General features: G+C 68.6%; 55 protein-coding genes and 1 rRNA gene (1 of these 56 cut by a window edge). 31 read left to right on the forward strand and 25 right to left on the reverse strand.

Features of this window, described 5'->3' with window-relative positions; genetic code table 11:
• Nucleotides 1-227: 227 nt before the first annotated feature.
• The 11 genes from rrf to KK087_RS00055 all read left to right on the forward strand — a co-directional run bounded on the left by rrf (nt 228) and on the right by KK087_RS00055 (nt 11,283).
• Nucleotides 228-344 (forward strand): 5S ribosomal RNA (rrf, locus tag KK087_RS00005).
• Between the two features lie 1,182 nt (nt 345-1,526).
• Entirely contained in the window at nt 1,527-2,378 is an 852-nt protein-coding gene (locus KK087_RS00010; protein ID WP_214563780.1) for a tetratricopeptide repeat protein, read from the forward strand.
• A 13-nt stretch (nt 2,379-2,391) separates the two neighbouring features.
• On the forward strand, nt 2,392-3,381 hold the full coding sequence (locus KK087_RS00015) for an HAD-IIA family hydrolase (protein WP_110892159.1): 990 nt from the start codon (nt 2,392-2,394) through the stop codon (nt 3,379-3,381).
• 10 nt (nt 3,382-3,391) lie between these two features.
• A complete protein-coding gene (locus tag KK087_RS00020) occupies nt 3,392-3,559 on the forward strand; it encodes a hypothetical protein (protein WP_214563781.1) in 168 nt (55 codons plus the stop codon).
• A 13-nt stretch (nt 3,560-3,572) separates the two neighbouring features.
• Complete coding sequence (locus KK087_RS00025) at nt 3,573-4,385, forward strand: TlyA family RNA methyltransferase (protein WP_307859883.1); 813 nt, start codon at nt 3,573-3,575, stop codon at nt 4,383-4,385.
• Nucleotides 4,382-5,305 carry an NAD kinase gene (locus KK087_RS00030; RefSeq protein WP_214529877.1) on the forward strand — a complete coding sequence of 308 codons (924 nt, stop codon included), beginning with the start codon at nt 4,382-4,384 and terminating at the stop codon, nt 5,303-5,305. Before KK087_RS00025 ends, KK087_RS00030 begins: the two co-directional genes overlap by 4 nt.
• Complete coding sequence (recN, locus tag KK087_RS00035; protein WP_214529878.1) at nt 5,302-6,996, forward strand: DNA repair protein RecN; 1,695 nt, start codon at nt 5,302-5,304, stop codon at nt 6,994-6,996. The genes KK087_RS00030 and recN overlap by 4 nt, the downstream gene beginning before the upstream one ends.
• Nucleotides 6,997-7,231: 235 nt before the next feature.
• The gene (gene pyrG, locus KK087_RS00040; protein ID WP_214529879.1) at nt 7,232-8,947 is read left to right on the forward strand and encodes a CTP synthase; all 1,716 of its coding nucleotides are present in this window, start codon (nt 7,232-7,234) and stop codon (nt 8,945-8,947) included.
• A gap of 99 nt (nt 8,948-9,046) precedes the next feature.
• Nucleotides 9,047-9,622, forward strand: a complete 576-nt coding sequence (locus tag KK087_RS00045) for an NUDIX domain-containing protein (RefSeq protein WP_214563783.1) — start codon at nt 9,047-9,049, stop codon at nt 9,620-9,622.
• Nucleotides 9,619-10,218, forward strand: coding sequence for a DUF1349 domain-containing protein (locus KK087_RS00050; protein ID WP_214563784.1), 600 nt, complete (start codon nt 9,619-9,621; stop codon nt 10,216-10,218). Before KK087_RS00045 ends, KK087_RS00050 begins: the two co-directional genes overlap by 4 nt.
• A 54-nt stretch (nt 10,219-10,272) precedes the next feature.
• Nucleotides 10,273-11,283: a site-specific tyrosine recombinase XerD gene (locus tag KK087_RS00055; RefSeq protein ID WP_214563785.1), complete on the forward strand. Its 1,011-nt coding sequence runs from the start codon at nt 10,273-10,275 to the stop codon at nt 11,281-11,283.
• Nucleotides 11,284-11,356: 73 nt separating this feature from the next.
• Here KK087_RS00055 and KK087_RS00060 read toward each other — a convergent pair whose 3' ends face one another.
• The 3 genes from KK087_RS00060 to KK087_RS00070 form a co-directional block, all read right to left on the reverse strand.
• On the reverse strand, nt 11,357-11,605 hold the full coding sequence (locus KK087_RS00060) for a hypothetical protein (protein WP_214563786.1): 249 nt from the start codon (nt 11,603-11,605) through the stop codon (nt 11,357-11,359).
• A gap of 4 nt (nt 11,606-11,609) precedes the next feature.
• Nucleotides 11,610-12,446: a hypothetical protein gene (locus KK087_RS00065; RefSeq protein WP_214563787.1), complete on the reverse strand. Its 837-nt coding sequence runs from the start codon at nt 12,444-12,446 to the stop codon at nt 11,610-11,612.
• A 114-nt stretch (nt 12,447-12,560) separates the two neighbouring features.
• A complete protein-coding gene (locus KK087_RS00070) occupies nt 12,561-13,007 on the reverse strand; it encodes a DUF2510 domain-containing protein (RefSeq protein ID WP_214563788.1) in 447 nt (148 codons plus the stop codon).
• A 124-nt stretch (nt 13,008-13,131) separates the two neighbouring features.
• On the opposite strand from KK087_RS00070, the gene KK087_RS00075 reads away from it, so the two are divergent.
• Complete coding sequence (locus KK087_RS00075) at nt 13,132-13,590, forward strand: ASCH domain-containing protein (RefSeq protein ID WP_214563789.1); 459 nt, start codon at nt 13,132-13,134, stop codon at nt 13,588-13,590.
• 24 nt (nt 13,591-13,614) lie between these two features.
• On the opposite strand, the gene KK087_RS00080 is transcribed toward KK087_RS00075, so the two are convergent.
• A complete protein-coding gene (locus KK087_RS00080) occupies nt 13,615-14,652 on the reverse strand; it encodes an LLM class flavin-dependent oxidoreductase (protein WP_214563790.1) in 1,038 nt (345 codons plus the stop codon).
• A 50-nt stretch (nt 14,653-14,702) separates the two neighbouring features.
• On the opposite strand from KK087_RS00080, the gene KK087_RS00085 reads away from it, so the two are divergent.
• Together KK087_RS00085 and KK087_RS00090 are read left to right on the forward strand one after the other, a co-directional pair.
• The gene (locus KK087_RS00085; protein ID WP_214563791.1) at nt 14,703-15,035 is read left to right on the forward strand and encodes a TraR/DksA family transcriptional regulator; all 333 of its coding nucleotides are present in this window, start codon (nt 14,703-14,705) and stop codon (nt 15,033-15,035) included.
• A 130-nt stretch (nt 15,036-15,165) separates the two neighbouring features.
• Entirely contained in the window at nt 15,166-15,615 is a 450-nt protein-coding gene (locus KK087_RS00090; RefSeq protein ID WP_214529889.1) for a TIGR02611 family protein, read from the forward strand.
• Between the two features lie 135 nt (nt 15,616-15,750).
• Here the strand turns inward: KK087_RS00090 and KK087_RS00095 are convergent, their stop codons facing one another.
• On the reverse strand, nt 15,751-17,004 hold the full coding sequence (locus KK087_RS00095; RefSeq protein ID WP_214563792.1) for an MFS transporter: 1,254 nt from the start codon (nt 17,002-17,004) through the stop codon (nt 15,751-15,753).
• A 103-nt stretch (nt 17,005-17,107) separates the two neighbouring features.
• On the opposite strand from KK087_RS00095, the gene KK087_RS00100 reads away from it, so the two are divergent.
• A complete protein-coding gene (locus KK087_RS00100; RefSeq protein WP_214529891.1) occupies nt 17,108-17,473 on the forward strand; it encodes an ArsR/SmtB family transcription factor in 366 nt (121 codons plus the stop codon).
• A gap of 20 nt (nt 17,474-17,493) precedes the next feature.
• A complete protein-coding gene (locus tag KK087_RS00105; RefSeq protein WP_307859885.1) occupies nt 17,494-19,068 on the forward strand; it encodes a DUF7059 domain-containing protein in 1,575 nt (524 codons plus the stop codon).
• A gap of 3 nt (nt 19,069-19,071) precedes the next feature.
• Here KK087_RS00105 and KK087_RS00110 read toward each other — a convergent pair whose 3' ends face one another.
• Nucleotides 19,072-19,935: an NAD-dependent epimerase/dehydratase family protein gene (locus KK087_RS00110; RefSeq protein WP_214563793.1), complete on the reverse strand. Its 864-nt coding sequence runs from the start codon at nt 19,933-19,935 to the stop codon at nt 19,072-19,074.
• A gap of 139 nt (nt 19,936-20,074) precedes the next feature.
• Entirely contained in the window at nt 20,075-20,665 is a 591-nt protein-coding gene (locus KK087_RS00115) for a TetR/AcrR family transcriptional regulator (RefSeq protein WP_214545166.1), read from the reverse strand.
• Nucleotides 20,666-20,841: 176 nt separating this feature from the next.
• Between KK087_RS00115 and KK087_RS00120 the strand changes: the two genes are divergently transcribed.
• Nucleotides 20,842-23,331, forward strand: a complete 2,490-nt coding sequence (locus KK087_RS00120; protein WP_214563794.1) for a glycoside hydrolase family 3 protein — start codon at nt 20,842-20,844, stop codon at nt 23,329-23,331.
• Nucleotides 23,332-23,804: 473 nt separating this feature from the next.
• On the opposite strand, the gene KK087_RS00125 is transcribed toward KK087_RS00120, so the two are convergent.
• A complete protein-coding gene (locus KK087_RS00125) occupies nt 23,805-24,818 on the reverse strand; it encodes an LLM class flavin-dependent oxidoreductase (protein ID WP_214563795.1) in 1,014 nt (337 codons plus the stop codon).
• Nucleotides 24,819-24,940: 122 nt separating this feature from the next.
• On the opposite strand from KK087_RS00125, the gene KK087_RS00130 reads away from it, so the two are divergent.
• Both KK087_RS00130 and KK087_RS00135 read left to right on the forward strand, forming a co-directional pair.
• Complete coding sequence (locus KK087_RS00130) at nt 24,941-27,511, forward strand: DEAD/DEAH box helicase (RefSeq protein WP_214563796.1); 2,571 nt, start codon at nt 24,941-24,943, stop codon at nt 27,509-27,511.
• 98 nt (nt 27,512-27,609) lie between these two features.
• Nucleotides 27,610-27,861 carry a DUF6458 family protein gene (locus KK087_RS00135; RefSeq protein ID WP_111232838.1) on the forward strand — a complete coding sequence of 84 codons (252 nt, stop codon included), beginning with the start codon at nt 27,610-27,612 and terminating at the stop codon, nt 27,859-27,861.
• Between the two features lie 13 nt (nt 27,862-27,874).
• On the opposite strand, the gene KK087_RS00140 is transcribed toward KK087_RS00135, so the two are convergent.
• Both KK087_RS00140 and KK087_RS00145 read right to left on the reverse strand, forming a co-directional pair.
• Nucleotides 27,875-28,396, reverse strand: a complete 522-nt coding sequence (locus KK087_RS00140; protein ID WP_214529897.1) for a ribonuclease H family protein — start codon at nt 28,394-28,396, stop codon at nt 27,875-27,877.
• Nucleotides 28,397-28,475: 79 nt separating this feature from the next.
• Nucleotides 28,476-29,306, reverse strand: a complete 831-nt coding sequence (locus KK087_RS00145; protein WP_214563797.1) for a LysM peptidoglycan-binding domain-containing protein — start codon at nt 29,304-29,306, stop codon at nt 28,476-28,478.
• A gap of 107 nt (nt 29,307-29,413) precedes the next feature.
• Here KK087_RS00145 and KK087_RS00150 point away from each other — a divergent pair, with 107 nt between their 5' ends.
• Nucleotides 29,414-29,752, forward strand: coding sequence for a hypothetical protein (locus KK087_RS00150; protein WP_214529899.1), 339 nt, complete (start codon nt 29,414-29,416; stop codon nt 29,750-29,752).
• Between the two features lie 7 nt (nt 29,753-29,759).
• Here KK087_RS00150 and KK087_RS00155 read toward each other — a convergent pair whose 3' ends face one another.
• Together KK087_RS00155 and KK087_RS00160 are read right to left on the reverse strand one after the other, a co-directional pair.
• Entirely contained in the window at nt 29,760-30,578 is an 819-nt protein-coding gene (locus KK087_RS00155; protein ID WP_214563798.1) for an aldo/keto reductase, read from the reverse strand.
• A gap of 188 nt (nt 30,579-30,766) precedes the next feature.
• Nucleotides 30,767-31,972, reverse strand: a complete 1,206-nt coding sequence (locus KK087_RS00160) for an MFS transporter (protein ID WP_214529901.1) — start codon at nt 31,970-31,972, stop codon at nt 30,767-30,769.
• Between the two features lie 321 nt (nt 31,973-32,293).
• Here KK087_RS00160 and nrdH point away from each other — a divergent pair, with 321 nt between their 5' ends.
• The 5 genes from nrdH to KK087_RS00185 all read left to right on the forward strand — a co-directional run bounded on the left by nrdH (nt 32,294) and on the right by KK087_RS00185 (nt 37,724).
• Complete coding sequence (gene nrdH / locus KK087_RS00165) at nt 32,294-32,527, forward strand: glutaredoxin-like protein NrdH (RefSeq protein ID WP_017886897.1); 234 nt, start codon at nt 32,294-32,296, stop codon at nt 32,525-32,527.
• Nucleotides 32,528-32,637: 110 nt separating this feature from the next.
• Nucleotides 32,638-33,054: a class Ib ribonucleoside-diphosphate reductase assembly flavoprotein NrdI gene (gene nrdI / locus KK087_RS00170; protein WP_071263051.1), complete on the forward strand. Its 417-nt coding sequence runs from the start codon at nt 32,638-32,640 to the stop codon at nt 33,052-33,054.
• 17 nt (nt 33,055-33,071) lie between these two features.
• A complete protein-coding gene (gene nrdE, locus KK087_RS00175) occupies nt 33,072-35,177 on the forward strand; it encodes a class 1b ribonucleoside-diphosphate reductase subunit alpha (protein ID WP_110864196.1) in 2,106 nt (701 codons plus the stop codon).
• Between the two features lie 106 nt (nt 35,178-35,283).
• On the forward strand, nt 35,284-36,285 hold the full coding sequence (gene nrdF, locus KK087_RS00180) for a class 1b ribonucleoside-diphosphate reductase subunit beta (RefSeq protein ID WP_250893074.1): 1,002 nt from the start codon (nt 35,284-35,286) through the stop codon (nt 36,283-36,285).
• A gap of 428 nt (nt 36,286-36,713) precedes the next feature.
• Entirely contained in the window at nt 36,714-37,724 is a 1,011-nt protein-coding gene (locus KK087_RS00185) for a hypothetical protein (protein ID WP_214563799.1), read from the forward strand.
• A gap of 136 nt (nt 37,725-37,860) precedes the next feature.
• Here KK087_RS00185 and KK087_RS00190 read toward each other — a convergent pair whose 3' ends face one another.
• The 6 genes from KK087_RS00190 to KK087_RS00215 all read right to left on the reverse strand — a co-directional run bounded on the left by KK087_RS00190 (nt 37,861) and on the right by KK087_RS00215 (nt 43,157).
• Complete coding sequence (locus KK087_RS00190; protein WP_214563800.1) at nt 37,861-38,907, reverse strand: hypothetical protein; 1,047 nt, start codon at nt 38,905-38,907, stop codon at nt 37,861-37,863.
• Nucleotides 38,908-39,252: 345 nt separating this feature from the next.
• A complete protein-coding gene (locus tag KK087_RS00195; RefSeq protein ID WP_214563801.1) occupies nt 39,253-39,774 on the reverse strand; it encodes a hypothetical protein in 522 nt (173 codons plus the stop codon).
• Nucleotides 39,764-40,177 (reverse strand): type II toxin-antitoxin system RelB family anti-toxin, encoded by a 414-nt coding sequence (locus tag KK087_RS00200; RefSeq protein WP_056069870.1) that lies wholly within the window; start codon nt 40,175-40,177, stop codon nt 39,764-39,766. Before KK087_RS00200 ends, KK087_RS00195 begins: the two co-directional genes overlap by 11 nt.
• Before the next feature lie 41 nt (nt 40,178-40,218).
• Nucleotides 40,219-40,761: a hypothetical protein gene (locus KK087_RS00205; protein WP_214563802.1), complete on the reverse strand. Its 543-nt coding sequence runs from the start codon at nt 40,759-40,761 to the stop codon at nt 40,219-40,221.
• Nucleotides 40,762-41,017: 256 nt separating this feature from the next.
• Entirely contained in the window at nt 41,018-41,899 is an 882-nt protein-coding gene (locus KK087_RS00210) for a DUF4238 domain-containing protein (RefSeq protein ID WP_214563803.1), read from the reverse strand.
• 199 nt (nt 41,900-42,098) lie between these two features.
• The gene (locus KK087_RS00215) at nt 42,099-43,157 is read right to left on the reverse strand and encodes a hypothetical protein (RefSeq protein ID WP_139166428.1); all 1,059 of its coding nucleotides are present in this window, start codon (nt 43,155-43,157) and stop codon (nt 42,099-42,101) included.
• Nucleotides 43,158-44,178: 1,021 nt separating this feature from the next.
• Here KK087_RS00215 and KK087_RS00220 point away from each other — a divergent pair.
• The 3 genes from KK087_RS00220 to KK087_RS00230 all read left to right on the forward strand — a co-directional run bounded on the left by KK087_RS00220 (nt 44,179) and on the right by KK087_RS00230 (nt 47,134).
• Nucleotides 44,179-45,060, forward strand: a complete 882-nt coding sequence (locus KK087_RS00220) for a hypothetical protein (RefSeq protein WP_214563804.1) — start codon at nt 44,179-44,181, stop codon at nt 45,058-45,060.
• Between the two features lie 807 nt (nt 45,061-45,867).
• Entirely contained in the window at nt 45,868-46,485 is a 618-nt protein-coding gene (locus KK087_RS00225) for a Panacea domain-containing protein (protein WP_214563805.1), read from the forward strand.
• A 40-nt stretch (nt 46,486-46,525) separates the two neighbouring features.
• Entirely contained in the window at nt 46,526-47,134 is a 609-nt protein-coding gene (locus KK087_RS00230) for a hypothetical protein (protein ID WP_214563806.1), read from the forward strand.
• Nucleotides 47,135-47,994: 860 nt separating this feature from the next.
• Here the strand turns inward: KK087_RS00230 and KK087_RS00235 are convergent.
• A complete protein-coding gene (locus tag KK087_RS00235) occupies nt 47,995-48,741 on the reverse strand; it encodes an SDR family NAD(P)-dependent oxidoreductase (RefSeq protein ID WP_214563807.1) in 747 nt (248 codons plus the stop codon).
• 91 nt (nt 48,742-48,832) lie between these two features.
• On the opposite strand from KK087_RS00235, the gene KK087_RS00240 reads away from it, so the two are divergent.
• Nucleotides 48,833-49,462 (forward strand): TetR/AcrR family transcriptional regulator, encoded by a 630-nt coding sequence (locus KK087_RS00240; RefSeq protein ID WP_214563808.1) that lies wholly within the window; start codon nt 48,833-48,835, stop codon nt 49,460-49,462.
• Nucleotides 49,463-49,586: 124 nt separating this feature from the next.
• Here KK087_RS00240 and KK087_RS00245 read toward each other — a convergent pair whose 3' ends face one another.
• Nucleotides 49,587-50,012, reverse strand: coding sequence for a PRC-barrel domain-containing protein (locus tag KK087_RS00245; RefSeq protein WP_214563809.1), 426 nt, complete (start codon nt 50,010-50,012; stop codon nt 49,587-49,589).
• A 122-nt stretch (nt 50,013-50,134) separates the two neighbouring features.
• Here KK087_RS00245 and KK087_RS00250 point away from each other — a divergent pair, with 122 nt between their 5' ends.
• Nucleotides 50,135-50,635 (forward strand): hypothetical protein, encoded by a 501-nt coding sequence (locus KK087_RS00250; RefSeq protein WP_214563810.1) that lies wholly within the window; start codon nt 50,135-50,137, stop codon nt 50,633-50,635.
• A 129-nt stretch (nt 50,636-50,764) separates the two neighbouring features.
• On the opposite strand, the gene KK087_RS00255 is transcribed toward KK087_RS00250, so the two are convergent.
• Both KK087_RS00255 and KK087_RS00260 read right to left on the reverse strand, forming a co-directional pair.
• Nucleotides 50,765-51,814 carry a methionine synthase gene (locus tag KK087_RS00255; protein ID WP_214563811.1) on the reverse strand — a complete coding sequence of 350 codons (1,050 nt, stop codon included), beginning with the start codon at nt 51,812-51,814 and terminating at the stop codon, nt 50,765-50,767.
• A gap of 37 nt (nt 51,815-51,851) precedes the next feature.
• Nucleotides 51,852-52,808, reverse strand: a complete 957-nt coding sequence (locus tag KK087_RS00260; protein WP_214563812.1) for a putative oxygenase MesX — start codon at nt 52,806-52,808, stop codon at nt 51,852-51,854.
• A gap of 120 nt (nt 52,809-52,928) precedes the next feature.
• Between KK087_RS00260 and KK087_RS00265 the strand changes: the two genes are divergently transcribed.
• A complete protein-coding gene (locus KK087_RS00265) occupies nt 52,929-53,870 on the forward strand; it encodes a LysR family transcriptional regulator (RefSeq protein WP_214545180.1) in 942 nt (313 codons plus the stop codon).
• Nucleotides 53,871-53,926: 56 nt separating this feature from the next.
• Here the strand turns inward: KK087_RS00265 and KK087_RS00270 are convergent, their stop codons facing one another.
• The 3 genes from KK087_RS00270 to KK087_RS00280 all read right to left on the reverse strand — a co-directional run.
• Nucleotides 53,927-55,258, reverse strand: coding sequence for a family 20 glycosylhydrolase (locus KK087_RS00270; RefSeq protein ID WP_214563813.1), 1,332 nt, complete (start codon nt 55,256-55,258; stop codon nt 53,927-53,929).
• Between the two features lie 298 nt (nt 55,259-55,556).
• Nucleotides 55,557-55,778, reverse strand: a complete 222-nt coding sequence (locus tag KK087_RS00275) for a hypothetical protein (RefSeq protein ID WP_214563814.1) — start codon at nt 55,776-55,778, stop codon at nt 55,557-55,559.
• An 83-nt stretch (nt 55,779-55,861) separates the two neighbouring features.
• Nucleotides 55,862-56,155 carry the 3' portion of a hypothetical protein gene (locus KK087_RS00280; protein WP_214563815.1) on the reverse strand. 231 nt of this gene lie beyond the right edge of the window, so only the last 294 of its 525 coding nucleotides appear in the window; its start codon lies beyond the right edge, outside the window — the gene reads right to left on this strand; it ends in the stop codon at nt 55,862-55,864.

Below are 56,155 nucleotides of genomic sequence, written 5' to 3' on the forward strand. Positions count from 1 at the left end.
GATAGGCCGGATGTGGAAGCGGGGACTAACGACCCGTGGAGCTGACCGGTACTAATAAGCCGAAGACTTGATAACACACTGATTTCCGTGCACTTGTTGCACGGGCTCGCGTCCACTTTGTGGTTCCCGACAGACGATCGGGAATCGAAACTGAATACACCGCTCTGTCTTCTTCACGGGAGACGGTAGTCGGGACAGCTTTGAGACCAGATCATGGTCGAAGGTGTTCCGGTGGTCATAGCGAGAGGGAAACGCCCGGTCACATTCCGAACCCGGAAGCTAAGCCTCTCAGCGCCGATGGTACTGCAAGGGGGACCTTGTGGGAGAGTAGGACGCCGCCGGACTTAACGTAAGAAAGATGTGGCCATCGGCCCTCCATCGAGAATTCGCAGGGGAAACCCTCGTTCTCGGTCGGGGCCGGTGGCCATTTCTGTTTCTGCCCTCGGTCGCTCGACGTCAGCTCCGGTTCGTGGTGGACTGGAAGCCGGACGTCGGATGACCGTGCGGCGCCCAACACAACGACACAGCGGACGAACGCCCGAGGCTCTGCACCGGGCACGCAACGAGGAGCAACGGTGGCGAACGACGACGATCAGCGGCGGAACGACGGCGACCGCGGAGATCGACCTCGACGGGACGGCGACCGCTTCCCCCGTCGCGACGGCGCTCCGCGTCGGGACGGCCAGAGCGATGGTCGTTGGTCGTCCGGTCCTCGCGAGTTCGAGCGCCGTGAAGGCGACCGTCGCGATCGTCCGCATGGTGGAGACCGTCCGTTCCGTGACGGCGCCCCCCGTCGAGACAGTGCACCTCGCCGAGACGGCGATCGTCCCTTCCGTTCCGGTGACCGGAACGACCGCCCCTCGTGGCAGGGTGACCGCGGCGACTCGGGCCGGCCGCCTCGTGGCGACGGTCCCCGTGGTGCGGATCGTCCCCGTCGTGATGGCGACCGTCCGTACCGTGGCGGGTCCGACCGTCCGGCTCGTGATGGCGACCGTCCGTACCGTGGCGGGTCCGACCGTCCGGCTCGTGATGGCGACCGTCCGTACCGCGGCGGGTCGTCGGATCGGCCTGCGCGTGATGGCGACCGTCCGTACCGCGGCGGGTCGTCGGATCGGCCTGCGCGTGATGGTGACCGTTCCTTCCGTGGCGGGTCGTCGGATCGGCCCGCGCGTGATGGTGACCGTCCGTACCGTGGCGGATCGTCCGAGCGTCCGCGTCGTGACGGTGACCGTCCGTACCGTGGCGGGTCATCGGACCGGCCTGCGCGTGATGGCGACCGTCCGGCGCGTGGTGGCTCGGACCGTCCGTTCCGTGGCGCTTCGTCGGACCGCCCGGGTCGCGACGGCGGCGAAGAGCGTCGTCGGTTCGGCGACGGGACCCGTCACGCCGGCGCCCGCTTCGGCGAGGCCGCACGCGACGACTGGGAGGACCGCGACCCCTACGGCACGAAGTCGATCCGACCGCGCCACGACGACCCGGAGATCCCCGAGGAGATCCAGGCGCGCGACCTCGACCCCGCGGCACGCATGGAGCTGAAGACCCTCAGCAAGGACAACGCCGACTGGGTTGCGCGTCACCTCGTGGCCGCTGCGCTCTTCGTCGACGACGACCCCGAGACGGCCAACCAGCACGCCCTGAGCGCCGCTCGCCGTGCCGGTCGTGTGGGTGTGGTCCGCGAGACGGCCGCTATCACCGCGTACCGCCTCGGCGACTTCGCGACCGCCCTGCGCGAGCTCCGCACCTACCGCCGGATCTCCGGTCGCAACGACCAGCTGCCGATGATGGTGGACTGCGAGCGCGGCCTGGGGCGTCCGGAGCGTGCGCTGGAACTCGGTCGTTCGGTCGAGCGCTCGGCCCTCGAGACCCCGGTGCAGGTCGAACTCGCGATCGCCATGTCCGGCGCGCGTCTGGACCTCGGGAATCCCACAGCAGCACTCGGTGAGCTGGAGATTCCACAGCTCGACCCGTCCACCGCCTACACGTGGTCCCCGGCGCTCTACAGTGCTTACGCGGCCACGCTCGAGGAGCTCGGTCGACAGGACGAGGCCGACGAGTGGTGGGCACGCGTGGACCGCGCGGCAGCGGCCCTCGCCGAGATCGCGGACGACAATGCTTGGGAGACAGTTGATGTGGTCGAGGAAACGCTCGAAGTCGAAGAACACGGAGACGCCGGAGACGACGACGCCGACGACCTCGGAGCCGACGCCGTCGCGACAGAAGAACTCGGCGGCGACGACGACCCCACAGACGCCCTCGATGACGACATCGATGACGAACCCGCCCTCGACGACCTCGACGACGACACCTCAGCAGCCGATGAGCCCGGCGAGGTCGACGACGACAACCCCCGCGACGTCGACGGCTCCGCAGCCGACTGAGCACTCGGCGGCCTTGACCGACGGCGTCGACGTGGTCCTCACCGACCTCGACGGCGTCGTGTACCGGGGCCGCAACGCGATCCCGCACGCGGTCGAGGCCCTGACCCGGGCCTCGCTCACGGCGCGGGTCGGCTACATCACGAACAATGCGTCGCGCCGCCCGATCGACGTCGCCGAGCACCTCGAGCGTTACGGGCTCGAGGTGTCCGAGGGTGATGTCGTCACCTCGTCGCAGGCCGGCGTCCAGCTGCTCGCGACCCTGGTCCCCGCCGGGTCGACCGTCCTGGTCACCGGCGGGCTCGGGCTGTCGAGCATCGTCGAGGCAGCCGGGTTCACGGTCACGTCGAGCGCGGAGGACTCCCCGGCCGCCGTGATCCAGGGCTTCTCGCCGGACCTCGGCTGGAAGGAACTGGCCGAGGCGTCGTTCGCCCTGGCCGATCCGGACGTGCCGTGGGTGGCCACGAACATGGACTGGTCGATCCCCGTCGAGCGGGGCATCGCGCCCGGCAACGGCACGCTCGTGTCCGCCGTGCACCAGGCCGTCGGTCGCATGCCGGTGGTCGCCGGCAAGCCCGAGCGGCCGATCTTCGACACCGCGGTCGAGCGGTTCGGCGGTGGTCGCACCCTGTTCATCGGTGACCGGTTGGACACGGACATCAAGGGCGCGAACGACGTCGGGATCCCGAGCGTGCTCGTGCTGACAGGGATCGACAAGGCGAAGCAGGTCCTCGCGGCCGACCAGCGCTCGCGTCCCACGTACGTGCTGGAAGACCTCCGGGGCCTGTCCCAGCCGTACCCGGAGACCGTCCGGCGCGAGGACGAGGACGGCACCCGGTACGTGACGGTCGGCACCTCGACGGTGGCGATGCGCGGGCACGTCGTCCGGGTGCTCGACGCCGGGACGGACATCGATCGGCTGCGTGCCGGCTCGGCGCTCATCTGGGAGTCCGGGTTGGCCATCTACGGCCTCGACGTGGACCCGCAGCTGTACGGCGGCGAGTAGCGTGTCGGACGTGCCGAACCCCGAGCAGTCGTCCGCCGAACCCGAGCAGCAGGACGCCTTCGCCGCGCGCACAGCCGAGGCAGAGACCCTCCCGCTCGCCGACCGTGCCGACGCCTTCTCCGCCCTGCACGACGAGCTGCGGACGCGGCTCGAGAGCGGCGGCTCCGCGAGTGCCTGAGCCGGACGGAGCCGTGCCCGACGCGACCCCGGTCCGCCTCGACGCCCTCGTCGCTGCTCGGGGCCTCGCGCGGTCGCGCACCGTCGCGAGCAAGCTGATCCAGGACGGCCGTGTGGTCGTCGACGGCCGTGCGGTCGTGAAGCCGTCAACACCGATCGCCGCCGACGCGGACATCGAGGTCGACGCCGCGGATGAATGGGTCTCGCGTGCCGCCCGGAAGCTCGTCGGTGCGCTCGATGCGTTCGACGTCGACCCCAACGGCCGGGTCGTGCTCGATGTGGGCGCGAGCACCGGTGGCTTCACCCAGGTGCTGCTCGCGCGGGGAGCCCGACGGGTCGTCGCGCTCGACGTGGGCCACGGGCAGCTGCACCCGACCGTCGCACTCGACGAACGCGTCGCGGTGGTCGAGGGGCTGAACGCGCGCAACCTCACGCGCTCCGACTACCTGGCGCTCGACACCGCCGCCGCCGAGACGAGCCTGGTGGTGGGGGACCTGTCCTTCATCTCGCTCCGACTCGTGCTGCCGGCGCTGGCCGAAGCCGTCCCCGCGGACGAGTTCGTGCTCCTGGTGAAGCCCCAGTTCGAAGTGGGTCGCGGTGGGGTGCGCGAAGGCATCGTGCACGACGCCGGGCTCCGGAACGACGCGCTCATGAACGTGCTCTGGGCGGCGTGGGACCTCGGCCTCGGGACGAGCGGGCTCGTCGCGTCGCCCATCGTCGGGACGCACGGCAACCACGAGTACCTCGCCCGCTTCCAGCGCGGTGTCGGGGGCAATCCGACAGAATGGAGAGTCCGGGCGACCGAACTCACGGAAGGGTCTTCATGAGTGACGAACGGCACATCCTGCTCGTGTCCCACACGGGCCGCCGTGACTCGATCGACGCTGCGGTCGAGGTCTGCGACCTCCTGCACGCGGCCGGTCTCACGCCCGTCATGCCCTTCGACGAGTACGCCGACATCCGGCGGGCCGAGGCATCCGTCGGCAAGGTGGACATCCTCGGTGTCGACGTCCAGCCGAACCAGCTCGAGATCGTCATCGTGCTCGGCGGCGACGGCACGATCCTCCGCGCGGCGGAGCTCGTGCGGAACACCGGTGCGCCGCTGATCGGTGTGAACCTCGGCCACGTCGGGTTCCTGGCCGAGAGCGAACGTGACGGCCTGTCCGAGACGGTCGAGCGTGCGCTGTCCGGCGAGTACAAGGTCGAGGAACGCGTCACCCTGCAGGTCGACGTGGTCGTGGGCAACCAGATCGTCTACTCGAGCTGGGCGCTGAACGAGGCCACGATCGAGAAGGCCTCGCGGGAGCGGATGCTCGAGGTCGTGACCGAGGTCGACGGCCGCCCGCTGTCGTCCTTCGGCTGCGACGGCGTGGTCGTGTCGACCCCGACCGGCTCCACGGCGTACTCGTTCTCCGGCGGTGGCCCCATCGTGTGGCCTGACGTCGACGCGTTGCTCATGGTGCCGCTGAGCGCCCACGCCCTGTTCGCCCGTCCGATCGTCGTCGGGCCGGACTGCACGCTCGCCATCGAGGTCCTGCGGCGCACGAGCGGCGTCGGTGTGCTCTGGTGCGACGGCCGACGGACCCACGACCTGCCCCCGGGCGCCCGTGTCGAGGTCCGGCGTTCGCCCGACCCGGTGCGGGTCGCCCGACTCAAGGACGCTCCGTTCACCGACCGCCTGGTCGCGAAGTTCCAGCTGCCCGTCGCCGGGTGGCGCGGCCCCCAGAGTGACGAGGACGACCGATGATCGAGGAGATCGCGATCCGCGACCTCGGTGTCATCGGTGAGACCACGCTCGAACTCGGGCCGGGCTTCACCGTCGTCACCGGGGAGACCGGCGCGGGCAAGACCATGATCGTCACCGCGCTCGGGCTGCTGCTCGGTGCGCGGGCCGACGCCGGCTCGGTGCGCCGCGGTGCGTCGAGCGCCGTCGTCGAAGGTCGCTGGCACGTCCCCGAGCAGGACTCCGTCGCCGAACGCGTCGAGGACGCCGGGGGCACCGTCGAGGACGGCGAACTCATCCTCACCCGCACGGTCTCCGCCGAGGGACGCAGCCGTGCCACGGTCGGTGGCCGGAGTGCGCCCGTCGCCGTGCTCGGCGAGCTCGCCGACCAGCTCGTCACCGTGCACGGGCAGTCCGACCAGATCCGTCTGACCTCGGCCACCGCGCAGCGAGCCGCCCTCGACGGGTTCGGGGGAGCCTCGCTCGAGAAGGCCCTCGCCCGGTACGTCGCCGCGTACGACGCCTGGCAGCAGCACGCCGGCGAACTCGAGGTCCTGGTCCGCGACCGGGACGACCGGGTGGCCGAGGCCGACCGGATCCGCGCGGCCTCCGACGAGATCGAGGCCGCCGACCCGCAGCCCGGCGAGGACGTGGAGCTCGCCGAGCGCGCCGAACGGCTGGGGAACCTCGAGGAGCTCCGGTTGTCCGCGGCCCTGGCGCACGAGGCCCTGTCCAGCGAGTCCCTCGACGGCGTCTCCGACGTCGTCGGCCTGGTCGAGTCCGCGCGTCGTGCCGTGGAGCGCGTCGTGTCGTCGGACAGCGCCCTGCAGCCGGTGCTCGAGCAGCTCACGGAGCTCGGGATCCAGGCGGCCGAGGCCTCGGCGAGCATCTCGAGCTACCTCGGTTCCCTGGAACCCGAAGCCGGGCACGACCTCGAGCTCATCAACGAACGCCGTGCCCTGCTGGCCGGCCTCACGCGCAAGTACGGCGAGACGATCGACGACGTCATCGCCTACGGACAGCGCGCGAGCGACCGGCTGCTCGAGCTCGACGGCGACGACGACCGGATCGCGGCGTTGCAGCAGTCGGTCGAGCAGGACGAGCAGGCGCTCGAGACCGCCGCCGCCGCGCTCACCACGGCGCGCACCAAGGCCGCGGCCGACCTGGCGAAGCGCGTGACCGCTGAGCTGAAGACCCTCGCGATGGGTGGCGCGACCCTGGTGGTCGAGGTCACCGACGCCGGCGAGTACCGCCGCCACGGCCGTGACCAGGTGACGATCCTGCTCCAGCCGCACTCCGGCACCGACCCCCGGCCGATCGGCAAGGGGGCGTCCGGCGGTGAGCTCTCGCGCGTCATGCTCGCGATCGAGGTCGTCATGGCCGGCAGCACCACGGTGCCGACGTTCGTCTTCGACGAGGTCGACGCCGGCGTGGGCGGTGCCGCGGCGATCGAGATCGGCCGGCGCCTGGCGAAGCTCGCCGAGCGGACGCAGGTCATCGTCGTCACGCACCTGGCCCAGGTCGCGGCCTTCGCGAACAACCACCTCAACGTCGTGAAGGACGCCAGCGGGGCCGTCACGTCGTCGAGCGTGCGCCGGCTCGAGGGTGAGGACCGGTTGCAGGAGATGGCACGGCTGCTCTCCGGACTCGGCGACAGCGCCAGCGGCATCGAGCACGCGCGCGAGCTGCTCGACGTGGCCGGCCAGCGGGCCTGACGGCCAGGCGGGCGGGCGCTGCCCGCCTCCCTGGTGCCGGTAACCCCGCCACGGAACGGCGAACCGGCCACGGTCCGAAGACCCGGCCACGGTCCGAAGACCCGGCCACGGAACGGCGAACCGGCCACGGAACGGCGAACCGGCCACGGCCCGAGGACCCGGCCACCCACCTGCGCAACGCCCAGGGCGAACCGAAGTCGCGCCTCCCGGCAGTTCTGACGTACGATGGAATCCCGTGGCGGACACTCTCAGCGGCGGTACCAATTCTTCGATTTCGACCCCGAAGGTGACGAAGCAGATCTTCGTGACCGGCGGGGTCGTCTCGTCTCTCGGCAAGGGCCTGACGGCGGCCAGCCTCGGCAACCTGCTCACGGCTCGCGGCCTCAAGGTCGTCATGCAGAAGCTCGACCCGTACCTCAACGTGGACCCGGGTACCATGAACCCGTTCCAGCACGGCGAGGTCTTCGTGACCGACGACGGTGCGGAGACGGACCTCGACATCGGGCACTACGAGCGCTTCCTCGACATCAACCTGTCGCAGGCCGCCAACGTCACGACCGGCCAGGTGTACTCGACGGTCATCGCCAAGGAGCGGCGCGGCGAGTACCTCGGTGACACGGTGCAGGTCATCCCGCACATCACCGACGAGATCAAGCGTCGGATGCGCGAGCAGGCGCACAACGACCCGCAGCCCGACGTGATCATCACCGAGGTCGGTGGCACCGTCGGCGACATCGAGTCGCAGCCGTTCATCGAGTCCGCCCGTCAGGTCCGGCACGAGCTCGGCCGCAACAACGTGTTCTTCGTGCACGTCTCCCTGGTGCCGTTCATGAACGCCTCGGGTGAGCAGAAGACCAAGCCGACGCAGCACTCCGTGGCGGCGCTCCGCTCGATCGGCATCCAGCCGGACGCGCTCGTCCTGCGCAGCGACCGTCCGGTGTCGGAGTCGAACAAGCGCAAGATCGCGCTGATGTGCGACGTCGACGAGGACGCCGTGGTGAACGCGGTGGACGTCCCCTCGATCTACGACCTGCCGACGCTGCTGAACAACCAGGGCCTCGACCAGGTCATCGTCGATGCGCTCAAGCTCGAGGCCGGCCCCGTCGACTGGACGGCGTGGACCCCGGTCCTGCGTGCCGTTCACGAGCCGAAGAAGGCCGTCACGATCGCCCTCGTCGGCAAGTACATCGACCTGCCCGACGCCTACCTGTCCGTGACCGAGGCGCTCCGTGCGGGTGGCTTCGCGCACGACGCCAAGGTGACGCTGAAGTGGGTCGTGTCCGACGACTGCACCACGCCCGAGGGCGCGGCGAAGCAGCTCGGCGACGTCGACGGCATCTGCATCCCGGGTGGGTTCGGCGTGCGCGGCATCGAGGGCAAGCTCGGCGCGCTGAAGTTCGCACGTGAGCAGGGCATCCCGACGCTCGGCCTGTGCCTCGGCCTGCAGTGCATGGTCATCGAGTACGCCCGGCACGAGGTCGGTCTGACCGACGCGTCGAGCACCGAGTTCGACCCGGAGACCTCCACCCCGGTCATCGCGACGATGGCGGAGCAGGTCGACATCATCGCCGGTGGCGACCTGGGCGGCACGATGCGTCTGGGCCTGTACCCGGCGTCGTTCACGCAAGGGTCGCTGGCGGCGGAGCTGTACGGAGCGCCGGAGGCCTCCGAGCGGCACCGTCACCGCTACGAGGTGAACAACAAGTACCGCGAGCAGATCGCGGACGCCGGCCTCGTCTTCTCGGGCACGTCCCCCGACGGCACCCTGGTGGAGTACGTCGAGCTCCCGCGCGACGTGCACCCGTTCTACATCGCCACGCAGGCGCACCCGGAGCTCCGCTCGCGTCCGACCGATGCGCACCCGCTGTTCGCGGGGCTCGTCGCGGCCGCGATCGAGCGTCACGAGGCGTCCAGCCTGTTCGACCCGCAGACCGAGGAGCAGGTCGCGTAAGCGCCGGTCTCCACGATCGGACGGGAGGCGCGGTGCCAGCTGGCACCGCGCCTCCCGTCCGTCTGTCGCCGCGTCAGGGGCGCGTGCTTGGATGGAGACGTGACAGACGCACCGATCGCTGACGAGTCCGCCTCCTTCGAGGTCACCGAATCCACCGTCGTGTACGAGGGCGCCGTCTGGGACGTGCGCCGCGACACCGTCGCGTACAACGGCGAATCGATGGTCCGCGAGTACATCGACCACACGGGCGCCGTCGCCGTGTACGCCGAGGACGACGAGGGCCGCGTCCTGGTCATCCAGCAGTACCGACACCCGGTGCGGCTGCGGGACTGGGAGCTGCCCGCCGGTCTGCTCGACATGGAGGGCGAGGACCACCTGACGGCCGCGAAGCGCGAGCTAGGCGAGGAGGCCGACCTCGAGGCCGACACCTGGGAGCCCCTCGTCCGTTACAACACCTCGTCGGGCGGCAGCGACGAGTTCATCCAGATCTACCGGGCGCGCGGTGTTCGCTCGACCGAGTCCGCGTTCGAGCGTGAGGCGGAAGAGGCCGACATCGTGACGCGCTGGGTCCCGCGGGCAGAGCTGCTCGAGGGGATCCTGGGCGGTCGGCTCAACAACTCGGCCCTCGTCGTCGCGACGCTCGCCGTCGAGGCCATCGAACAGCGCGGCAAGTGAGCGGGTCCGCGGTCGAGGGCTTGCGCGACCTGGTCGCCACCGGCACCTGGACGCACGAGCCGGAGGCCGCCAAATCCGACGGCGACGTGTTCCGCGTCACCGCGGTCGAGGGCAGCGATGCCTGGCGGACCACCTCGTACGGGTTCGTGCACGACTCCGAGCACGCGCTGCTGCAGCCGACCGACGGGCCGTTCTCGGTCGAGGCGTCGTTCGTGCTCGACTACACCGAGCAGTTCGACCAGGCTGGGGTGTTCCTGCGCGTCGACGAGCAGACGTGGATCAAGGCCGGCGTGGAGTTCTCGGACGGAGCGCCGCAGCTCGGGGCCGTGGTCACGCGCGGGTTCTCGGACTGGTCGGTGTCGCCCGTGCCGGAGTGGGCGGGCCGGGTCGTGACCGTGCGCGCGAGCCGCGATGGTGACGCCGTGACGATCCGGGCGTGGGCCGAGGGCGACGAGCCCCGTCTCGTCCGGGTCGCGTACCTCGACCCGGAGGCCGTCGTTTCCGCGGGACTGCTGTGCGCCGGGCCGACGCGGGCCGGGTTGACCGTGACGTTCACCGGGTTCCGCTTGGGCGCGCCGGACGAGGCGTTGCACTGACGTGCTGGCCGACGGTCCGTCGTGTCGCCGCTCGCCGGTTAGCCTGCTGAGGTGATGCCCCTCGACCGTGCCGTGGAGACGTACCTCCGGCACGTCGCGATCGAGCGGGGACTCTCGCAACACACGTTGTCGGCGTACCGGCGGGACCTCGCCGTGTTCGCCGATTGGCTCGCGACCGCTCCGGTGGTCGATTCCGACGGCGCGGACCGGGCTGGTGGTGCGTCGGCGATCGCTGACGTCGCCCGGCTGGCACGGGCGGACGTCTCGGAGTTCGTGACCTACCTGGCGACGAAGCCGGACGGTCCGCTGGCGCCGAGGTCGATCGCGCGGATGCTCAGCTCGGTCCGGTCGTTCACCGCCTTCGCCGCGGGGGAGGGCTGGCTGCCGCTCGACCCGGGCACCGCCGTCCGGCCGCCGAAGGCCCCGATGCGGCTGCCGAAGGCGATCCCCGTCGAGGACATGGAACGGCTGCTCGGGGCGGTGTCCGTCGATGCCGACGACCCCGTCCAGCTGCGGGACAAGGCGTTGCTCGAGCTGCTCTACGCAACGGGTGCGCGGATCTCCGAGGCGGTGGGACTGTCGGTCGACGACGTGACGACGCTGTCGGACGCCGCTGCTGACGCTTCTGGCCCGGGCCCCGGTGCGGACGGGCTGTCCGTCGTGAAGGTCACCGGCAAGGGCAACAAGCAGCGGATCGTCCCGCTCGGCAGCTTCGCCCGGGCCGCGATCGATGCCTACCTGGTGCGGGCACGGCCGGTGTTCGCGGCGCGAGGGGCGTCGACACCGGCGCTGTTCCTCGGTGCCCGCGGCGCGCGGTTGTCGCGGCAGAGCGCCTGGCTCGTCATCCAGGCCACCGCTGCTGCCGCCGACCTGGAGGCGCACGTGTCACCGCACACGTTCCGGCACTCGTTCGCGACGCACCTGCTCGAGGGCGGTGCTGATGTGCGCGTGGTGCAGGAGTTGCTCGGGCACGCGAGTGTCGCCACGACGCAGATCTACACGATGGTCACGGCGGACATGCTGCGGGACGTGTACCAGACGGCACACCCGCGGGCGCGGCGGTAGGTCTCGTCGCGGCGGAAGGGTCTCGCCAACGAAGGCGAGGCCCTTCCTCCACGCATCAGCTCGAGTGCCCCCGTCAACGACGCGCCCGATGGCCGAACGAGGCCCAGGCGAGGAACATCCCGGTCAGGAGACCGAACATCCCGACACCGAGGAAGCGCAGCTCGCCGTCGGACGTACCGTTCGGCATCACGCTGACCAGCCATCCGAACCAGAGAACGATCGGCAGGAGACGCAGGAACCTCGAGGCCCACCGATCGGTGAATTCTCCGGCCGTGGCCAGGGCGAACCCGACGAGGAGTCCGACGAAGAGTGGTGTGATCATCGTTCTAGCACTTCGGGAACGTCGGCCACCACTGGGCGATGACGCCGGGAAGCCCCGCCAGGTGGAGTTTCACGCACTTTCCCCCGGCGAGCTGTGCCGTGCTGAACGCGGCGAGCACACCGCAGGTCACCGTGAGCGCTCGGAGGACCGGTACGGGTGACTTCGAGAAGAGCGCCGCACAGCTCGCCACCGTCCCGACGACCGTGGCGCTCTCGGCTCGGTTGAACGTGACGGTCCAGTACCCAGGGAACGTGCTGTAGCGCGGATCGGCGACGACCGGATAGGCCGTCCGCGAATCGACTTGGACGTCCTGGACGAGAGTTGTCCCGTCGACCCGGTAGTTCGTCGGCAGGGCTCGTCCGCTCGCATCGACCGCCCATGGTGCGTCGATGCCGGCGATCAGATCACCGTTGGCGTCGCTCACAGTCACCCGTCCGTCGTCGAGGAGCACCAGTTCGACATCGTCGTCGAACGCCCAGCTCGCACGGGACGATGCCGGAGCGCTCATCACCGCCGCGTAGCGAGTCGAGTTCTCATCGAGACGGTCCGCTGTGTACTGGACACCGGCCTCGTGGTCCGAGTTCGGGCCGGGGGTGATGCTGGTAGCCGCCGATGTGCCCGGGGCCGCTGAGGGGGCACCCGATGCGAGCACCTCAGGGCTGTCTGGAAGGAAATCGTCGGCGAGGCCGAGCGCGCGCTCCGCGGCCTCGACGGCCCGGATCGTCTGATCCTCTCCGAGGGGAGCCGCCGCGGCTGGTGTTGCGGACAGGAGCGCGCACCCCAGCACGACCGACGACATGGCCGCGAGAGTAGTTGCCCCGCGTGTCCCGAGCTTGTTCATGGTTCTCCCTTCGGTACGGTGGCAATGCCGTACTGGAATACTGCATGACAGATTCGACAGGTCTCAACCTCTGGCTATCTTTGCCATCGGTGATCTGATCAGTGTTGCCCCGCGTCAGAAGAGATGGAGCTGCACTGACGCGGCTACAGCGCCGGTCGCGACGGCCACGACGATGGCGCTCGCCGAAGCGCTCCTCGCGAGCACTCGCCACCCGCCGGTCGCGCCGGGGTGGACGACACCGACGAGCCCACACACGAGAGCGAGCACGCTGCAGGCGCCCAGCGGGTTGATGAGGATCGACGTCAGGGCGAGCAGCACCGCGAGCACCGTGAGCACGGACAACCGTCGGTCGCGACCGCCGCCGGACGCCCACGCATGGGTCCGGATCGCCGCCGTCTGCACCGAGAACGACGGCCCCACCGGAGCGACGACGATCGGCGTGACCGGTTCCGCGGCACCCGCGGGGACTCGCGTGACCGCTCCCCAGGTGCGACCGTCCCACCAGCGCAGGCGACGGGCGTCCTGCGGGTCCGGGAACCAGCCTGCGGCCGGCAGCGTCACGGTGACTCCTCGAGGTGCGGGGTGGATCGACGCTCCCGAGCCTAGGAGCGCGGTCGTCACCGCCCCAGTCCCCAGCCGGGTGTCAGCACAAGGGGGGACCCGGCCGGTGCACTACGGTCGGGGCGTGCCCTCGACGCTCGACGACTTCTGGACCGCGCGACGCCGCGAGCGCCCGAGTCTTCCGACTGCCGTGCCGGAGGCGTGGGCCTTCGGCGCGACTCCGGAGCAGGCGGACGCGCTGTTGCGGCTCGTGCTCGACGGGGTCAAGGTCGGCACGGCGTCGTCGCTCTGGGACTACGAGGCGACCGGTGACCCTCTGCCCGCGGCCGACGAGCTGAGCATCGTGACCGACGGCTCGGGTGCGCCCCGCGCCGTCATCGAGACGACTGCGGTCAGGGTGGTGCCGTTCGACCAGGTCGGCGCGGACCACGCCTGTGCCGAGGGTGAAGGCGACCGCACGCTCGAGCACTGGCGGAGGGTGCACGAGGCATTCTGGCGTGCACACTCGGAGAGCCCACGCGGGTTCGCACCGGACATGCCCGTGGTGTGCGAGCGCTTCCAGCTGCTCTGGCCGAACGGCTGAGCCCGTGCCCGAGCCGGGTGCCGGTCAGGCGGGGACCGGTGCCGCGTCGACCTCGGTGAAGACGTCCTTCACGGCGGCGAGCAGCCGTGCGTTGAAGTCCACGCCGAGCTGGTTCGGCACGGTGACGAGCACGGTGTCGGCAGCACGGACGGCCTGGTCGGCAGCGAGCTCCGCGACGAGCTGCTCGGGCTCACCGATGTAGGAACGGCCGAACCGGGCCAGCCCGCCGTCGAGGTGCCCGACCTGGTCCTGCCCCTCGACCTGCGCGCGGATGCCGAAGTAGTGGCGCGACTCGTCGTCGATGATCGGGATGATGCTGCGCGAGACCGAAACGCGCGGTTCGCGGTCCCAGCCCGACTCGGACCACACCCGGCGGAAGCGCTCGATCTGCTCGGCCTGCAGCTGGTCGAAGGGCACACCGGTGTCTTCGGTCAGCAGGGTCGAGGACATCAGGTTCATGCCCTGCTCGGCCGTCCACTCGGCGGTGGCGCGCGTGCCGGCACCCCACCAGATGCGATCGCCGAGCGAGTCGGACAGCGGGGAGATCGGCAGGGACCCGACCGAACCCGTCGTCTGCGGGTTGGCGTTCGCCATCGGCTCGCCGGCGATCGCGCGGCGGAACACGTCGGTGTGCGCCCGGGCCATGTCCCCGCCGTTCTCGTCCGAGGCGTCGGGCACGTAGCCGAACTGCTGGTAGCCGGCGAGGGCGGTCTCGGGTGATCCCCGCGAGACGCCGAGCTGCAGCCGTCCGCCGGAGATCAGGTCGGTGGCCGCGGCCTCTTCCGCCATGTAGAGCGGGTTCTCGTAGCGCATGTCGATGACACCGGTGCCGATCTCGATCCGGCTGGTCTTCGCGGCGATGGCGGAGAGCAGCGGGAACGGCGCGGCCTGCTGCGGCGCGAAGTGGTGCACGCGGAAGTAGGCGCCGTCGACACCGGCTTCCTCGGCTGCGACCGCGAGGTCGATCGCCTGCACCAGGGCCTCCCGCCCGCTGCGCACCTTCGACCCCGGCACGTCACGCCAGTGTCCGAACGACAGGAACCCGATCTTCGTCATGTCCATGCGAACGCATCCGGAGGCGGTGCCATTCCGCCGCGACTACCGTGTCCGGGATGGAGGATCCCCGCCCCGCACTCGAGGCCGAACGCGCCCGCAACGAACGGTTGCTGACCGAGGTCGAGCGGAGCATGCGCGACGTCAGTGACGCGCGGCAGGACGCCAACTCCGACGACGAGCACGACCCGGAGGGCGCGACCCTGGCGTGGGAACGCGGGTCGCTCGGTGCGGTCCGTGACGGCGCCCGGCTGCGGGTCCGTCAGGTGGACGCAGCGCTCGCACGACTCGACGACGGCACCTACGGGCGCTGCACGGTCGGTGGCGAGCCGATCCCGGACGCCCGGCTGGCCGCCGTCCCGTGGGCGGCGACGTGCGTCGCGCACGCGTGACGGGCACGTGGGCGGTACCGCGTCACGGCCTGGAGGCACGGCGAACGGCCGCCACGCGCCTCCCGGCATGCGCACCCCGCGTTCACCCCGTGCGCCGCTGATTCCCAGCCGCGCGCCCTACGTTTTCGGCATGGACGGCGACCCGAACGACCGACCCGGCGAAGCCCGGGCCGACGGCGCGGATCGCCAGCGCTTCCAGTGGTTCCACCGCTTGCGCGCCTGGATCCACGCGCGGCCGCACGTGCACCTGCTCTACAAGGTGCTGGTCGGCATCGTCGGCGGGCTGGTCGTCATCATCGGGCTGATCCTGGTGCCGCTGCCGGGGCCGGGATGGCTCGTCGTGTTCATCGGCCTCACGGTGCTGGCGAGCGAGTTCCACTTCTTCCACAAGATCATCACCTGGCTCAAGGCGCAGTTGCACCGCTTCTGGGACTGGGCCAAGCGGCACGGGCCGAAGCGGCTGCGGGACGCAGCCGACCGGGGCAAGGCCGACGTCGACGCTGCGCACACCGGTGCGGCGCGGACGGTCGGGGTGCGTGCGCGGGCCCGCGGCGCGAACTCGGCGCACCCGGGCCACTAACACTGGGGGAGCTAGTCGGCACCGTGCCGTGCTGGTCATCGCGTCCGAGGTTGATCGCTCCGTGCGGCGCTGCAGGCCCGCACCGAGCGATCAAGCTCGCACCGAATGGGCATCACCGCACCGTGCCGGGCACGCCTACTCGGCCGCGACCCGGACCGAACCGGTCGCGGTGCGCTCGATGACCTCGGCGGCGTGCTCCTCGACCTCGGCAGCGTCCTTCGACGACAGCTGCAGCACGAGGGCGACGACCGCGGCGAGCACGATGAAGCCCCCGTACCCGGCGATGACCGGGACGAGGCCGACCGACGGCTCGAGCAGCCCGCCGATGACCGAGGGCACCCCGAACGCCAGGTAGCTGACGACGTAGATCGTGGAGAGCAGTCCGGCGCGGTGGGTGGGCGCAGCGGTGGCGAGCAGCATCCGCAGCGGTGCCTGGAACCCGGCACCGAAGCCGACACCGGCGATCGCGCTGCCGACGACCATGCCCGGCAGGGAGTGTGCGAACACGAACGACACCGTGACGATCGGGCCGAGCACGAGCGCGACGAGCCCGAGCAGGACCGCGCGTCGGGTGTCCATCCGCTGGATCGCCAGACCGGTCAGGGCGCCGACGCCGGTGACAACGGCGATGAGGGCGCCGGCGGCGAAGTGGTTCGTGATGCCGAAGACCGTGCCGAGCGCCGAGGGGACGAGCGACAGGAACATGCCGCCGAGGGCCCAGCTGGCGACGAGCGAGCCGGCGACGCCGCGGAACAAGCGGCGTGAGGACCGCGGCACGCTGATCGTCGGGCGAAGGGACCGGAGGGCCCCGGGGCGGCGCTGCACCTGCTCGGGCACGACGAACAGCGCGAGCACCAGCAGCACGAGGAGCGCGCCGAACAGCAGGTAGACGAGCTGCTCCGGCGCGGGGCCCCACTGCACCAGGGCGCCGCTCGACATCGCGCCGGTGGCCAGGGCGATCGGCGGGATGACGCCGTTCAGCACACCGGCCATGGTCGGGTGTCGCTCGAGCGAGTTGTCGATGAGCGCCGCACCGAGGGCCCCGATGAGCAGCCCGACCGAGACGCCCTGCACGATCCGGTCGACGATGAGTGCCACGACCCCGTCCGCCATGGCGAAGAGGCCGAGCGACAGCGCGACGCCCAGGCCGCCGACGACGAGCACGGGCTTCCGGCCGACGTGGTCGGACAGGCGACCCGCGACGAGCAGGCTCGCCAGCAGCCCGGCGACGTAGATGGCGAAGACCCCGGTGAGCATGAGCGGGGTGAGGTGCCACTCGGCTGCGTAGACCGGGTAGATGGGCGACGGCACGGCCGACGACGCGACCGAGACCAGGAGCATCGCCGCCAGGATCCAGAACCCGGCGACCGAACGAGCTGACTGGTGCATGCGCACCCCTTTCCATCTCCGTGCAGTACGACTGCATTCGTACCGCACCCGAACAGTACGACGCAAGTCGTACAGCAAGCCGAACGGTGGTAGCGTCCCCTCCATGCCCGCGCACGTCGATGCTCCTGAACGGCTGCCGCAGCCGTCCGTGGCCGAGATGGACCTCCCGGTCGTGATGGACGCCCTGAGCGACCCGATCCGGCTCGCGATCCTGCACCGCTACCTGGTCGACGCGGCCGGGGGTGAGCGCACCTGCGGCTGGGTCGGCATCGACCGGCCGAAGTCCACGCTGACCCACCACTTCCGGGTCCTGCGCGAGGCCGGTCTGCTCGAGCAGCACCTGGAGGGCCTGACCCGCGTCAGCCGCGTCCGTGTCGAGGACGTGCAGCAGCGGTTCCCCGGGCTCCTCGACCTGGTGCTCGACTGGCAGGTCCCCGCGGCCCTGCTGCGCGAGGGGATCGCATCGTGAGCGCCGGCGGGAGCGCCGGCGTGGACACTGTGCACACGCTTCCGTCGATCGTCGCGGACCCCGCCGTCACCACGGCGCTCGCCGCGGACCTGACGGCGGCCGGCTTCACGGTCGACCGGCTCGACTCCCTGTGGGGCGCCGAGGCCGCGGCTTCGCTGCACCGGGGCTCGCGGGTCGCCGCGCTCCGTGCGCTCGCCGCCCGCGAGACCACGCCGCTCGGCACGCTGGCGACGCTGTTCGTGCTCGGCCTGCCGGTGGCGCGGGCCGAGGCCGCTGTGGCGTTCCCGACCGCCGGGCTCGACGCCGTCATCGCCGCGGGCCTGCTGCGCAGCGGAGGCGAAGGCGACGGCAACGGCGCTGACGCGCTCATCCACCCCACCGTCGACCTGCGCCCCTACGCCTTCGTCGACGACCTCGGCGCCGGCAGCTGGTGGATCGTCTCCGACCTCGGTGAGCTCGCCCTCGGGCACGCGATCAGCGAGGAACACGTGCTCGGCATCGGCGGCGCCACCACGACGTTGAGCGGCCTGCAGGTGCCCGTGCCGGTCGAGCGTGTGCTCGACCTCGGCACCGGGTGCGGCATCCAGGCCATGCACGCGCGGCGCTTCGCCGACCACGTGGCCGCCACCGACATCTCGCGCCGTGCCCTCGACATCGCCCGGTTCAACGCCCAGTTGAACGGCATCGACGGCATCGACTTCCGGTTCGGCTCACTGTTCGAGCCGGTCACGGGGGAGCGCTTCGACCGGATCGTCTCGAACCCGCCCTTCGTCATCACGCCCCGTCGCGATGGCGTCCCGTCGTACGAGTACCGCGACGGCGGCATGGTCGGCGACGCCCTGGTCGAGACGGTGCTCCGAGGCCTGTCCGACCACCTGGAGCCCGGTGGGACCGCTCAGCTCCTCGGCAACTGGGAGTACCACTGGGGCGTCGACGGCCTGGACCGCGTGCGTGCCTGGTTCGCCGACACCGACCTCGACGTGTGGGTGATCGAGCGCGAGCGGCAGGACCCGACGTCCTACGCCGAGACCTGGATCCGCGACGGTGGGACCAAACCCGGCACGGCCGAGTTCGACACCCTGATGGGCGCCTGGCTCGACGACTTCGCGGACCGTCGGGTGACCGGCGTCGGCTTCGGGTACGTCGTCGTGCGCCGACCCCTGCCTGGAGGCCCGTCCGCCCTCCGCCGGTTCGAGCGCGTCCCCGAGACGCTCGGCTCCAACCCCGCTGGCCTCGGTGCGACGGTCGCCCGCGTCCTCGACGCGGCCGCCTGGCTCGCCGCGCACGACGACGCCGCGCTCGCCGCCGCCCACCTGTCGGTGGCCGGCGACGTCACCGAGGAGCGGTACTACTGGCCGGGCAACGACGACCCCACCGTGATGACCCTGGTGCAGGGCGGCGGGCTCGGGCGCCGAGTGGATGCGGACACCGCACTCGCGGCGTTCGTGGGTGCATGCGACGGCGACCTGTCCGTCGCGGCGATCATCGGTGCGCTCGCGCAGATCACCGGCGTCGACGAGCAGGCGCTCGCCGCCGACCTGCTGCCGGCGGCGCGCGACCTGGTGCTCGACGGGATGCTCGTCCCCGCCGCCTGACGATCAGGCGCGGTGGTCGCGCCAGCTGTGCTCGGGCGCGTAGCCGAGGAGCTCGCGGGCCTTCTCCGACGACAGCAGCGAGCTGACGCCGTCGATGTCCGCCCGGCGCTCGATGTCCGGCACGTAGCGTTCGACGAGCTCGATGGTCGGGGTGTCCATCACCGTGTCGGGGCTCGCGATGACGAACGCCTCGAACCCGGTGAGGTCGGCCTCGAGCGCCCGGCGTACGGCCTGGGCCCCGTCGCGGGAGTCGATGTACGACCACAGGTTGAACGTCTTCGCCTCGGGGGTGGCGTCCCACGGGAACGCCGGGTAGTCGGTCTCGTCCATCACATTCGAGAAGCGCAGACCGATCATCTTCAGCTCCGGGTCCCAGCGCGTGAAGTGGCGGGCCATCTCCTCCTCGACCGCCTTGCCGAGCGAGTACGAGGACTGCGGGCGGACGGCGAACTCCTCGTCGACCGGCAGGTAGGGCGGGTGGTGCTCGCCCATCGGGATGCCGAGCAGGGTCTCGCTCGACGCCCACACGACGTTCTTGATCTTCGCGGCACGGGCGGCGTGGAAGACGTTGATCGACGAGGTCACGTTGTTCGTGATGAGTGCCACGTCGGGCACCTGCCCCGGGGCCGGCACCGCCGCCAGGTGCACGACGGCGTCGACGTGGTCGTACCGGTCGTCGATGCCGAGCAGGGCGTTCAGGACCTGGCCGTGGTCGGTCAGGTCGATCCGCACGAACGGCACACGCTCGGGCTTGTCGGGGGAGGGGACACGGTCGAGCAGGACCACGTCGTACCCGTGCGCATCGAGGTCACGCACCACCGCTCGTCCGAGCTTGCCGCTACCACCGGTCACCACTACACGCGTCATCGCGTCACTCCACATCGTCGTCGGAACACGCCCTGGCGGGCACCGACCATCCTGCCCCGCCACCCTTGAGGCGGCCAGGCCCTGTCCGTACCCCACTGCCGGAACCTGGTGCCGGGCTGGGCCGGGCCGGGCCGTGCCGTCAGGCGGTGGGGGCGACCTGGGCGATCGCGAGGCGGGCGACGAGCTCGACGTGCTCGGCCATGTCGCGGGTGGGGTCGAAGAGCCACTGGATCTGCATGCCGTCGGACACCGCGAGCAGCACGCTGGTGAGTTCGTCGGGGTCGATGTCGGTACGCAGTCGGCCGTCCTGCTGCATCGTGCGGAAGTCGGCGGACAGGTCGCGGCGGCTGCGCTCGTACCGCTCGCGGAAGTACTCGTGCGCCGGGTGCTCCGAGTCGGTCGCGGCCGCGGCGGACAGGTTGACGAACATCTGCACCAGGCCGGGGACCTCGGCGTTGTGCCGCACGATCGCCGCGAGCAGGGCCGCCGGGTCCGCGGCCTGCCAGTCGTGCGCGAGGTCGAGTTCGTCGCGGCGGCGGAGGATCTCGACCCAGAGCTCGTCCTTCGAGTCGAAGTAGTGCAGCAGGCCGGCCTGGGTCAGCTCCACGGCGTCGGCGATGTCCTTGATGCTCGTCCGCCGGAAGCCCTGCGACGCCACGAGGTCCAGCGCGACCGTGAGGATCTCCTCGCGCTTCGCGATGCCCTTTGCGTACGAACCCCGTCGTGCCATGGCCAGACTGTACCGCCCGCAGGAGACCCGAGAAAACCAAGCAACGGTTGGTTTTGGGTGGTACGGTGCAGGAGCTGCCAGCGCGGGCGGCGAACCCGGTGGATGGTGGGTGTGGGCGACGAGCCCCCGGCTGTCCAGGCGGCGCCCCGCGGCCCTGAACGAGAGGACCGACCACCGTGACCACCGTGAACGACGCGAGCACCGCCTCCAGTCCGGCGACACCGGCGACGCCGCTGACCGAGCGCATCGACGCGCTCCTCGGCCAGCTGACCACCGACGAGAAGGTGCAGCTGCTCACCGGGCGTGACTTCTGGACCACCTGGCCGATCGAGAAGATCGGGCTGCGCCGGATCCTGATGTCGGACGGTCCGTCCGGAGTGCGCGGCGAGGTGTGGGACGAGCGTGACCCGTCACTGAACCTGCCGTCTGCGACGGCGCTGAGTGCGTCGTGGGACCGGGCGATCGCGAAGCGGTACGGCGCGGCCGCGGCTGTCGAGGCCCGCCGCAAGGGCGTCGACGTCGTGCTCGGCCCGACCATCAACCTGCACCGGTCCCCGCTCGGTGGCCGGCACTTCGAGGCGTTCAGCGAGGACCCGGTGCTCACCGGTGACCTGGCGGCGTCGTACGTCGACGGCGTGCAGGAGAACGGTGTCGCCGCGACCCCGAAGCACTACATCGCGAACGACTACGAGACCGACCGCTTCACGGCGTCGACCGAGGTGTCCGACCGTGCCCTGCGTGAGCTGTACCTGCTCGCGTTCGAGAAGGCCGTCACTGAAGCGCACGCCTGGGCGGTCATGTCGTCGTACAACGCGATCAACGGCGTGACGGCGTCGGAGAACGACCTGCTCGAGACCCCGCTCAACTCGGAGTGGGGCTTCGACGGGATCGTCGTGTCCGACTGGACCGGCGTGCGGTCGGTGGACTCCGCGAAGGCGTCGCAGGACGTCGCGATGCCCGGGCCGAACCCGTGGTGGAGCGAGGGCCCGCTGCTCGCCGCCGTGCAGTCCGGCGAGGTGCCGATGGCGGCGATCGACCGAAAGGTCCGCCGGATCCTGACCCTGGCCGCACGCGTCGGCGCGCTCGAGGGCTTCGAGCCCGTCGCCGCGTCGCCCGTGCACGTCGAGGACGGCATCGCGTTCGTGCGCGAAGCCGAGGCCGAGGGCACCGTGCTGGTCCGCAACACCGGTGTCCTGCCGCTCGACGCCCCCGCCGTGTCGCGCATCGCGGTGATCGGCCACAACGCCGACCAGGCCCGCACGCAGGGCGGTGGCTCGGCCACGGTCGTGCCGTCGCAGGTCGTGTCGCCGCTGGACGGCATCCGCTCGGCGTTCCCCGGCGCGAGTGTGGACTACGCGATCGGCGCAGTCGTGCAGGAGGGGATCGCGGAGTTCCCGCTGTCCTCGATCACGAACCCGGGTACCGGGGAGGCCGGAGCCCGGGTTGCCTTCGTCAAGGACGGCGAGGAGCTGTTCGTCGAGGACCGCCGTGCGACGGCCCTGTTCTGGTTCGGCGGCGACGCCCCGACGCGCGAAGCGGCCCGGCTCGACATCACCACGACCTACACGGCCGAGTCGACCGGCACGGTCCGGTTCGGCATCGGTGCGGCCGGGCGGTCGCGGATGTGGATCGACGGCGAGCTGCTGCTCGACGAGGACGTGCCGTTCGAGGGCGACCAGCTCGGTGCAGCGTTCCTCAACCCGCCGGCGCGCTCGGTGCCGGTGTCGGTGACCGTGGGGCAGCAGGTCGCGATCCGCATCGAGTACGACATCGTGCAGGACGAGACGCTCGGCGGGGTGCTGGCCTACCAGTTCGGCACCGAGCCTTCGGACGACGACCCCGCCGTGCTGATCGAGGCCGCGGTGGACACTGCCCGTGGCGCGGACGTCGCGGTGGTCGTGGTCGGAACGAACTCCAAGGTCGAGTCCGAGGGCTACGACCGCTCGTCGCTCGCGCTGCCCGGCCGCCAGGACGACCTGGTGCGGGCGGTCGCGGCGGTGAACCCGAACACCGTCGTCGTCGTGAACGCCGGGTCGCCGGTCGAGATGCCGTGGCGGGACGACGTCGCCGCGGTGCTGCTCACGTGGTTCGGCGGACAGGAGTACGGCAATGCCCTGGCCGACGTGCTGACGGGAGCGCAGGAGCCCGGCGGCCGCCTGCCCACCACGTGGCCCGTCGCGATGGCCGACGTCCCGGTGCTCGACGTCACCCCGGTGGACGGCAAGGTCGCCTACGACGAGGGTGTCCACGTCGGCTACCGGGCCTGGCTGCGGGCCGGCACGGAGCCGGCGTACCCGTTCGGGCACGGCCTCGGCTACACCACGTGGTCGATCGAGGGCGTCTCCGCGACGCCGACCGTGCGCGAGGGCGACGCCGTCATCGTCACGGCGACGGTCGCGAACACGGGGGACCGTGCCGGCAAGCACGTCGTGCAGGTGTACGCCTCGCGTGGCGAGTCGACCGTCGACCGTCCGGTGCGCTGGCTCGTCGGGTTCGCGCCGGTCCGGCTCGGCGCGGGGGAGTCGACGGAGGTCTCGATCGAGGTCCCCGCACGCGCCTTCGCCCACTGGGACGGCTCGTGGCGGTACGAGCCGGGGACCTTCACGCTGCACGTCGGAGCCTCGGTCGACGACGTCGTCGGGACCGCGTCCCTCGAACTGGAGTGACGAAGTCGTCCGGTTTCCGCGCAGCTCGCAACTCCATTCAGTAACATCTATGTGCGCGAGTCGGCTGGTTACCGTCCGCGCACGCACCGACTACGGGGTCGCTGGGTGAGCGACTCGGTCTCCTGATCCGGCCGTTGTTGCCCTGGCCTCCCCGGTGCGTCCCAGAATGCGTCCCCGCGTCCGCGCGGGGACGCATTCGTCGTTCCGGCCCGGAACCGCATCGGTGAACCGGTTGACGCACTTCGTCCCGGATCGCAAAAACGAGTGACAGTTGGTCAACTTCTTCCGTCCCGAGTGCGCGGATCGGTGTGACAAACCGGTCGGTAGGTGGAACGATGGGTGCACCATCTCGTGCGGATCAGGGACGAGATGGTCATCCGGCAGGGCTCTCGGGCCTCACCAACTCGATCAGAGCCCCGCCGGATGCCCTCGACTCTCGGTGGCGGCTCGGCCGTGCAGCCCGCTCGCAGCGATCAGGCCCGCAGCGCCGGGGCGATCTCCTCGGCCACGATGCGCAGGATCCGCTCGTGTGCCGCACGGTCGCCGTTCGCCGGCAGGGTGATGACGAGCTCGTCCGTGGCGGTGACCGCCGGGTCGGCGAGCAGCGCGTCGACGATGGCGGCCGGTTCGCCGGACAGCACCTTGCTGAACCGGAACGGCGGCGTGCCCGAGAGTGGCCGGCCCTCGTCGTCCATGCCGGACGCGTAGCCGGTCAGGAACTCCTCGTGCACGGCTCGGTCGTGGTCGTCGAGCAGCGGCACCACGATCCGTCCGACGGCGACCTTGGACTCACGCTGCGGGTGCAGCTCGGCGAACCGCTCGCGGTAGGCGGTGATCTGATCGGCCTGCGCCTCGGCGAACGGCGCGCCGGTGTCCTCGGTGTTCAGGGTCGAGCAGTGCAGCAGCAGCCCCTTCTCGGCGGTGCGGACCGCCGTGCCCATGCTCCCGCCGCCCCACCACACCCGGTCACGGAGGCCCGGGCTGAGCGGCTGCAGGGTCAGGTCGGCCCCGGCGGGGATGCTCTCGTAGCCCTTGCCGGCACTGCCGAGGGGCTCGCCCTGCAGGACCTCGAGCAGCCGTGCGGCGCGGGCCTCGGCCTCGTCGCGGAAGCTGCGGTCGACCGTGCCGAACACCGGGTCGAGGATCGGGCCGTACCCGGCGATGCCCGTGCTGATGCCGAGTTGCACCCGGCCGCCGCTGAGCAGGTCGACGGTGCTGGCGTCCTCGGCCAGGCGCACCGGGTCCTCGTAGCGCATGCCGAGCACGGCGGTGCCGAACGCGATGGTGCTGGTGCGCTGCGCGGCGGCCGCGAAGAACGTCATCGGGCTCGTCAGGTACGGCTCGAAGTGCCGACCGCGCACCCAACCCGTCCCGTAGCCGAGCGACTCGGCGGTCTCGAACAGGCGTAGCCCGTCCTCGAGGGCGCCGGCGGCGCCCTCGGTGCCGCCGTGGTTCGGGACGAAGGAGAGGAAGCCGAGTTCGCGCATGCCGCGAGTTTATGCGCACGTATCGAAATGCGCCCGAGTCGGCGGCGGGGCGGACGGGAGGCACGTGGCGGCCTGGCACCGAGCCTCCAGTCCGTCATGGCCGCACCTGGGAGGATGGGCGCATGACCGACGTCACCACCGTGCCCCCGCTCGTCGCCGCGATCCCGGCGGCGGTGGACGGCGTCGTCGATCCCGACGAGGTCTACGAGGCCTTCGCGGCCTGGGCCGCCGAGGGCGGCCGGCCGCTGTACCCGGCGCAGGACGAAGCGGTCATCGAGCTCGTGTCCGGCGCGAACGTCGTGCTGAGCACGCCGACCGGCACCGGGAAGTCGCTCGTCGCGGCCGGAGCGCACTTCGCGGCGCTCGCCGAGGGCAAGCGGAGCTACTACACGGCACCGATCAAGGCGCTGGTGTCCGAGAAGTTCTTCCAGCTCGTCGAACTGTTCGGTGCGCAGAACGTCGGCATGGTCACCGGCGACTCGAGCGTCAACGCCGATGCGCCGATCGTCTGCTGCACTGCGGAGATCCTGGCGAACCTGGCCCTGCGGCAGGGACCGGACGCCGACGTCGACGTCGTCGTCATGGACGAGTTCCACTTCTACGGCGACCCCGACCGCGGCTGGGCATGGCAGGTGCCGCTGCTCGTGCTCGAGCGTGCGCAGTTCCTGCTGATGTCGGCGACCCTCGGCGACGTCACCACCATCGCCGACGACCTGTCCCGCCGGACCGGTCGGCCCACCGCCCGCGTGACCGGTGTCTCCCGACCCGTGCCGCTCGAGTACCAGTACGTGATGACGCCGGTGCAGGAGACGGTGGAGCGGCTCCTCGAAGAGGGCAAGGCGCCCATCTACATCGTGCACTTCGCCCAGGCCGCCGCGCTCGAGCGGGCGCAGTCGCTGATGTCGGCGAAGGTCGCCTCGCGCGAACGCCGGGACCAGATCGCGGACGCCATCGCCGGCTTCCGGTTCAGCGCCGGGTTCGGACAGACCCTGTCGCGCCTGATCCGCGCGGGCATCGGCGTGCACCACGCCGGCATGCTGCCGAAGTACCGACGGCTCGTCGAGCAGCTCGCCCAGCGCGGACTGCTGCCCGTCATCTGCGGCACCGACACCCTCGGCGTCGGGATCAACGTGCCGATCCGGTCCGTGCTGTTCACCGGGCTCACCAAGTTCGACGGCACGAAGATGCGCCAGCTGTCGGCCCGCGAGTTCCACCAGATCGCCGGCCGTGCCGGACGCGCCGGCTACGACACCGAGGGTGACGTCGTCGCCGAGGCGCCCGAGCACGACATCGAGAACGCGCGCGCCGTCGCGAAGGCGGGCGACGACCCGAAGAAGAAGAACAAGATCAAGCGGAAGAAGGCGCCGGAGGGCTTCGTGTCCTGGGGGCAGGCGTCGTTCGAACGGCTGATCGCAGCCGAACCCGAGCCGATGGTCTCCCGCATGCGGATCACGCACGCGATGGTGCTGTCCGTCGTCGCCCGTGGTGGGGACGCCTTCGCGGACGTCCGATCCCTGGTGTTCGACAACCACGAACCGCGCTCCCGGCAGCTCGCGATGGCCCGACGGGCGCTCGTCATCGCACGCACCCTCATCAACGCGCGCGTGATCGAGAAGGTCGACGGCACCTACCGTCTGACCGTCGACATCGCGCCGAACTTCGCGCTGAACCAGCCGCTGTCGCCGTTCGCGCTCGCCGCGTTCGAGTTGCTGGACCCTTCTTCTCCCACCTATGCGCTGGACATGGTGTCGGTCGTCGAGTCCACGCTCGACGACCCGCGGGCGATCCTGTCGCAGCAGCAGTTCAAGGAGCGCGGCGAAGAGGTCGCACGCATGAAGCGGGAGGGGATCGAGTACGAGGAGCGGATGGAGCTGCTCGAGGAGGTCACCTGGCCTCGCCCGCTGTCCGAGCTGTTGGAGGCGGCGTACGAGGCCTACGCCGCCGAACAGCCGTGGGTGCTCGACTTCCAGCTGTCACCGAAGTCCGTCGTCCGCGACATGTACGAGCGGGCGATGACCTTCGGCGACTTCGTGCGCTTCTACCAGCTCACCCGCTCCGAGGGGCTCGTGCTGCGCTACCTGTCCGACGCGTACCGCACCATGCGGCAGACCATCGCGGAGGAACAGCGGACCCAGGAACTCGACGACCTCATCGAGTGGCTGGGCGAGGTCGTCCGGCAGACCGACTCCTCACTCGTCGACGAGTGGGAGGCGTTGCTCAACGGCGACGTGCTGCTCGCGTCCGAGGAGCACGAGGAGATCGCGCCGCCGCAGCCCGCACGGCTCACCGGCAACCCGCGGGCGTTCCGCGTGCTCGTGCGCAACGCCCTGTTCCAGCGGGTGCTGCTCGCCGCGGCCGACGACATCGACGGGCTCGGAGAGCTCGACGCGACCGTCGGCTTCGACCGGTCGGCGTGGGACAACGTGCTCGAGGAGTACTACGAGGAGCACGACAGCATCGGTACCGACGCCGACGCCCGCTCGATGCAGTACCTGGTGCTCGACGAGAGCGGGGCCACCGCATCACCCAGGGTCTGGAAGGCACGGCAGATCTTCGCCGACCCCGAGGGGGACAAGGACTTCGGGTTCTCGGCGACGATCGACCTCGACGCCTCGGACGAGGTGGGCGAGGCCGTCGTGCGGCTCACCGAGATCGGGCGGTTCGACGGGTGGGCCGAGGTGGACGTCGACTGATCGGCGCGGGGCGTCGGCCGGGGCCCGGGCCGCTCCGGCGCGGGGGTCGTCGGACGTGTACCGTCTCCGACACCACCCCCACCCGAGAGGACTGCGTCATGCGCATCGGATCCAGCATCGCCCTGATCGTCATCGGCGCGATCGTCGCCTTCGCGCTGAACATCCAGCTCGCCGGCATCGACCTCCGCCTGATCGGCTACATCCTGATGGCAGCCGGTGTCGTGCTGCTCATCATCAGCCTCGCCGTGGCCTTCGGCGGCCGCCGCACCACGACCACCACGCGCTCGGGCGTCGACCCGGCGTCGGGGGAGCAGATCACGCAGCAGGACCGGCGCGACGGGACGTACTGACCCGTCAGGACCGTCAGAAGAGGGTCGCGGGCGGGGTCGCCTCGGGCAGTGCCGAGGGCTCCGTGACCTCGACGCCCGGCCACCCTGGGCCGTGCGGCACGTCGGTGCCGTTCTGGTACGCGGTGGCAGCGCCCCGGGCACGCACGTCGGCGGCCTCGTTCATCTCGTGACCGACATGCCCGCGGACCCACTCGAACGTGACCTTGCGGCCCTGCAGTTCCGCGTCGAGCTCCTTGATGATCTCGACGTTCAGGACGGGCTTGCCGTCGGCCTTCCGCCAGCCCTTGCGCTTCCAGCCGGCGAGCCACTCGGTGCACGCCTTGATGGCGTACTGGCTGTCGCACAGGATGTGCAGCGGCTCGTCGGTGTCCTTCGTGGCGCGGAGCAGCTGCAGCACGGCGGTGAGTTCGCCGATGTTGTTCGTCGCTCGGGGCCAGCCGCCGGCTGCCCACCGGTCGTCGTCGACGTACCAGGCCCAGCCGGCGGGGCCGGGGTTGCCGAGGGCTGAGCCGTCTGCGGCGGCGACGATCGTCACGATGGGACCTCCTGGTGGTGCCGAGTGCTGGTCAACCGTAACGGACCCGACCGGCCGCTCGCCTCAGCGGCGCCTCGTCTCAACGCCGAGCGGGGTCGATGTTGAGCGTGCTGCCCTCGAGCAACCAGTCGTCGTCGCGTTGCTCCATGTACGGGTTCATCCACTGCACCTGCGCCGGCGTGATGCCGAACCGCTCCGCGACCGTCGAGAGCTCGTCGCCGTGCGCGACCAGGTAGTTCGCCGGTCGGCCGTCGACGTCCGTGACGATGCCGTAGGCGCCCGGTCGGTCCTTGCCGACCGTGACGTGCATGTCGGGATAGGGGTTCGGGATCTTCCACGTGAGGTCGGCGGCGGCGAGCACCGACCCAGCCCACGGGCGCTCGGACGTGTCCTCGTCGGCCACCGTCGCCGGCACGAGGACGACACTGCGCAGGTAGTCGGGGCGTGGACCCGCCTGACCCATCGTGAACGAGGTCGGAGGAGCAACCGCGGCGTCCCACTCGACTGTTTCGCGCACCGAGCCGTCCTCGCCGTCGAGCGGCTTCGCGGGCCGGTGCCGGAACTCCAGACGCATGGGCTGCGGATTGGTCGTCCGGTACTCGGACAGCTGCGCGTCGAAGGTCCCGCGGTCGTTCGCCACGACGCGGACGTGGATGCTCGTGTCACCGCTCGGCGAGACGACGTCGGTCTCGGCCGCCACGGTGCCGGTGGGCAGCGCCTGCTCGGGCTCGGTCTCGACCGGATCGGTCGCGAGCGTCGGTTCCGGCACGGGTTCATCCGTGCGCTCGGACGCCTGTCGGGTCGGCGTCGGGATCGCGTCGTCCCCGCCGAACGCCGTGCACCCGGCGAGCAGCAGCCCCACCAGCGCCGAGCCGATCGCCGCGGTCGTCGCGGTCCGTGTTCGTCCCATCGTTCCCCCTCGCGGTGATCGTAGCGGGGGCGAGGGGCCGGATCGAGCACCGTGACCGGACTGGGACTCGGGCGGCAGGACTACCGTCCGGCGCAGGAGGAAACACCATGAGCGACAGCATCCCCAACGCCCCCGGCCCCGAGCCGTCCGACGACCGCGCACGCAACGACGCACTCCGCGATGCCGCCCACAGCGATGACGTCGACGGGGTCAGCGACCGCGAGCAGCGGGCAGCCGACACGTCGTACAGCCCGTCGAGCGAGCGCGAGATGGACGCGTCCCAGACGAAGCAGCGCGACGACGCCGACCTGCGTGAGGACGGCATCGACCCGTCCAAGGTCATCTCGGCGCCGGGGACGGGCGGCGCGGACGACGCCGGCGACGTCGAACCCGAACCGGGCGACCTGCACCTGCCGTGGCAGTCCGAGGAGGACCGCCGGGGCTAGCAACCCGCTACGACACCGAGTCCGGGTGGGAACCGGTCCGCTGCCCGGACTCGAGCGTCGCGATCGCCGCGAGCTCGTCGTCGGTCAGCACGAAGCCGGCGACGTCGAGGTTCGACCGGATCCGCGACGGCGTGACCGACTTCGGCAGCACCACGACGCCCTGTTGCACGTTCCAGCGCACGAGCACCTGCGCCACGCTCACCCCGTGTGCGTCCGCAATGCCCGTCAGCACCGGCTCGTCGATCAGCCGCCCACGGCCGAGCGGCGACCACGCCCCGGTAACGATGTCGTGCTGCTCGTGGAATGCGAGGAGTTCACGCTGCGGCAGCCACGGGTGGCGTTCGACCTGGTTGAGCGCCGGCACCTCGCCGGTCTGGTCGATGAGTCGCTGCAGGTGCGGCACCTGGAAGTTCGAGACGCCGATGCTCCGCGCCCGGCCCGACTCGCGGAGTTCGACCAGCGCGCGCCAGGTCTCGACGTAGCGGTCGTTCGCGGCGGCCGGCCAGTGGATCAGGTACAGGTCGACTGCGTCGAGTCCCAGCCGCTCGAGGCTGCCGTCGAACGCCCGCAGGGTCGCGTCGCGCCCCTGGTGGTCGTTCCACACCTTCGTCGTCACGAAGACGTCGTCACGGTCCAGGCCGGAGGCCCGGATCGCCTTGCCGACGCCGGTCTCGTTGCCGTACATCTCGGCCGTGTCGACGTGCCGGTAGCCGGCGTCGAGCGCGAGACCGACCGCCGTCTCGGCTTCGGCATCGTCGACCTTGTAGACGCCGAAGCCGATCGCGGGGATCGAGCGGCCGTCGCGGAGGGGGACTGAGGTGACCATGCACCCATCCTGCCGGTGCGTGGCGGGCGCGCGCCGGGCCTCCAGGCCATCTGTGGAGAACGCGACCCGTGCGCCGGGCGCACGTTCCTTCCCACACCGGCTGCGATGGAAAGTGGAAACGGGCGTACCTGGTCAGAACTTCCGACCAGGTACGCCCGATTCGACCAGGTACGCCCGAAACCGCACGCTCAGGTCGGCAGGGTCACCGGCTCGGTGTCGGGGATCGGGCTGGCGTCACGGCCGCGCAGGTCGGGCAGCCAGCTCCGCATCGCCAAGGGGAGCAGTACGCCCATCCCGGCCATCACGGCGCCCACGGTGAAGCCGCCGATCGGGCCGCTGCTGTCGATCAGGAAGCCGGCGATGGCCGAACCGCCCGCGGCACCGATCAGCTGGCCGGTGCCCATCCAGCCGTAGGCCTCGGCCGTGTCGGAGAACTTGACGGTGGCCGACACCGACCCGAACATGACCGCGAGGGCCGGCGCGATGCCCACACCCGCGATGACCAGGGCGAGGCAGAGCCACCAGAAGCCGGTGCCGCCGAGGGCCAGGGTCAGGCCGACGAAGACGACCGCCATGCGCGTCCACAGGGTGTTGCGCGAGATCGGGAGGTGCCCGAACGCCAGGCCGCCGACGAGCGAACCGACCGCGAACACCGCGAGGACGATGCCGGCGTTCGGGCTGCCCTCGCCGAAGACGCTCGTGACGCTCGCCTCGACCGCGGCGCACGCCCCGATGAGGAGCAGACCGGTCAGGGTGGCGACGACGACCGCCGGACGCTTCAGCACGACACCGAACGCGCGCTTCGAGCGGGGGATGCGGACGCGGCCGAGCTCCGGGGAGGCGATGAACCACGCGCCGCCGACGACCAGGAAGACCATCGCCACGACGATCGCCTCGACCGTGCCGATCTGGGTGGCGACGAAGGTGGTGATGACCGGGCCGGCGACCCAGATGAGCTCCTGCGCGCTGGCGTCGAGCGAGAACAGGGGTGTGAGCTGCGCCGAGGTCACCATCTTCGGGTAGATGGTGCGCACCGCGGGCTGCACGGGCGGGACCGCCAGGCCACCGAGGAACCCGACCACCACGTAGCCCCAGAGCGGCATGACCACGAACGCGATCACCACCATGCTGATCAGCGCGACGATGCTCGTCAGGATGAGGACGGGGCGCATGCCCCAGCTGCCCATCCACCGGCTCGTCAGGGGGCCGGCCAGTGCCTGCCCGACACTCGTCGTCGCGAGCACCAGACCGGCGGCGCCGTACGAGTCGAACACGTGCTCGACGTGCAGGAGGTAGGCCAGCGACAGCATGCCGAACGGGAACCGCGCGGTGAGCTGTGCGGCGATGACACGACCCACGCCGGGGGTCTTCAGGAGGGGGCCGTACGTACTCACGAGACGAGTGTACGGACCGGACGGAACGGGGTGTCCCCCGTCCTGGGGAGGGGTCGGTTGCGACACGCCGAGCGAGCGATTTCCACAGTTGTGGAGGAGCGGGTCCACAGCGCGTGGAGAGTGTCGGTGGCACGTGTGAGAGTGGCGGAAAACCGGGCCTCGAGGAATGTCCACACTGTGGACGGGGTTGTGGAGAACTACAGGGGTGTAACACTTCCTCTAGTGGTCCAACCGTCCGCTGGGCACAACATGTAGTAGCGTCGTCCTCAGCACCGCACACGAACTTCGGGCCTCGAATCGGGCCCAGAAACCGGGGAGAACATGGCCGTCACCGTCTACACCAAGCCGTCCTGCGTCCAGTGCACCGCGACGTACCGCGCCCTCGACAACAAGGGCATCGAGTACGAAGTGCACGACGTCTCCACCGATGAGGCAGCACTCGAGCACGTCAAGAGCCTGGGCTACATGCAGGCCCCCGTCGTCGTCACGGACGACGACCACTGGTCGGGCTTCCGCCCCGACAAGATCGCGACCCTCAGCGCCGAACTGGCGTAGTCGTCTCCCGTCCTGCGGACGGTCACCCCGGTCCCGTTCAGGAGGCCGGACGATCGCCCGCAGGACACCCCCGGTCCGCCTGTTCCGCACCTTCTCCACAGGAGCGCACCATGAGCCGATTGGTCTACTTCTCGAGCGTGTCCGGGTACACCGCACGCTTCGTCGAGAAGCTCGGCCGCGACGCGGACCGGATCCCCCTCTACCCGAGCGAACCGTTCCTGCACGTCGACGAGCCCTACGTCCTGGTCCTGCCCACCTACGGTGGCGGCAACGGCGAGGGTGCAGTCCCCAAGCAGGTCATCAAGTTCCTCAACGACGCCCACAACCGCTCGCTCATCCGCGGCGTGGTGGTGGGTGGCAACACGAACTTCGGCGAGGCGTACGGCCTCGCAGGGGACGTCGTCGCACGGAAGTGCAACGTCCCCCTTCTGTACAGGTTTGAACTCTTCGGGACCCCTGACGACGTGTCGGCGGTCAACTCAGGATTGGATGCATTTTGGACGCAGCAGTTGCAGACGTCGATCTGACGTCGCCGCAGACGGGGATGGACTACCACTCCCTCAACGCGATGCTCAACCTCTACGACGCGGACGGGAACATCCAGTTCGACAAGGATCGTGAGGCCGCCAAGCAGTTCTTCCTGCAGCACGTCAACCAGAACACCGTCTTCTTCCACAACCTGAAGGAGCGGCTCGACTACCTGGTCGAGAACGAGTACTACGAAAAAGCCACGATCGACATGTACTCGCTGGACTTCATCCAGCGACTCAACGACCTGGCGTACTCGAAGAAGTTCCGGTTCCAGACGTTCCTCGGCGCGTTCAAGTACTACACGAGCTACACGCTCAAGACGTTCGACGGCAAGCGCTACCTCGAGCGTTTCGAGGACCGCGTCGTCATGACCGCTCTCGGCCTGGCCCAGGGCAACGAGCAGCTCGCCATCGACCTGGTCGAAGAGATCGTCGCCGGCCGCTTCCAGCCCGCGACCCCCACGTTCCTCAACACGGCGAAGGCACAGCGCGGCGAGCTCGTCTCCTGCTTCCTGCTCCGCATCGAGGACAACATGGAGTCGATCTCGCGCGGCATCAACTCCTCGCTGCAGCTCTCGAAGCGCGGCGGCGGCGTGGCCCTGCTCCTCTCCAACATCCGCGAGGCCGGCGCCCCGATCAAGCAGATCGAGAACCAGTCCTCGGGCATCATCCCCGTGATGAAGCTGCTGGAAGACTCCTTCTCCTACGCGAACCAGCTCGGTGCGCGTCAGGGTGCCGGTGCGGTCTACCTCAGCGCCCACCACCCGGACATCATGAAGTTCCTCGACACCAAGCGCGAGAACGCCGACGAGAAGATCCGCATCAAGACGCTGTCCCTCGGCGTCGTCGTGCCGGACATCACGTTCGAGCTCGCGAAGAACAACGAGGACATGTACCTGTTCTCGCCGTACGACGTCGAGAAGGTCTACGGCGTCCCCTTCGGCGACGTCCCGATCTCCGAGAACTACCGCGCGATGGTCGACGACTCGCGCATCAAGAAGACGAAGATCAAGGCGCGTGACTTCTTCACGACCATCGCCGAGATCCAGTTCGAGTCGGGCTACCCGTACATCGTGTTCGAGGACACGGTGAACAAGGCCAACCCGATCAAGGGTCGGATCAACATGTCCAACCTGTGCTCGGAGATCCTGCAGGTCAACACCCCGACGACCTTCAACGAGGACCTGTCCTACAAGGAGATCGGCAAGGACATCTCCTGCAACCTCGGCTCGCTGAACATCGCGCTGACGATGGACTCGCCCGACTTCGGCAAGACCATCGAGACCGCCATCCGCGGCCTGACCTCGGTCTCGCAGATGTCGCACATCACCTCGGTGCGTTCCGTCGAGGACGGCAACGACAAGTCGCACGCCATCGGCCTCGGCCAGATGAACCTGCACGGCTACCTCGCTCGTGAGCGCGTCTACTACGGCTCCGAAGAGGGCATCGACTTCACGAACATCTACTTCTACACGGTGCTGTTCCACGCCCTGCGTGCGTCGAACAAGATCGCGATCGAGACCGGCGAGACCTTCGACGGCTTCCGCGACTCGAAGTACGCGTCGGGTGAGTTCTTCGACAAGTACACCGACCAGACGTGGACCCCCGCGACCGCTCGCGTTGCCTCGCTCTTCGACAACGCGAACATCACGATCCCGACGCAGGACGACTGGAAGGCGCTGAAGGCGTCCGTCCAGGAGCACGGCATCTACAACCAGAACCTGCAGGCCGTCCCGCCGACCGGTTCGATCTCGTACATCAACCACTCGACGTCGTCGATCCACCCGATTGCGTCGAAGATCGAGATCCGCAAGGAAGGCAAGCTCGGCCGCGTCTACTACCCGGCGCCGTTCATGACGAACGACAACCTGGACTACTACCAGGACGCGTACGAGATCGGTGCCGAGAAGATCATCGACACGTACGCCGCGGCGACGCAGCACGTGGACCAGGGCCTGTCCCTGACGCTGTTCTTCAAGGACACCGCCACCACGCGTGACATCAACAAGGCGCAGATCTACGCATGGCGCAAGGGCATCAAGACGATCTACTACATCCGTCTCCGCCAGCTCGCGCTGGAGGGCACCGAGGTCGAGGGCTGCGTCAGCTGCATGCTGTGACCTCCGGTCGCTGACGCGACCATCCCCGGGCTGGAGGCGCGGTGCCACCCCGCACCGCGCCTCCCGTCCGCTTCTTCGTTCCCATCCACGATCTCCGGAAGACGCAATGACTCTCACCGACCCGGTCCACGCCACGGGCAAGGCCATCCCGCTGATCCGTTCGGTCAGCGCCATCAACTGGAACCGCATCCAGGACGACAAGGACGTCGAGGTCTGGAACCGGCTGGTCAACAACTTCTGGCTCCCCGAGAAGGTGCCGCTGTCGAACGACGTGCAGTCGTGGAACACGCTGACGCCGGAGGAACAGCAGCTCACCATGCGGGTCTTCACCGGCCTGACGCTGCTCGACACCATCCAGGGCACCGTCGGCGCGATCAGCCTCATCCCCGACGCGATCACCCCGCACGAAGAAGCCGTCTACACGAACATCGCGTTCATGGAGTCGGTGCACGCGAAGAGCTACTCGTCGATCTTCTCGACGCTGGCCTCGACGCCCGAGATCGACGACGCCTTCCGCTGGTCCACCGAGAACGTGAACCTGCAGAAGAAGGCCCAGATCGTCCTCGACTACTACACCGGTGACGACCCCCTGAAGCGCAAGGTCGCCTCGACGCTGCTCGAGTCCTTCCTGTTCTACTCCGGCTTCTACCTGCCGATGTACTGGTCCTCGCGTGCCAAGCTCACCAACACCGCTGACCTGATCCGCCTGATCATCCGTGACGAAGCCGTCCACGGGTACTACATCGGGTACAAGTTCCAGAAGGGCCTCGAGGGCGCTTCGGAAGAGCGCAAGCAGGAGATCAAGGACTACACGTTCAACCTGCTGTTCGAGCTCTACGAGAACGAGGTGCAGTACACGCAGGACCTCTACGACGGTGTCGGCCTGACCGAGGACGTCAAGAAGTTCCTGCACTACAACGCCAACAAGGCGCTGATGAACCTGGGCTACGAGCCGATGTTCCCCAAGGAGACGACGGACGTGAACCCGGCGATCCTGTCGGCGCTGTCGCCGAACGCGGACGAGAACCACGACTTCTTCTCGGGGTCGGGGTCGTCGTACGTCATCGGCAAGGCGGAGAAGACCGAGGATGAGGACTGGGACTTCTGATCCTGGTGTGACTTTGGGGCGCCCCGCTGGCTTCGGTGATGCGCGCAGGACTGGCGTGGCCGGATCTTGCGACGGTGGCGCGGTTGCAAATGTCTCTGCGGGTAACTCTGGTTCCGGGGTCGGCGACTGGGCGTGGGGCCGCCAGTAGCAAGTAGTCAGTACTTCATGAGCCGCTTTCCTCCTGGTTCGGGGGCGGCTGAGCCGGACGGATCCAACGCGCCGGCACCACCAGGTGTCGATGTCTCCAGGGTCTGCCGACGTCAAGGCTGCCACTCGTTCCCCAGTGTGGAATGTGTTGACAGATCGACTTGATTGCTTCGAATCATTCGCCACGCTTGCGGCGAACTTGGGTCGAAGGCTGTTTGGGGAACCGGCACACTGATATCCCGGTGCGAGCGAGTGCGCCACAAATGGGGAAGGACAAACGAATGACGGATGTGTCGCAGGAAGCAGAGCCGAACGACAGCGAGAACGAGTCAGAAGCCGATAGCGGTTCAGTGGCGGGAGCTGAAGCTATTGATGCTGTGCAGGAGAGCACCGCTGCGCTGACGACAGCGGTAACTGCAACGACGGTCCCGAACCTGCAGCAGGTCTCGATCACACAGACGATGCGGTCTATCCAGTCAGCCATCCTTGCCATGCAGCCCTACGCAGCGCAGGCAGCGGTGTGGCGTGAGCAGATGGTTGAGCAGCTCGCACCGGCGTTGCAGATCATCCGAGACGCCGCCCCCGCAGCGCAGGCCATCGCGCAGATGAACCGTTCGGCTGCGCAGGCGATCGCTCCGGCGTTGGAGAGCGTGCGACAGTTCGACCTGAACTACGGCGAGGAGCTGCAGCGCACGATCCGGCTCATGCAGCCGGCCATCTCCGCGTACGCGGTGCAGCAGCAGACTCTTCGGCAGCTCCGGTTTGACAGCATCGTGAAGCCCTCGCTGGATGTCGCGGTTGCCGGGTACCAGGGCCGGAGCGCAACACGCCTCGATGGTCTCGGCACCATGTACGCACCGGTCGCGAAGTCACCGAGCCTGCTGCAGGCGACCGAGAACCTCGCGGACGCATTGGCGACAACAGGCCCGCTGGGCGTGGACTACGCCCGTGTCCGGGCAGCTGCTGATGACTTCAAGGCGGCATACGACGCCGCACCCGAGCCGGTCCGCAGCGAACTCGAGGCGAGCCTCCCGGCCGCGCAGGATCAGCTCGGTGTCTCAGATGAGCTGGTAGATCGGACCCTCAGCTTCGCTGGCTTGCGCAGCTACCTCGAGCTGTGGGCCGGCGCCGCGCGGACACCGTTGGCGGTCGGCGCCGGAGTCGCAGCCGGCGCCGGCTGGGTACTGACCACCCTTGGCTCACCGGGCGAGGGCATTCTCGTCGGCGTCGACACGTTCCGCTCCGTCCGGACATACCTCAGCCACTTCGATCGCGACGACGAACCCGAGTAGGTGGGCACACCAGCGTCACGCCAGAAGTGGCGCTGAGAGCTGCCGCAGCGAAGGCGCAAGCCGCCTGAGCCCACCGACCCCCTGGTAGGCGGAGCACCCCGGCTTTGCGACACTGCTGCGCCGACGCTTCGAAGCCTCAGCGTTTCTCAGAAGAATCGAGAGCACCGCCGGCCGCGAGCCGTGCGCTGTCCCGCGGGTTCATCAACAGCACGGTGCCGGGCTTTGGCACAAACTTCGCCGACCCGGGTCTGAAGCCATCGAAAGTAGATGGATCCGCTGCGTCCCACTGCTCACTGATGGGCACACGGATATCCAGAGCGATTCGGCGCTTCGCCCACTCTGTCTCGATAACTGCGCCCACGCCGTTCACGACGAGGCCTGTTGACCGGACGCACTCTCGCATCGTCACCATTGCATCTTCTTCAAGGAGCATCGCTGCAGGCGAATCCGCTGATCGCACGGACTGCAGGTTGCTCATCTGCGGGTGGCGTTGCAGATTCCGATAGACGGTCAAGCCTGTCTTCTTGTCGCCCTCGAAGAAGACGTAACTTGCTGACTGTTCGCGATGTACGGCGGTGTTCCGAGCATCAAGCATCCAACGCAGCCAGCCGGGAGGCCCGGCGGACATGTATGAGCCGCGGATCCCGCGCAGAATCTGATGCTGCAGCTCGGCCACACGCTCCGGCGCCGACCGCATCGCCCTCTTCAGGCTCTGACTCCGACCTTCGGTCGGGAAGTCTGCATCGTCAGAGGTAGGCAAGAGCGCCGGCATCTGAGCCCGCCGAACGTTCATCTTCAACCCACTGACGGCGACGCAGACGGCAGCGGTGCAGTCAAGTGCAGCACCTAGCGCGGTGAAGAGCGCTTGCTGATGAGCGTTGAGCCGCGCGCCGAGCTCGTCGATGTGAGGTCCTCGCGGGATAGAGCCGGTGCGCGGGAGCGAGAGGATGAGAGCGTTGTCGAGCTTGTATCGTGCCTCGCGGTACGAAGCGAGCTGCACGAGCGCGCTATACAAGTTCGACCGCACACTCCGAGCAGCGCCGAGAACGTAGTCGCGGAGATCCGCACCATCTGAATCGTGTGGGGCGTGACGCCAGATGATTGCGTGCAAATCGCTGGCGAGCATGGACTCCATCTGTTCGGAGGCGTCGATGCCGGGTTGGATGAGCGCTGTTTCGAGCACAGGTGACCTCTCGTCGTGTTGAAGCTCCGCCACGCATCCGCCTAAACACCCACCTAGGGCCGCCTTCGACGGGCTGTCCTGACTGTGGTGGGCCGGCGAGCCGGCCAGTGCTTGTCGAACCCAGAGGGTTCGTTGTATGCCCGGGAAGCCTTCGGTGATTGCACGGACGAGGTTCCGGGCTGCAAGCTGTCGTGACCGCTGCACGCGAGCGCCTTCGAGCGTTCCCGTGAGCTAAAGCGACTACCTCGGCGAAACGGGGTTGTTCGGAACTTCTTGGAGCGTCGCCGGTTTGAGCCCGCACTCCGCAGCCCCGATCACCTCTGACCCGCAACAGTCGCTGTGGTTCTACTCTTCGGGTGCCCTGTCCTCGAACTCGTTTGCTGCGGCGTCTGCGCTCATGGGTGAACCCAGTTTGAACTGTCCAGCACGCACGATCGCCAGCACCGGTGCGGGAACCCCCATACGGGCGGCGGCAGTCTGTATCGAGGCCCGCAGATACGGGTAGACCGTGAAGAAGGCAACCCTTTCGGCGAATTCGGTTCGCAGCTCTTGGCTGACTTCGAGTCGCTCCGGTGTTTCGTACTGTGCTTGAAGATCGGCAATGAACTCGTTGCCTTGGCGGTCGTCGAAGGTCATCCGGAACCGAAAGCCGATTCCGAGTCCGTCGGCGCGGTCCGCAACGTTCATCACGTTCCGCACTCGAGGGACCTCGTCACCTTCGGTCTTCGTCTCGTCGATGCGGCGGCTTCGTTCCTCCCAGAGAAAGACGTCCTCCAGCTCAACCAGTTCGACCAGCTCATGGATGTCCCCGACGACTCGGCTGGACGCCAACTGGTCGTCACCGTCGACGCGGTCGTCACGCTGCAATGGCGAAGTCCGTTCGCTTGGAGTTGGCCAATGCTGTGTACGAGCCGGTCTGCGCGGTGAATCTCGCACCACTGGTGAGCTCGATCTCAACGGCGTCGCGCCCTGGCTCGTAGGTGGCGTCAACGTCGCGGACGGAGTGCTCGATCAGCAGGCCGAGGGCATGTGCGTAGCGGCGGACGGTCTGCATCTTTGGCTCGGTCATCCCGCTCTCGAACTCGGAAACCGTTGCTTGGCTGATGTGCAGCATCCGTCCGAGTTCGGCCTGCGAGAGGCCGAGCTCAATCCGCTTGGCACGGATCTGGGCGATCAGTTGAAGGTCGGCGTCTGCGAGCTGCCGGGCAAGACGCTCGGACGGCGTCTCCTCTGCCTCGAACCCCAGCCCGTCGTCGAACTCGATGGTCATAGGCCGCAGCCTATATGGCACTGCTGTGAACCCGCCAGTAGTTACGGGAGCGAGGCTCCGCCCCACTTGCCACCGCGTCCCTCGAAGTAACGCTTGCGGGCGTGCTGCAGCTCCTCGTCTTGGCGGCTACGGACCTGCTTCGGGTCTGAGACGTCCTTGAGATGCATATGCAGCCCTACCACGGTGGAGCCCCCTACCCGAGTTAGGTCGACGGGCTCGACGTGGTAGACGCGTACCAGCACCTCGTCGATACCCTCGCCGCGGTACACCTGTGTTCGAACCTCGAAGAGGTCGATGCCGGTCACGGTCTCCATCGGGCCCTTCACGTGGTGAATCGGCAGAAGTTTGCCTTGCACCAGTCGCTTCATGCGGGCCGCGACCTCACCCATGACGCGGTCCCGGTCCTCGCCCTCGAGTCCAGCCTCAGTGAGCAGTTGTCGGAGCGCCTGCGCCACGTTTTGGCCGGCAACGGTTCGGTGTTCTTGCGTGCCATCGGAGGCGTACCAATGATGGCGGATTGGAGCGCAGTCCTCCTTGGTGCACACGGACGCAGAACCATCGCTTCGCACCTCGCCGTCGGTCACAGCCTGAGTCTATGGTCAGCGGGCGACAGCGCCCGGAGGCCACCGGTCGGATTTCATCCCACCACCAACAAGTGACCCGCCCGTCCCACCTCGCCGCGGACCGTCATGAGGGCACCAGGTCAACGACCCATCCGCGGTGTTCGATGACGATACCGACGGCTTGATCAACGCAGGCCTCCGCCAGCGCAAGTAGTTCGACGACGGTGGGCTCTCGGGCGGGTAGCACCCTGCTGCCGACGTTTCAGTAACGGATCGACTATCGGGCGCTCAACCCAGTGCGCTCGAACGCTCGACGCCGCTGCACAAGCTCCGCAACGTACGCGGCTCTGTTCGGCGACGAGTGAGCGAATTCGCGGTGCTGCACGATAGTTCTCTCTGCAGATGTCACTGACGTCAGATTGAATCGGTCCGCGGTGAGTGAGGTCGGGCGGCCCTCATAGGCAAGCAGTAAGCCGAGGGTTGGAGATAGTGGCACGCTAAGACGTCTAGCGACGCCTACGCCTGCGCGGGCGTGCTGGCCCTGTGACCACTCCCATGTGCCTGGCTCAGCAAAGCGGTGCCCGAAGCCGGAGACGAGTCGGTCCCCAAGTACGAGCGACCGCTCAGGAAAGCGCTGGAGTGACCACTCGTAACCACAGAACGCCTCCTTGTACTGCTGCCACCGCTCGGCGTTGTTCAGGTCGATGCTGAACCAGTCATCATCGAGGAGGGCAGGAAGGGATGCGGCCCACACCATGTAGTCCTGCTCCTCTTCCGGCGTCAGCGACCCGAGCTCAGCTTCAGTCTGCGTCCGAGCATTGTTCATGACGCTGGGCTGCCTCAGCATGTGAAGGGTGAGAAATTGCGTCATCACGTCGCGGTCCAACGAAGTCACGACGGCACTCTGGTCGGCCTCCCACCGGCGAATCACCCGAGAGGCGTCGGACTCAACTCGGCTGTGCGCCTGTTCGAAGAAGTCGGGCTCTACCGGTAGCCCGGTGATGCGGTGTGCGTTGTTGCGATGGAAAACATCCCTTGGGTTCGCGCGCCGCGGTGGCAGCTCCTCGACGACGTCGACGACGTGAACCTGTCCCTGCGCGTCGGCGAACTGACGCAGCACCATCTGCGAAATCCAATGGTGGCGCTTGCTGCCTGGCATAAGCCGACCCTACATCTCGCCCCGACGACACATGCTCATTTCCGGTATTCAACTGAATGACTGATGACCGATGGCTAGTCGAACGGCCTCCGCTCAGGAAGGAGCGCAATGTTGCACTTATCCAAGCCGCTCAAGAGTATGCTCTGGTCGGCGGGCCACCGCGGCGGGCCACCGCGGCGGGCCACCGCGGCGGGCTGGCCTAAGACAGGTTGAAGGACGGCCTAGGGGCGAGTCGAGATGCTTCCGCATCTGGTGAACCCAAGCGCAACCAGGAAGGAGCATCCACGGACAGCAAGTGCTCTTCGACGCCGACGAGTCCCTCTTGCGCAACCTCATCGAGAGCGGCCTCAACCTCGGACACCTTGACAGAGCCATACTGCTCGAGTTTCTGCTGGATTCGCTGCGCGGCCGGATCGGGCTTAGCCCAGTAGGCGGCCATGCGGTCGTGGTGGCCAAGCGTGGTTATGGCCTCGGCGACGGCGGCAAAACCGTTCTTGTAGAGGCCCCAGAAACCGGTCGGATCTGCCAAAGTGACGACTATAAGTTTGTCTCCTGCAACTGTCTCCTGCCTCGAGACCCCTGAGGGCAGGTCGCGGTGCTCGGGGACTATCGCTAGTCGGAGGCCCGGCCCTCCCGTCAAGGCTTCCTTATTGCTCTTGATCGTCACGGCGAGGTGACGATGACGACCCTCATCGCTGACAAAAAGGTCTGTCTGCCACACCTTCTTGAGCCGTGCACCTAGATCTGCTTCGGCTGCCTCGCCCCGTGCCGCCTCACGAATCCACCGCGCGAACTTAGGCGGGTGCCCACGTCCGTCGGCAAGGAGGACTGCTTCGTCAGCCGCGGTCTCGACGACCGCGTCCAGGAATCCGTTGTACTTCGCCCGTTCTTGGCCGAAGAGCAACGAGGTCGGCTTGTCGAGAGTCTTGAAGGCGCGAGACGAAGCCTGCATGGCTTCCGCCAGGGGGTCAATGACTCGCTTTTCACCGCCAGCGATCGCCTCGTGAACAGCCCACTCGAAACCGTCCCCAGCCATGCCCTTGTCACGATGCAGTCGAGACACGGCCGCAAGCTGATCCATCGTGAGGTCCTCTTTCGTGGACTGCACTACGTTGAGCGACCTCTGTGGAACTTGATCGACCATTGCCCGAAGCACCGATCGAACGATGGCGTGGAGTGCGCGGCCGGGCTCATCCACAGGCGCGAGCTGTGTCACGAACGAGACTCTGTTCTGAGCCTTTTCTTCCTTCGTTGCCATGCAATTCCCCCTCATGTGCTTCAGTCTGCGATGAGACTAGGGGAAATGGCGGGTCAGTGTCGACGACGAGCCGCCCGTCTCGCGTAGCAGTCCTGCAACGAGTTCAGCCCAATCCGACCGGTGCTTCCCTAGAGCAAGCCTGAAGTACGGACATTGGCCGACGCGGCGGCAGTCTCACATGGCTGGTCCGCAGCTCGTCTCGGTGATGGGATGCCGTACGCGGACACGTCTCGGGCGTCGGTGTTCGCTCCTACGCTTCGTCCTGTGGGCCGTCGTCGTTCTGATCGTTGGGTGCCGTCTCAGCTGTTCTCGCTCGAGGTGGAGGCGCGTGGGGCGGAGGTGCGTGAGCTTGACAAGCCGCTGCCGGTCTACTCGTGGTTCCGGTTTCCGGACCGGTTGATTCATCGGGATGACGCGGTTGCGCGGAGCATGACGCGGGACCCCGTCCGGGTGGAGGCGGGGCGCGGCGAATCCAAGGTTACGGCGTGGGTTTGGCGCAGCGGAGTGCACCAGAGGTCAGCGCCGCTGCCGCCCTCTCCGGGAACACACGGTGGGAGCTAGCTGTCCGGGAACGAACAGTGAGAGCTAGCTGTCCGGGATTGGGACGCGGAGATGCCTATTCGGTGCCAGGTCGCGTTCGCGTGGAGTGAGCGAACCACGGGAGTGGCGCGCAGCAGAACAGCTTAGGAAAAAGCGGAATAAGGGCGACGGGGGACAACCCACTCCGGAGTAGCGGAGACTCCCGTGTCAGGCCAAACGAGATCGAACGAATCAGCTGCCTGCAACGCGACCAGTCCAGTCCTCTTCTGCCGGGCTTGCGCCTCACGTCCACTTGAGCCGCATCGCGTCCTGCATCTTCTCCCAACGGCCAACGCTCTCCCAGTGTTCGACGCGTAGCTCGACAGCGCCAGCCTGGCTCGAGGATCCTTTTCCTGTCCTCGATGGGTGAAGCGCGGGACACCCCCTTCCGACGCGCCCCACCTTCGCCGTACCCCGACCCCCGATGTGAGGAACAGCGCCGATGCCTGACGAACTTGACGGGACCAAGACGATCGCCTCGGCGGTCCTCCGAACCCTTTCTGCCGGTGAGCCCGCCCCCTTCGACGCACGCGACGACGCAATCGCAACGACCTCACAGCGGTGGCAGCAGATGGGCTCCAAGGCGAAGATCGCGGAAGCGCACGGGGTCATCAACGCACTGCCCGACGGCCGGGTGTTGGAAGTCATCGGACACGTCGCGGCGGTCGGGGAGCAACTGGGGCTCGCGCTCACCTGCAGCCACGACGCCCACCGCTGGCTTGCGGAGGACGCGTCCGCCGTCGGCCGGCCATTGGGAGCTCGAGCGCTGGCGGAGATGACCGGCTACTACATACTCAGCGCCAGCCATGCTCTCGCGAACATCACCCTCCGAGCGTTGCTTATTGGGCAACCGACGAGAGCGCTCGTGGACGCAGCCTTCCCTGGCGCGAAGGGGTTCCCGCCGTTCTCCGACGACCGGGACAGCTGGAAAAGTCTCAGCCCTGCCGTCGTCACGAAGCTCTCGGCCGTGGCACAGCAAGTTGCCGTCCCTTCAGCGGTGAATCTTGTAACCGTACTGAGCACCCTTGCCGGCGACGGCCGATGGAAAGCGCTCGACGCGCGCCGGAGCGTGGACTTCCACCGGTGGCGGCCGCAAAGCATCACGGGCGGCGTCACGGCGAAAAACCCATGGACGGAGCATCCGGACGGGACCCGCAGCATGTCCATCCGAGCGAGCAGCGACTACATTCCGCCGGAGCCCGGCGTCCTCGTCGTCGAGGCCGACGCCGCCCTCGACGCGTTGCACGATGCGATGACAACGTGGCTCGACCAGTTCCCGGCAGCGACACGTGACCTCGGTGTTCCGCTGTTCAAAACCACCTGACCGGCAGCCCGATCATGGCGCCGGTCAACGCTCACCTTTGCGCGCAGTCGCTCAACGTGTTCGGGTGGCAGCTTCGTGATGGCCAAAAACAGGTCATCAGCGCTGTCGTGGCCGGTCGGGTCGCGCTCGCGGAGATACCCGACCGGATCGGGGAGGTTGCCGTTCACCAGGTGGCAGGGTCGGCCGCAGGCGGTCTCGTCGTTGTGGTTGCGCCGTCGGTGGCGTTGCAGGACGATCATGTTGCCGAGCAGCGGCAGCATTCGAACGTGCCGACAGCGGCGAGCATCAACGCTTCCCCGCCGCCCCCCCGGTCCGGTTCATGTTCCTCGACACGGAGCAGCTGGCGAAGGACAACGTTGTCCCAAAGCTTCTCGCGGCCGGCGCTTCGTCAGTCGCGGTAGACGAAGCGCACTGCGTGTCGTCAAGGGAGACGACTTCGGTCTGGTCTACCGTCCCCTCGCGGGGGCGGTGCAACGGCTGAGGCCCCTACGGTCCTGGCGCTCACCGCCACCGGGTCAGCGCCAGTGCGGAAAGACATCATCGATCGTTTGGGGACGGGTGATGCGTTCATCCTCACGTCTGGCTCCAACCAGCTGGAACTGCGCCTGGAAGTGGACCGGCATGAACTCGCGGACACGGAACGCGCCGCCGTCGTCGAGCGGGGTGCCCTCGTCTACGGCGGAATCGATGACGATCCGGCATACGAGCGCGGGAACCGCCGGAAGCGTGGCGCTGCGGGGAATCGGAGGCGTCTACCATACGTTGTAGGCGCTGATGGGAAACGACGACGCTGGAGGGGAGCAGACGATGAGCACGACAGTGAACGCCGCGTCGATCGCGTCGCGGCTGCTCCTCGCCGCTGAACACGACGGTCAGTCGTTGACGAACTTGCAGTTGCAGAAGCTGGTGTTCCTCGTGCAGAGCAAGGAACTCGCCGAACGGCAGGTACCGGCGTTCAAGGAGCCCGTGCAAGCGTGGAAGAACGGTCCGGCGATCAAACCGTTGTACGGCATGTACAAGCAGTACGTCGACCAGCCCATCGCTCAAGTCGATGCGTCGCCGATCAGCGTCGAGCCGCTGCCCGATGAGACGATCGATGCAATTGAGGACGTGTGGACACTCTTCGGTGGCATGACTGGTGTTGCGCTGTGGAAGCTCACGCACGAGACCGGACGGGTGTGGGGCCGACACTTCCGCGCAGGCCAGCGCAACATCGAACTTCCCTCGGCTGAAATCGCCGAAGACTGGCCCGCATACCGACGTGTCGGCGAGGGCCGTAGAGCGAGCCAGCATCGCGCTGCCAAACGTGCCGCAGCGGAGAACCCCTCCTTGGGGAGCGCGCAGTTCGCGCACGCTTCGGACCCCGATTACGAAGCCGCAAAGACACGGTTCCGTGCGTCGAGGCCGCAAAGGCGTGTCGGCTGAGGCAGGGGCGGGAACGTCAGGGAGAAACTCACGCCTCGTCGTGATTCTGGACGTGAACGTCTATCTCGACGCCGCGCGAGTGCTCGGAGCCCCGTTCACCTGGGAACAGCTCGAGCGTGCCGGTGTCCGCGCCCGCGCCGCGGGAGTGCCGCATGTTCGCGACCCCGGCATGGACAGCATCCTCACAATCCTTGCCTGCGCAGGGGGCACCTACGGCGACGGTCGAGCCCTCACCGTCTGGACCAGTGACCACATCAACCTCATGGTCGCGTCGAAAGCCGCCGACCCTATACACGGTGTCAGGCACCCGGGTCTCGGCTGGTCCGACAGTCACGCGCAGGCCCTCGTCGACGACCTGGTGTGGGAAGTCGTCGACCGTTCCGGTGGCGACACCGTCGGCGACATCATTAGCGCCTACGGCGATCCGCCACTGGACCACGAAGACGGCACCGTGTACGCAACCGCACGTGATGCCGACGACCCGGACGACGGGTACATCGACCGGGTGTGCATCACCCGCGACAGCGGGTTTCTCGGAGCCTCACTACCGGGTCTGATTCGCGTCGTGTCACCAAGCGACTGGATCGTCGAACACATGGCGGAGAGTCGAAAGCGAATGATGCGTCAACTCGCGCCGCGATCGAAGTAACGAAACCGTCGCCTCCCGATGGCTCGTCAGCTCGGGAGCCATCGTCACAGTCGTCGTCGGCACGCTGAACAGCATCAATCTGCTGGTGCAGCTCGCCCGGTGTGGCCGCAACGGCCGGAGACCGTGCTGCGGCCGCGGACGATCGCGACGAGGGCCGGCCGTGCACGCTCGCCGATGACCTCGATGATCGCACATTCGGCGGCGTGCAGTGATGGGGCGCTCATTTCGCTATGTCGACGGAGGGGCTCCGGCGCAGTGTCCGCATACTCGCGATGCGACGCCGGAAAGATCTGGCGGCATAGGGGAGACGTGCCCTCCTGCAACGTCTCACGTCACGCCGAATGCGCTGAACGAGCTGTCCGACAACGAGCGCTTGAAGCCTTCACGACTGCATGTGGCATATGGCCAGGCGTCCGGCTGCTTCGGACTCAACGCGGATCGGCGCGGTGCCCCGAAGCGCCTCATATCCGTGTGGCCAACCATGGCCAAGTAGGCGTGCTGCGCATCATTCGGCTGGCGGGGCGCTTCTTTGTCCACGCCCAGACGGGCGTTCGAGCTCGTGCGCGACGACGACGGCGCTTCGATCCCGCACGAAGCACGTCGCTCCTGGAGACGACGACCCGGCTACCCGGTCGGCGCCGCTCGTAGCCGTGACGTCTCTGCCCCGGCCACGAGTCGCTTCACTGCTGCTGTGAGTGACGTCGTTTCTGTGAATCATCGACGGGCTCTGCGTTACCGCTCCCGAACCAGCCCCGGGATCCGCTCGCGGGTGGGGATGGTCACGCGCCATCCTGCGCCTGTCGCCGCGGAGCGAGCCGTGCGCGGCAGAATAGGAGGGGGCACCGGACGGGTTGGCAGGGTCAGGCGATGCTGCTGCCCCCGTCGACGAGGAGCTCGCTGCCCGTCATGCCCGAGCTTTGGTCCGTCACGAGGAAGACCACGGTCGCGGCGACCTCGTCCGGGCGCAGGAGCCGGCCGAACGGCATCCCGCTCGCCATTTGCTCGAGCATCGTGTCCGGGTTGCCCGGGGCGAGGCCCGCGAGACCCGGCGTCTCGGTGGGGCCGGGGACGACGGTGTTGATCCGGACACCGCGCGGTGCGAGCTCGGCTGCCCACGTGCGCGTGAGGGCCGCGATCGCGGCCTTCGACGCCCCGTACAGACCGAACGACGGCTCGGTGCCGGACGCCGCCGTGGACCCGGTGACGACGACGGCGGATCCCTCGTGCAGGAACGGCAGCGCGCCCTGCACGGTGAGGGTCGTCCCACGGACGTTGGTGCCGAACGTCGCCTCGAAGTCCTCCGCGGTGACTGCGTCGAGCGACTTGAACTCCCCGCCGCCGGCGTTCGCGTGGACTGCGTCCAGCCCGCGACCGCGCTCGGCGACCGCGGCGAAGACCGTCGCGATGTCGGTCGGCTTGGCGGCGTCGGCTCGGATCGGTGTGATTGCGTCACCGAACTCGTCGCGCAGGGCGTCGAGCGCCTCCTGCCGCCGACCGGTGACGAAGACGTGTGCCCCCTCGTCGACGAAGCGGCGAACGACCGCGAGTCCGATGCCCGACGTCCCGCCCGTGACGAGTGCGGTCTTGTCCTGCAATGCTCCGACCATGATGACCTCCTGGAGTTGTTGTTGACTGCTTGGTCCAGAACGGTACGCCGTGCTTGACTGATCAGTCAACAACGAGTTCTGAGGAGTTGGCATGCCCCGACCGCGCAAGTTCGACGAGGCCGACGTGGTCGAGCGCGCCCGACGCACCTTTGCGGAGTCCGGGTTCGACGGCACGTCGCTCGACGACCTGCTCGCGGCGACGGGGCTCGGGCGGCAGAGCCTGTACAACACGTTCGGCGGTAAGAAGGAACTCTTCATGCGTGCGTTCCTCAGCGACACCGCCGAGGCCGTCGAGGTCGTGCAGGCGGTCCTGCGGAGTGCGGAGCACCCGATCGCGCGGATCCGGACGCAGTTGGTGTCCGTGGCCGTCGAGCACGGTGCAGCGCAGGGGGCGCCCTCGTTGCTGCTCCGCGCGGCGGTGGAGCTGTCGGCCCGTGACCCGGAGGTCGCCGCGACCGTCTCCGAGGCCTTCGACACCATCCGCGCGGGATACACGGCCTGCATCATTGACGCGCAGACGGCAGGTGAGGTCGAGGCCGATGCCGACGCCGAGGCGCTCGGCACCTACTTCTGTGCGGTCATCGAGGGGATGGGCGCGATCGGGCGCGTCGGGACCTCGCGAGCGGCGCTCCTGCAGGTGGGGATCGCGAGTCTCGCGGCTCTGCCGATCACACCGCTCGGCGAGGAGCACCTCGGGACGGCGGACGGTCCCTGGGACTGAGCGTCGTCACGCACCCGGGTGACGCCGCGGCGACGTGACCGGCGGGGCGGGCCGCCGCCGCGCCTCCAGTCCGGGTCTGGAGGCACGCATCCAGCGGGCGCGACGGCGCGGGCTCCAGGAGCGCTCACGCAGGTGGCGTCGTTCCCGCGCCCTCGGTGTCGTCTGCGCCAGCCGGGCCGGTGTCGGCCTGGTCGAGGTTCTCGTGCGGGTCGCCCATGTCTCCGGTCGCCTTGCCTGCGGGCGACAGCCCGAAGTGCTTGCGGACGGCGTTCGCCTCGGTGACGGACAAGGTGTTCCCGGCCTCGGAAGAGGGCGCACCCTTGATCGCGCTCTTCGTGTACCCGACGTGCAGGTCCGTTCCGTCGAAGGTGGCGTCCTCGACCGGGACGAGCGCGGTGTGACTCCCGAGGAGTCCGGTCGCGACGCTGACGAACGCGGCGCTGCCGTCCTCGTCGGAGGGGAACACCTGCGCGACCTTGCCGACCGTTGCGCCGTCGCGGTCTCGGACGGTCGCGTTCTCGACCTCGTGGATCGTGCTCTTGGTGATCATGGGCGTAGTCAACGCCCTCGGCCTGACCCGACTGTGTCAGAGATCGCGAGGCAAGCCCAAGCGCTGCACGACATGATCGTGGGGAGGTTGTTGACGCGCAGTGATCTGGAAGGAGCTCCCGCATGAAGCGCACTCGGCAGAAGGCTGCTGGAATCGTCCTCCGGTCGGCGGGGGCAGTGCTGCTCGCTGCAGCCGTCCTCACCGGCTGCAGCTCCGGGCTCGGGAAGAGCCCGGAGCAGGCGAAGGAGTCCGTCGTCACCTTCGTCGACGAATCGACTGACGTCGTCGGTGACAGTTGGGACGTCCGGGACGGTCCGGGGCTCGGGAAGTGCGGCCTCGGTCCTGGCGTTGGGGGCGTCCAGTACGTCTACGCCAAGGTCCGCGCTGCCAGCGCTGATCCGAAGGCCGACGTCAAGGCGGTGGAACAGCACTGGAAGGAGCTCCGGGTCACGACCGAGCGGTACCAGACCGGCGGCGAGGACCCCATCCTCGGCGTCCGGGGCAGGGGAGGCCCGGTGAGCTCCTCCGACTTCCGCGCGGATCCCCGCGGGTACACGATCGACGGCAGCTCGCAGTGCGTCGCGGGGGACTTCGAGAAGATGAGCCTCGACAGTCAGGAGTGACGACCGCGACCTGATCGCCGGAACCGAGCCGCGCCTCCAGTCCGGACCGAGACCCAGGCACCTGCGGGACGCGACACGGAGGACGGCCCGCCCCGCTGCCGAGGCGAGCCGTCCTGCGGAGCCGGGACGCTAGCGCGCAGCCGGCACCGCGACGCGAGCGAACTCGGCCCGCACGATGTCCGCGCCGGCAGACAGCGCACTGAGCTTCGCGAGCGCGGCGGTCCGCGCCAGCGGCGCCATCCCGCAGTTCGAGCTGGGGATGAGCTTGTCGGCATCGACGAACTCGAGCGCCCGACGCAGCACCTCCGCGACCTCCTCCGGCGTCTCCACGGTCTCGGTCGCGACGTCGATCGCTCCGAGCATGACCTTCTTGCCGCGGATCAGCTCGACGAGCTCGAGGGGGACGTGGGAGTGGATGCACTCGAGCGAGACGATGTCGATCGACGACTGCTGCAGCAGCGGGAAGGACTGCTCGTACTGCCGCCACTCCGCTCCGAGCGTCTCCTTCCACTTGTTGTTCGCCTCGATGCCGTAGCCGTAACAGATGTGCACGGCGGTTTCGGCGTGCAGGCCCTCGGCTGCACGCTCGAGCGCGGCCACGCCCCAGTCCTGCACCTCGTCGTGGAAGACGGTGAAGGCGGGTTCGTCGAACTGGATGATGTCGACGCCGGCGTCCTGGAGCTCGCGTGCCTCTTGGTTGAGGATCGTGGCGAACTCCCACGCCAGCTTCTCGCGGCTCTTGTAGTGCTGGTCGGAGAGGGTGTCGATCATCGTCATCGGGCCGGGGAGTGCCCACTTGATCGGCCGGTCGGTCTGGGAGCGCAGGAAGCGGGCGTCGTCCACGAACACGGGCGCCCGGCGGCTGACGGCACCGACGACGGTCGGGACGGCCGCGTCGTAGCGGTCGCGGATGCGGACGGTCTCCTTGCGCTCCAGGTCGACGCCGTCCAGGTGCTCGATGAACGTCGTGACGAAGTGCTGGCGGGTCTGCTCGCCGTCGCTGACGATGTCGATGCCGCGGCGCTCCTGCTCGTGGACGGCGGAGCGCAGGGCGTCCTGCTTGCCCTCGGTCAGGGCGGCACCCTCGAGCAGCCAGGGGGACCAGAGTCGCTCGGGCTCGGCGAGCCAGGACGGCTTCGGCAGGCTGCCGACGATCGAGGTGGGGAGGAGAGAACGCATGGGAGTGACGGTCCAGTCAGTCGAAGGGCAGAGGAAGTCAGCGCGCGAGGGCGGGGTCGGCCCACCGGGCGAGGAGTGCGTGGTGCGGCCGCACCAGGTGCTCCTCGGTCCACCGGCCCTGCCTGATCCCGAGGCGGCTGCGCTCCTCGCGGTCGTAGGTCACCGGGGTGGGCGTGAAGTCGGTGTGGTCGAGGGTGGGGCGGTAGGTGCTGCCGGCCGGGGTGTTCGCGGCGTAGACCTCCGGGCGGTAGATCTTCTGGAACGTCTCCATGGTGGCGATCGTGCCGATGAGCTGGAGGTCCGTGTAGTCGCCGGTCAGGTCGCCGCGCGTGTAGAACGCGAGCGGGGCAGCCGCTCCGGCGGGCTGGAAGTACCGGACCCGCATGCCCATCCGGCCGAAGTAGTCGTCGGTGAGCGAGGAGTGCTCGTGCTCGTACTCGGCCCCGAGCACCGGGTGGACGTGCCCGGTGCGGCGGTAGGTCTGGCTCGTCGAGACGCTGATGCAGACGACGGGCTCGGCACTGAAACTCGAGTGGAACGCGGACGACTCCAGGAAGCGCTGGAAGAGTGCCCCGTGCAGCGCCCCGAAGTCAGACGGCAAGCCCGGCGATGACGGCAGCAGGACGGAGAAGTCGTAGTCGCGCAGGTACGACGAGAAGTTGTTGCCGAGGATCCCCTGGTGGCGCTCGCCGGTGTGCTGGTCGACGATCGTGACGTCGAGCATCTCGAGCAACGGGAACTCGGCGTCCGAACCACCGTCGGAGAACTCCAGCGCCACCGAGACGATGTCGAGCTGCAGACGGTAGCGGTCGTGCGCGGCGGCCAGCTCGTTCGCGCGCCCGTCGATCATCGCCAGCGCAGCACGGAGGTTCTGCTGACGGCGTTCGCCGCGCGCCAGGTTCGCGAAGTTCGTGGTCAGCCGGGAGCTGTCGGCGGGGGAGTAGTCCTCGTCGAACCGGGTCCGGGTGATGCTGAAGGTGAGGTCGTTCGCCATGGTCGGCAATCTGTTCGTCGAGCGGCCCGTGGGCACGGTGGGAAGGTTGAATCGATCATGGCGGGAATCGAGAGCCATCAGGTAATACCGAGACGCTATGCACCGGTATAGCCTCGCCCTATGGCTCGTGTCTCGAACGACATCACCCTGCAGCAGCTCCGGTACTTCATCGAGGTCGCGACGGAGGGCTCGATCAGTGCAGCGGCCGACCTGCTCTACGTGTCGCAGCCGACGATGTCCGCGGCGATGAAGGACCTCGAGACGCGGATCGGGCGCCCGCTGTTCACCCGATCGGCCCGAGGGGTCGTGCTCACCGTCGACGGCGTCGAGTTCCTCGGGTACGCCCGGCAGGTCGTCGAGCAGGTCTCCCTGCTCGAGCAGCGGTACGTCGGCGGCCAGCGGTCGCGTCGGCTGCTCGGGGTGTCCGCCCAGCACTACTCGTTCGCGGTGGAGGCCTTCGTCCGGATGGTCGAAGCAGCGGCTGCGGACGAGTACGAGTTCTCGCTGCGCGAGACGCGCACCTGGGACATCATCGAGGACGTCCGCACGCTGCGCAGCGAGGTGGGCATCCTCTACCGCAACGACTTCAACAAGCAGGTGCTCGGCAAGCTCCTGCGGGACGCCGGCGTCGTGTTCACACCGCTGTTCGTCGCACAGCCCCACATCTTCGTGGCCAAGCGGAACCCGCTCGCATCACGGGAGCGTGCGACCCTCGAGGACCTCGCCGACCTGCCTCGGCTCACCTTCGACCAGGGTGCGAACAACTCCTTCTACCTGGCCGAGGAGATCCTGTCGACGATGTCGAGCAAGCGGGAGATCCGGGTGTCGGACCGAGCGACGATCTTCAACCTCATGATCGGCCTCGGTGGGTACACGATCTCGACCGGGCTCATCAGCGACGACCTCGACCCCGAGATCGTCGCCATCCCCCTCGACGTCGACGAACGCATCGAGATCGGCTGGATCGCGCACGCCTCGGTTCCCCTCACCGTCCAGGCGCGGACCTACCTGGACGAGTTGCGTGCGGTGGTCACCAGCTACGGCGTCGAGCCGCTCGGGTAGGCAGGCTGCGGGTCCGGCGGTTCCAGCGATCGGCCTGGAGGCCCGACACGCGCCCGTCAGGAGGTTGCGGTCTCGATCATCGCCGTCACGTGCGGCGCGCTCCAGCGCAGGAGCGCGTCGGACGGCGGACCCTCGAGGTCCTCTCCCCAGATCGCCACGGCCGCACCCGACATCGGGGCCGCGAGAAGCGCACCGGAATCGCCGTCCCACGTCCGGAGTGACCAGTTCTCGCGGAGATCGGCGACGGTGTACTCGCTGTCGGCCGGGTCGAGGTCGGTCGGCACCTCGTAGAGGTAGTACGAGTTGTAGTTGAGCAGGTCGATCCCGGCCTGCTGCAGGTCGACCGCACTCGCCCGTCGTGCTCGCCGTTCGCGCCGCTCCGCTGCGTCCTCGGTGTCACCGTCGAAGCTCCAGTACGTGACGTGGATGCGTGGATCGAGTCGCCCGACCGCAACCCGGTCGATCCCGTCGTTCCAGGCCCAGACCTCGCGGCTGCCGAGAGTCGCTGCCATCGCGTTCATCCACGCCACGCGTTCAGCGGCGCTGACTCCGCCGCCCCATTCATCCCCGCCGATGTGCACGCTGCGGCTGGAGGGGAAGGTCTGCTGCACCTCCGCGTACAGCTTCTTCGCCAGCGCGAGACTCTCGGGCGCCGACGTGTCGAGCTCGCTCTCACCCGAACGGATGCGGTCGACCCACTCCTTCCCGTGCTGCGCCTCGAGCAGGGCGAATGCGGCGGCCATGTGTCCGGGAGTGTCGATCTCCGGCACGATCGCGACGCCTCGCTCCGCCCCGTACGCGGAGATCGTGCGTGCCTGCGCGGCGCTCAGGAACGGGCGATGGGTCACGCGGCTCGTGTAGACGCCGTGGTCGAGATCCGCGTTCGCGGGGGTCTGGCCGAGGACCGTGCTCTCGATCCCGACGTTCTGGTCATCGGTGAGGTGCAGGTGCAGGAAGCGTCCGCCGTCGTCGGCGAGGAGGTCGATGTACCGCTTGATCAACGCCACAGGGTAGTAGGCGCGAGCGACGTCGAGCATCACACCTGTCTCGGGACGTGCGCGGGGCGACGGCTTGGTGGTGACGGTCGCAGTCGAAGTGCGGCACTGCTTCGCGGAGTAGGCACCGGTGCAGGCGAGGACGGAGTACTTGCCGGCTGCGGCGCGGGAAGGTGTCCCGCGGACTGAGGTGACCGAGGTGCTCGAACCAGCGGAGAGTGCCTTCACCGCGACCCGGCCGAGCGTGTACTTCTCGGTGCCGGCGGACAGGTAGAGCCAAGCGGAGGAAGCCGGCTTCCGTACCGAGGCGGTGTTCTTGACCTTCAGGGTGGTGCGCACGGCGGTGCCGGTCGAGGTGACGGTGGTCGTCGCGGTGACCTTGGTGACCGTCACCGTCGACGCGTTCGACCGGACGGCCGCGGCGTGCGCAGCAGACGTGTTTCTCGTTGCGGGCTCTGCTGATCCTGCCGTTGCCTCCGTGCCGATCAGAGCTGCGGCCGACACGGCCACCGCCAGACCGACGGCGATCGTGCGTCTGACAGACGATCCGGGAACCAGGTTCCTCTGTTGACGCATCACGACGTTCCCCCATCCTCGAACACCCCTTGCCCTCGCTGGATCGAGGATGCGCGCATGATCGTATCCGCACCGCGTCGAACGCACATCTCCCGACGTCAACCGTCGGGGACCGTCAGCGGTTGAGGAACTCGACGACCAACGTCACTGCTGCCGTGACGCCGACGAGAACGAATCCGCAGCCGACGAATCGGGTCAGCTCAGGGGTGAACTGACTTCCCCAGAACTCCCCCTGCACTTTCCGGGCGAAGCGGGCGATCGGCTTCGGGAAGAGCACGAGAGTGCAACCCCATGCAACGGAGATCACCGATCCCATCGCGACGAAGAAGATACCCATTTTCCCGAGGCTAGCTGCCGGGAAACGAACGGGCGAAAAGGCCTGTGGCGATCACCTGCGACAGGCCACGTACAGCGGGCTCATCAACGGACCTCCGCGCTCGACCACAGCTCATGCGCAAGACTTCGGCTGCTGCGGAAGACCGGGTGCAGGCTGAGGGCAGCCGCGACGAGCAGCGTGGTGGCCTGCGCGATGAGGAACGCCACCAGCGCTATCGGGACGAACGTGGTGACGGTCCAGGCGACGGCGGAACTCAGAAGCATCACCGCAAGCACCCGCACTACCGGGGAGCTTCGAGGGTGCCGCAAGTGGAGCAACCCTGCGGCGGCGAAGGCGAGTGGCACGAGGGCTTGCAGTGCGATCGCGACTGGGAGTAC

Source organism: Curtobacterium aurantiacum (assembly GCF_018598555.1).
Lineage (GTDB): Bacteria > Actinomycetota > Actinomycetes > Actinomycetales > Microbacteriaceae > Curtobacterium > Curtobacterium aurantiacum.

What these genes read in the sequence shown, in the direction of transcription:
- KK087_RS00010 (WP_214563780.1), top strand. Translation starts at nt 1,527, where the DNA reads ATGGAGCTGAAGACCCTCAGCAAGGACAACGCCGACTGGGTTGCGCGT.
- KK087_RS00030 (WP_214529877.1), top strand. Translation starts at nt 4,382, where the DNA reads ATGAGTGACGAACGGCACATCCTGCTCGTGTCCCACACGGGCCGCCGT.
- recN (WP_214529878.1), top strand. Translation starts at nt 5,302, where the DNA reads ATGATCGAGGAGATCGCGATCCGCGACCTCGGTGTCATCGGTGAGACC.
- KK087_RS00055 (WP_214563785.1), top strand. Translation starts at nt 10,273, where the DNA reads ATGCCCCTCGACCGTGCCGTGGAGACGTACCTCCGGCACGTCGCGATC.
- KK087_RS00060 (WP_214563786.1), bottom strand. Translation starts at nt 11,605, where the DNA reads ATGATCACACCACTCTTCGTCGGACTCCTCGTCGGGTTCGCCCTGGCC.
- KK087_RS00065 (WP_214563787.1), bottom strand. Translation starts at nt 12,446, where the DNA reads ATGAACAAGCTCGGGACACGCGGGGCAACTACTCTCGCGGCCATGTCG.
- KK087_RS00080 (WP_214563790.1), bottom strand. Translation starts at nt 14,652, where the DNA reads ATGGACATGACGAAGATCGGGTTCCTGTCGTTCGGACACTGGCGTGAC.
- KK087_RS00085 (WP_214563791.1), top strand. Translation starts at nt 14,703, where the DNA reads ATGGAGGATCCCCGCCCCGCACTCGAGGCCGAACGCGCCCGCAACGAA.
- KK087_RS00090 (WP_214529889.1), top strand. Translation starts at nt 15,166, where the DNA reads ATGGACGGCGACCCGAACGACCGACCCGGCGAAGCCCGGGCCGACGGC.
- KK087_RS00095 (WP_214563792.1), bottom strand. Translation starts at nt 17,004, where the DNA reads ATGCACCAGTCAGCTCGTTCGGTCGCCGGGTTCTGGATCCTGGCGGCG.
- KK087_RS00100 (WP_214529891.1), top strand. Translation starts at nt 17,108, where the DNA reads ATGCCCGCGCACGTCGATGCTCCTGAACGGCTGCCGCAGCCGTCCGTG.
- KK087_RS00110 (WP_214563793.1), bottom strand. Translation starts at nt 19,935, where the DNA reads ATGACGCGTGTAGTGGTGACCGGTGGTAGCGGCAAGCTCGGACGAGCG.
- KK087_RS00115 (WP_214545166.1), bottom strand. Translation starts at nt 20,665, where the DNA reads ATGGCACGACGGGGTTCGTACGCAAAGGGCATCGCGAAGCGCGAGGAG.
- KK087_RS00125 (WP_214563795.1), bottom strand. Translation starts at nt 24,818, where the DNA reads ATGCGCGAACTCGGCTTCCTCTCCTTCGTCCCGAACCACGGCGGCACC.
- KK087_RS00130 (WP_214563796.1), top strand. Translation starts at nt 24,941, where the DNA reads ATGACCGACGTCACCACCGTGCCCCCGCTCGTCGCCGCGATCCCGGCG.
- KK087_RS00135 (WP_111232838.1), top strand. Translation starts at nt 27,610, where the DNA reads ATGCGCATCGGATCCAGCATCGCCCTGATCGTCATCGGCGCGATCGTC.
- KK087_RS00145 (WP_214563797.1), bottom strand. Translation starts at nt 29,306, where the DNA reads ATGGGACGAACACGGACCGCGACGACCGCGGCGATCGGCTCGGCGCTG.
- KK087_RS00150 (WP_214529899.1), top strand. Translation starts at nt 29,414, where the DNA reads ATGAGCGACAGCATCCCCAACGCCCCCGGCCCCGAGCCGTCCGACGAC.
- KK087_RS00155 (WP_214563798.1), bottom strand. Translation starts at nt 30,578, where the DNA reads ATGGTCACCTCAGTCCCCCTCCGCGACGGCCGCTCGATCCCCGCGATC.
- nrdH (WP_017886897.1), top strand. Translation starts at nt 32,294, where the DNA reads ATGGCCGTCACCGTCTACACCAAGCCGTCCTGCGTCCAGTGCACCGCG.
- nrdI (WP_071263051.1), top strand. Translation starts at nt 32,638, where the DNA reads ATGAGCCGATTGGTCTACTTCTCGAGCGTGTCCGGGTACACCGCACGC.
- nrdE (WP_110864196.1), top strand. Translation starts at nt 33,072, where the DNA reads ATGGACTACCACTCCCTCAACGCGATGCTCAACCTCTACGACGCGGAC.
- nrdF (WP_250893074.1), top strand. Translation starts at nt 35,284, where the DNA reads ATGACTCTCACCGACCCGGTCCACGCCACGGGCAAGGCCATCCCGCTG.
- KK087_RS00185 (WP_214563799.1), top strand. Translation starts at nt 36,714, where the DNA reads ATGACGGATGTGTCGCAGGAAGCAGAGCCGAACGACAGCGAGAACGAG.
- KK087_RS00200 (WP_056069870.1), bottom strand. Translation starts at nt 40,177, where the DNA reads ATGACCATCGAGTTCGACGACGGGCTGGGGTTCGAGGCAGAGGAGACG.
- KK087_RS00210 (WP_214563803.1), bottom strand. Translation starts at nt 41,899, where the DNA reads ATGCCAGGCAGCAAGCGCCACCATTGGATTTCGCAGATGGTGCTGCGT.
- KK087_RS00215 (WP_139166428.1), bottom strand. Translation starts at nt 43,157, where the DNA reads ATGGCAACGAAGGAAGAAAAGGCTCAGAACAGAGTCTCGTTCGTGACA.
- KK087_RS00220 (WP_214563804.1), top strand. Translation starts at nt 44,179, where the DNA reads ATGCCTGACGAACTTGACGGGACCAAGACGATCGCCTCGGCGGTCCTC.
- KK087_RS00225 (WP_214563805.1), top strand. Translation starts at nt 45,868, where the DNA reads ATGAGCACGACAGTGAACGCCGCGTCGATCGCGTCGCGGCTGCTCCTC.
- KK087_RS00235 (WP_214563807.1), bottom strand. Translation starts at nt 48,741, where the DNA reads ATGGTCGGAGCATTGCAGGACAAGACCGCACTCGTCACGGGCGGGACG.
- KK087_RS00240 (WP_214563808.1), top strand. Translation starts at nt 48,833, where the DNA reads ATGCCCCGACCGCGCAAGTTCGACGAGGCCGACGTGGTCGAGCGCGCC.
- KK087_RS00245 (WP_214563809.1), bottom strand. Translation starts at nt 50,012, where the DNA reads ATGATCACCAAGAGCACGATCCACGAGGTCGAGAACGCGACCGTCCGA.
- KK087_RS00250 (WP_214563810.1), top strand. Translation starts at nt 50,135, where the DNA reads ATGAAGCGCACTCGGCAGAAGGCTGCTGGAATCGTCCTCCGGTCGGCG.
- KK087_RS00255 (WP_214563811.1), bottom strand. Translation starts at nt 51,814, where the DNA reads ATGCGTTCTCTCCTCCCCACCTCGATCGTCGGCAGCCTGCCGAAGCCG.
- KK087_RS00260 (WP_214563812.1), bottom strand. Translation starts at nt 52,808, where the DNA reads ATGGCGAACGACCTCACCTTCAGCATCACCCGGACCCGGTTCGACGAG.
- KK087_RS00265 (WP_214545180.1), top strand. Translation starts at nt 52,929, where the DNA reads ATGGCTCGTGTCTCGAACGACATCACCCTGCAGCAGCTCCGGTACTTC.
- KK087_RS00275 (WP_214563814.1), bottom strand. Translation starts at nt 55,778, where the DNA reads ATGGGTATCTTCTTCGTCGCGATGGGATCGGTGATCTCCGTTGCATGG.